A 57,671-nucleotide genomic window follows, 5' to 3' on the forward strand; every position below is an offset into this window, starting at 1 on the left:
AACTACCGTCGCATCCATTCGGCAGCAGGCGGTCAGCCGCCGGCACGATGCGAAGCTTCACTTTTTTAAATATTCCCCTTTCCGGGTGTCCAGGTTTACTTGACCACTACAGTGCCGCCCCGCACAGGGGCAACACTAATAGACCACTAACAATGCAAGGAAAGGCACCAAAGCCAGAACAAGGAAAGGCACCAAACCCAGAACAAGGAAAGGCACCAAACCCAGAACAAGAAAAGCCCAAAACCCTAAGAACACAGACAAAAACCGCCGCGCAGGCAAAAAAACCTTAACCCTGAACCCCGGCTGGAAGCCTCAAATGATTCCAACCCGCCAGCCCGGCAAAAACCATCCCCGCAACACTAACCCCGACCCACCCAAAGGTCGGCCAAACCGCAGCGCCGACCCCCGACCCGACAGCACCGCCAATAAAATAAGCCACCATATAAACCGTATTCACGCGACTCCGCGCCTCAGGCTTCAACGCATAAATCCGCGATTGATTGGAAATCTGCGCAGCCTGCACACCAATATCAAGGACGATCACGCCAATCACCAACCCGGCAATACTCTTCGCCGACAAGGCAAAAACAACAAACGACACAGCCACCAGCGCGATCGACATCGTGATAATGGCTCGCGGTCCGCGTCGATCGGAAAACTTGCCGGCGAGCGGCGCGGCCATTGCCCCCGCCGCACCGACAATACCGAACAGGCCGGCCGCCTGCGGCCCGAGGTGAAACGGTGCGCCCGCCAGCAACAAGGCCAGCACCGACCAGAAGATGCTGAAAGCGGCGAACATCGCGGCACCCGTTAGCGAGGCCTCACGCAGCGCGCGATGCTCGACCACCAGATGCCACATCGAAACCAGCAGCTTGCCGTAAGGGAGCGTTGAAGTCGGCTTGCTCTTCGGCAAGCGCAAGATGATCACGACGGCCAGCACCAGCAACGCGACCACCGAAGCGCCGAATACCGTGCGCCAGCCGAAATACTCGGCGATCAAACCCGCTGCGGTCCGTGCCAGCAGAATGCCGAGCAGCAGGCCGCTCATCACCGTGCCGACGGCTTGTCCTCGCTGCGCCGGCGGCGCGAGTTCGGCGGCGAACGGCACAGCCTGTTGCGCGATGGTGGCGAGCACGCCGATGGCGAGGCTCGCCGCGATCAACACGGGCAAGTTCTGCGCCGCAGCCGCGATCACGAGCGTGATGCACATGCCGGCAGTCTGCAGCAGGATCAGGCGACGCCGATCGAAGCGGTCGCCGAGCGGCGCCAACAACAGCATTCCGGCCGCGTAGCCGAGCTGCGTCACAGCAGGCACCACGCCGACCCACGATGCGCTATTCGGAAACGACTGGCGGAAATTGTCTAGCAGCGGCTGGTTGTAATAGATGTTTGCGACTGCCACACCGGCAATCGTCGCGAGCAGAAGCAGCAAGCCGCGCAACGACCGGTCGGCGGAAGCGGGAGTGGAGGCGTCGGATGTGGACATGAGAGGGGGCGATCGATGGACCGGCCCATGCGCGGTCCTCAAGCGTGCCGATCATACCGGAGCAGGGAGGATCGTGCTGACGGCCTCGCAGGCGTCGCAGACAAAATGAGATGATCGTTCGGTTTTCGTTCGTAGAATCGGCGCGCGCAACACGATCCATTACGTGACCGATCTCATGAACACACCTTCGATACTCGAACCTCGACGCATCAGCGGCTGGCTGCTCCTCGCCTTGATCTCCCTCGCTGCATGGGCGCTTTCAACCGCGGTCGCCTTGCGCGATCCCCTCAAGCTGATGCTCGAATGGGAACTGCTGGCGGTATTCGTGCGCCCTGACACGCACGGCTGGTATCGCACCGTGATCGCGATGGTGGGCTGTGACGTGATCATCGGGGTGTTCATCGTCGCCGGCACAGGTTGGCTCGCGCTGCTCGTGCGGCGCAAATCGGCGCGTTTTCCGTTGCAGGTGCAGGCGTGGCTGTTGGCCATCCTCGTCATGCGAACCATCGCCTACCTGCTCGGCGATCACATGACCCATGCCATTGGCATTGCCATCGCCATTCCGTTCGACGGCTTCATTCAGGCCGTCGTCGCTGCCGCGCTCGGGATACCGTATTTCAGGCTGTCCCGGCGCGTCCGGCAAACTTTTGTTGCGGTCTGAACCGGTGAGGCGAAACCCTCAATCGATCAACTCGCCTTCAGGTTCGTAAAAAGGATACGGACCATCGGCTTTATCAACATACGCATGGTGCGTGACGATGCCCGTCGCCGGATCGTAGCGATGCAGTGCATACGCAGGCGGCTCCATCACGAATGCGGAGGGCGCATCCTCGCGTAGATCGAGCCCGACCTGATGCGCGGGCGCCGGCACCGCGGACGCAATCGTGCCGCCAAAACGCACGAACATCGGCCGATGCACATGGCCGCAGATCACCCGTTCCACGTTCGGATAACGCGCGATCAACGCGGCGAGCTTGTCGGCGGCAGCGGGATCGAGCCGCAATTCATCCATATGCCCGATTCCGCAGACGAACGGCGGATGATGCAACGCGACCACCGTGGGCTTGCCTTGCGCCGCATCGAGTTGCGTCTCAAGCCAGTCGAGACGTGCGTCGCATAGATTGCCGGCGCTTTCGCCTGGCACCATCGAATCGAGCGCGATCACGCGCAGCGGTCCGACATCGACCGCGTAGTGCACGAACTCGCCACCACTACGCAACTCGGCGCGATCGGGAAACGCCGCGCGCAATGCAGCACGTTCGTCGTGATTGCCCACCATCAGGAAGTAGGGGATCTCGAGCGGCGCGAGCAGCGTTTTGAGGTGTTTGTATTGTTCCGGATCGCCCTGATCGACGAGGTCGCCGGTCATGATTACGGCGTCGGGACGCGGCTCCAGTGCATTGAGCGCGGCGACAGTGCGCGCGAGATAGGCGCCGGTATCGACGCGGCGGTAAGCCAGCGCGCCGGGCCGTTTGATATGGAGGTCGCTAATTTGAGCCAGCAGCATGGGGATGTCCTTCTTTATGGCGCGCTAGAAACGCAGCGCTGTGTCATTACGATAGCGCAATCAGCGCGTCCTGCGCGATTGAAATCCCGACCGGCGTGCCGCGCGCGAGTTCGACGCGGCCCGCGACATCGATCAGTAGCGCGTCCGGTGCGGCGCCACCGATCGTCAAACGGGTGCGCTCGCCGAGAAACGCCGTGCTTTCGATGTTGCCGCGCAATTGGGCGGTGGCCGGGTCGGCGAGATACGCGTCTTCGGGGCGGAAGAAAAATTCGTGTGCCGTGCTAGCGTGCCCGGCGCTTGACGGCAGCGGTACAGCGCCGCCGGTTGTCGCCAACAGACCATCACGCCGTTCACCAGCCAGCCGGTTGATCGTGCCGACGAACTGCGCGACCGTGCGGTTCGCCGGACGATAGTAGATGTCGCGCGGCGAGCCGATCTGCTCGATGCGCCCGGCGCTCATCACGACGATGCGGTCGCCGAGCTCCATCGCTTCGGCCTGATCGTGAGTCACGTAGACGGTCGTGATGCCCAGCTCGCGCAGCAACGTATTCATCTCGCTGCGCAAGGTGTCGCGCAAACGCGCGTCGAGCGCTGTGAGCGGTTCATCGAGCAGCAGCACGCGGGGTTGCACGGCGAGTGCGCGCGCCAATGCCACGCGCTGGCGCTGGCCGCCGGAGAGCTGATCGATGGGTTTGTCCGCGTGCGCGGTGAGACGCATCATCGCGAGCAATTCGTCGACGCGTTGCCGTGCGGTTTCAGCCGGCACGCGTTTGATCTTCAGGCCGTAGCCGATGTTGCCGCGCACGGTCAGGTTCGGAAACAGCGCGTAGCTCTGGAACACCATGCCGACCTGGCGTTTTTCGATCGGCAGGGCGGTGACGTCTTCGTCGCCGAACGCGATGCTGCCGCCGGCGTCAGGTGTCTCGAGGCCCGCGATCATGCGCAGCGTCGTGGTCTTGCCGCAACCAGACGGGCCGAGCAGCACCAGCGTCTCACCGGCGCCGATGTGCAGATCGAGCGGTTCGAGCACACGCGTGCCGCGAAACGTTTTCGCGCACTGTGTGAGCGTGATGGGAACGGAGTCGAGTTTCATGGCGTGGACGTCGGTATAGGCTTGGAACGGGAGGCAGTGTTGCGCTGTTTGCCCGCGCTGCGCTGGCCGGTCGCATCGACGCCGAGCCATTGCATCGCGACGAGCAGCGGCATCGTCATGATGAAAAACAGAATCGTGTAGGCGCTGCCGATTTCGATGCGTAACGACGCATAGGTGTCGGCGAGACCGACCGGCAGCGTTTTGGTATCGGGCGTATGCAGCATCCACGTGAGATTGAATTCGCCGATCGAGAGCGTAAGCACCGCCAACGCACCGGCGATGATCCCCGGTCGCGCATTCGGCAAGACGATCGTGACGAAGCGTTGAAAGAAGCTCGCGCCGAGGCTCGCCGCGCCTTCTTCAAGCGTGCGCAGATCGCTGCTCGCGCAGACGGCCGCGACCGCGCGCACCATGAACGGCAGCGTGAACACCACGTGTCTGACAACGATAAACGCGACGCTCATGCGAAACATCGTGAAGCCGCCATAGACCACCAGCAACGCGAGCGCGGAAGCGAGACCGGGCAGGGCGATCGGCAGCACCAGAAACTCTTCGATGATGCGCGAGAGCCGCGTCTTGCTGCGCGCCAGCACGTAGCCCGCAGGTACGCCGGTCAGCAGCGTGATCAGCAAGGTCATCGCCGCCACTTCGAGCGAGAGAAATACGGAGCTGTGATACTGCGTCCACACTTCACCGAGCCAGCGCAGCGTGAGTCCGCTCGATACGCCTTTGAAGTAGTTGACCGTGAGGCCGGCCATGATCGACATCACGACCGGCACGATCAGAAAGGCGCATAGCAACAGCGTAACGAACCACTGTCCGGCTGCGAGCCACGTGCGTGATGTGAGCAACCGGCGGCGCCGCGCGCGCGGTTTTGCGGGCTGCTTGGTTGGAGCACTGATGGAGTTCATCGAAGTTTTGTCATCGGGTTTGGACACGCCACTCATGCGCTTGCCGCGACAGCCGAACCGCTCACGCTGCGAGCGAACGCCAGCACGGCCCATGTGACGATGCCGAGCACGATCGAGAGGCCCGCCGCCGTCACCATGTTCGCGTTCAGCGTGAACTCGGTGTAGATGGTCATCGGCAATACGTCGATGTCGGTGGCCAGGGTGAAGGCGGTGCCGAAGGCGCCCATCGCGGTCGCGAAACATACCGCGCCGGCTGCGATCAAGCCCGGCGACAACGCGGGCAACACGATATCGCGCGTAATACGCCATGGCGATGCGCCGAGCGAACGCGCGGCCTCTTCGAGCGAGGCATCGAGCTTGGTCGCCGATGCCATCACGGTGACGATCACGCGGGGAATCGAGAAGTACAGATAGCCGAGAAAGAGCCCGCTCATCGAGTAAGCGAACACCCAGCGATCGCCGGTGAGTTTCAGCGATAACGCACCGATCAAACCCTGACGTCCCGCCAGCATGATCACCATGAAGCCGACCACGACGCCTGGGAATGCCAACGGAAACGTCAGCAGCGCGAGCAGCGTGCGTTTGAGTGGGAACTCACGGCGCGCCAGCAGCAGACCGGCGATCACCGACAGCACTAGCGTCGTCGCCGTGACCGCTGCTGACAACATCACCGTCGCGCCGAGGCTCGACATGTAGCGCGGATTCGTCAGCATCGCACGATAGGTCGCGAATGCGTGGCCGTCGCCGCTGATCTGCGCGAGCGCGCCCATCGGCAATAGCCAGAACGCGATGAAAACCGCCAGCGCCGGCGCGATCAAAGCGATGCGCCAGCGCAGCGGGAACGTGACGTCGTTCAATGCATCACCTGTAGATAACGCTCGCCGAAGCTCGACTGCTTCTCGGCCATTTTGCCGAAGTCGACCGGTTTGGCGCGGGCATAGTCGCTTGCGGGCAGGAATTTGGCGGCGGTTTCCGGGCTCATTGCGTTTGCGCGTACTGGACGCAGATAGGCGTCGGCCCACAGTTTCTGGCCTTCGTCAGACAGCACGAAATCGAGCACCTTCTTGCCGTTCGCTTCATGCGGCGCGCCCTTCACGAGACTCATCACGTACGGTACCGAGATCGTGCCTTCCTTCGGAATCACGAATTCGACGTTGGCGTGGTCCTTGTACTTCGCGCGGTAGGCGTCGAAGTCGTAGTCGAGCAGGATCGGAATTTCGCCGGACATCACGCGCGCATAGGCGGTCTGCTTCGGCACGATCGGCGCGTTGGCCTTCAGCTTGCGGAACCAGTCGAGGCCTGGCTCGAAGTTATCGAGCGTGCCGCCGAGCGCCTGATTTACCGCGACTGCGCCCGCATAGCCGACAAACGCGCTCGACGGATCGAGGTAACCGATCATGCCTTTGTACTCAGGCTTCAGAAGGTCGGCCCACGAACGCGGGACCGGTTTGCCTTCCAGCGCGTCCTTGTTGACAAAAAAGCCCAGTGTGCCCGAGTGGATCGTGAACCAGTAGCCTTGTGGGTCCTTCATGTTGGCTGGAATGTCGTCCCAGTGCGCCGGCTTGTACGGCTGGATGACGCCTTTGTCTTTCGCCTGGAACGCCGACGACACGCCGAGATACACCACGTCCGCAACCGGGCTCTTCTGCTCGGCCATCAGTTGCGCAATCGATTGACCGGAGTTCTTGTTGTCGAACGGCACGCGGATGCCGGTCTTTTGCTGGATCGCCTTGATCTGGCTCGCCCAGTCGGCCCATTCGGGCGGGCAGTTGTAGCAGATCGCGGTTTCATCGGCGTGGGCTGCTTGCGGTGCAAGGGCGGCGAGCGCGGCCGTGACGATCATGCCTGCTGACAGCGCGGTGGCCGTAGTGCGGGCGAGACGATGCCAGAGTGGCTTGATGGAAGAAGCAAAGCGTGTTGAAGAGCGGATCACTACGGGTCTCCTGGAGAGGAAGAGAGCGGGTGGTTCGGGGTTCGAATTGGATGTTTATGCAAGCGACTATGCGAACGGCCTCTAGGTCGCAGCGGACGTTTCTGTGCGGTTCGAAATCGCCGCGATGGTGGCACCTTCGCGCAAGCTGTGTGGCAAGGTCAGCTTGGGCGACGTTGCCTCATGCGTTTCGTCGGTGCCGGTTACGCGAGCTAGCAAACGCCGCCAGGCGGCGCAGCCGATCTCGCGATTTGGCGCGCAGACGCTTGCCAGCGGTGGCGACAGCAATTCGCCCATGGCGAGTCCGTCGAAGCCGAGAATCGACATGTCGTGCGGAATCTGCAGACGCGCGCGGCGCAGGCCGCGCATCACGACCATGGCGAGCAGATCGTTGCTGCAGAAGAGGGCGGTCGGGCGGTTCGGGCCGTTGGTCAGATGCGCGAGCACGGACGGCGCGAGTTCGTCCGCGTTGAAATCGACTTCGAGCGCGGGCGCAGGGGTGAGGCCGGCCTGCTGCATCGCCTGCGCGTAGCCGAGATGCCGCTGGCGGGCGCGGTCCGAAGCGGCGAGCGTGCCTGCGAGCATCAGGATGCGGCGATGGCCGTGCGCGATCAGCATGCGTACGCCATCGAACGCGGCGAGGCGGTTGTCGACCGAGACGGACGGACGCCGCACGGTGTCGTTATGCATCAGCACGTAGAGCAGACCGGAGCGGTCTAGGTCGTCGAGCAGCGGATGCGTGTCGGCATCGGCGACGGTCAGGATCAGGCCTTCCACGCGATGTTCGCGCAGCGTTTCGATGGCGTGGCGTTCGCGGTCGGCATCGTACTGGGTGGTCATCAGCATGAGCCGGTAGCCTTGCGCCGCGGCGAGTTCGTCGATGCCTTGCAGGCATTCGGCGAACACGGGGTTGGCGAGCGTCGGCAGGATCACGCCGATCAGGCGCGTGCGCTCGCCGCGCAGCTGCCGGCCGAGCGGGCTGGGGCGGAAGTTAAGGGCGTCGATGGATTGACGCACCTTATCGAGCGTGATCGGGTTCACGGTATGCGGCGCGTTGATCGCGCGCGAGACCGTGGCGATGGAGAAGCCCGCGTGGGCGGCGACGTCTTTGATCGTTGGGATCATGATTTCCGCGCGTGATGTAAACGTTTTCGTCAGCGGATTATCAGGAACGTTTGTGACTTGCGGATGACTCCAATTTTTATGCCTGGCGGGCGAGGGTGGGGATGGGGCGCGGCTGGATTGCGCCGGTTTGGTGTGCCCGCCGGGCAATGGTAGAATTCGCGTCCAGCGTGGTTCTGACCCCTGCCGGGGTGATGAAATTGGTAAACATAGCGGACTTAAAATCCGCCGCTTCACGGCTTGCCGGTTCGAGTCCGGTCCCCGGCACCAAGGGTTCTTCCGACAAATTCCGATGAAATCCGGAAACCCCCCGCCATACAAGGCCTTTCGGCCTTTAATGCTCCGACATATTCCCGGGCTATCGATCTGCAGCCGGTAGTAATTGGTGGTATTTTTGGTGGTATCTGTCCAGATCTCTGCTGTCTCGATCAGGAGATACCACCATGCGGCTTACCGATAAACAAGTCAGGAACGCCCGATACAGTCCGGACGGCACAGGTAACCGCTTGTCCGATGGCGGCCGTATGTATCTGCAGATCGATAAGTCGGGCTCGAAGTACTGGCGCATGAACTACCGCTTCGCTGGGAAGGACAAAACGCTCGCGTTCGGCGTGTACCCAGATGTTTCGCTGGCGGCGGCGCGCAAGAAGCGCGACGACGTGCGTGAGAAGCTCGCGGCCGGAATCGATCCTGGCGAGGCGAAGCGCCTGAAGAAGCGTGCGGTGCGACTTGCTGCCGCCAACTCGTTTGAGGTGGTTGCACACGGCTGGATGAATGAGCGCAAGACCTATGTGGAAATTGGTCAGTATGAGAAGACGCTGGCGCGGTTCAAGAGTGACGTGTTCCCGTGGCTCGGCAGGCGTCCCATTGCTCAAATTGACGCGCCCGAGATTCTAACTGTCCTGAAACGCATTGACGGTCGCGGTGCACGCTTCACGGCTCACCGCGTACGCAGCGAAATCAGTCGCATATTCCGCTATGCCATCAAGGAAGGGTACTGCAAGGCAGACCCGGCACGCGACCTTCTAGATGCGATCCCGCCAGCTCAAACCACGCACTTTGCTGCCATTACTGAGCCAGTAAAGGTTGGGGAAATGCTTCGGGCATTCGATGGCTTCTCAGGGACCTTTCCCGTCCTTTGTGCACTCAAGTTGGCCCCGATGCTTTTTGTGCGGCCCGGTGAACTGCGGCAGGCCAAGTGGTCGCAGTTTGACCTGGACAAACGGGAATGGCGCTATCTCGTCACCAAGACAAAGACAGAACACCTTGTGCCGCTTGCGACGCAGGCCGTAACCATCCTGCGAGAGTTGCAAGCTCTAACCGGCAACCACTCGTACGTGTTCCCAGGCGCGCGAGATCGGCACCGCCCCATGAGTGAAGCCGCGATCAATGCCGCGTTGCGGCGGCTCGGCTACGACACCCGCACCGAGATTACCGGCCACGGATTCCGGGCCATGGCGCGCACAATCCTGCATGAGGAACTTGAGCAGAAGCCGGAAGTGATTGAACATCAGCTTGCGCATACGGTACCCGACAACCTTGGCGCGGCTTATAACCGGACGAAATTTATCAAGGAGCGGCGCGCAATGATGCAGAAGTGGGCCGATTATCTGGACAGGCTCAAGGTGGGCGCGCAAGTCGTTTCTATTGGGACTGCAAGCGCTGAGAGATAACCAAGTGTTGGCCGATAGTGTGGATTAAGGGCGGAGCACTACTCTCTGAATCGCATCCGAAAGTAGTGCTCAACGAAAAGCTTTTGCCTTAACAGCCGCTGCTCAGCAGACCATCCGTGCTGGCGCATTCCGCCTGGCTAGGGGAGGAGAGTTTTGTGCCTAGCCATGGCTCGCACTCGCACAGGTATCTATGCGTGGTCCTTGGAGAGGGCGACACCTGAAGAAGTCGATGCAATTCGGACTGGGATCCTAAGCTATACCCAAGCCGTTTGCCTCATCGTTATGGTTCGCAGAGCTCGGCCGGCTAATAGCGGCGATGACGTGGGTTATCGCCGCACTGATGCGCCATTGAATGCATTCCTAACGGCCGACACCGGCACATAGTCCTGAGTGGCCACATTGGTAGCGTCGGTCTGCACCAGTGCGCGCACGAGCAGGTACACGGCTGGCAGATCATCGTCTTCACGTCGCCAGTCGACGGGTTCGTCGAGATCTATCCCGGACAAACGACGGCCCTCAAACCGGACAAACGTCGAGCGCACTGTCTCGTTGTGTCTCGCCTGGAAGCTCTGATTCTCAAATAACGGCACCTTCTCCCCGCAGACCGGTCGTTCGGATGCTCGATCCTCATGAGCCTGCGTAATCAGCGCGTCTCAAGTGTGTCCGTGCGCATCGATCTCTCCAGGTATCCGAGGGAACGCTAAGAGGCTGCTAGTCGCTTCGTTTTGAGACTGCCGAGGAACGCGCGCCCGATGACTTTTTTGTGCACGATACAACGGCGTCGGCGCTCCGATCTTTCGAGTCAATGCGATGTGTGGCGAGGCCATCGTACAGCCCCGAATCAGACAAATCAGACGCAATCTCTTTTAGCAGCGTGATAACGATGCGAAGTGCGGGTGTCATGGAACCCTGGCGCGAGCTTGCCAGTGTCACGAAGCGCGTGATATTGGGTCTCACGATTCTCGCCGCGCGCAAGCGGCCTGACCGGATATCGGGTGCGATGGCCCACGGACCGAGTACTGCATATCCTCGACCGCTAGCGGCGACCTCGCGTTGTACCGCTAGTGAGTCAGCTTCCAGTATGATTCCCAGGACGATGCCCGCCCGGCGCGCCTCGTCGTCAAGCATGTCGCGCAGCCGGTTCGGCCGGCCTGGCAGCACGAGTGGCAAGTCGGCAAGTCGTCGAAAATCGACTGTCTCGCGTTCCAAGATGGGTGAACCGGGTGCCCCGACGAGGTAGGTCTCAATGGTTGCCAGCGTCGCGAGCCGTTCCGTTGTCATCGCACGTTCTGCATGAAACAGAATGGCGAGATCTACGCGCCCGCTGTCGAGCCATGTTTCGACCTCGCCTAGCTGACTCTCCCGCACATTCAGGCGGATGTCGGGATAGGTCAAATTGAGCCGTTCGCACAACGCGGTAATCAACGGATGCGCGGTGGATTGCAAGATGCCGATTCGCACCTCGCCGAAGGGAGCGCCCGACGACGTGCGGATATCATTGAATAACTGATCCGTGTCGGCGATCCATTCCCGGATCCGGGGAATGATCCGTTCTCCAAAGCCCGTCAACTTGACGCCGCGCCCCGTCCGTTCGAACAAACGCCCCCCGCATTCCCGCTCGAATTCCGCAATCTGGCGGCTGATGTTCGACTGTACCGTTTGACGCAGTGCCGCAACGCGGCTGATGCTGCCGAGTTCCGCGACCTCGACAAAAAGCTTAAACGTTTCGCGATCCATCTTCGTCCCTGGGTATCTGTTCAAAAGCATATCTGAATTCACATCGTTGCGTCTATCAGCATGGGATCTGGTTGCTTACACTGATCTGAACGACAAAGAGACGACTGCTGCATTCGTCGCCGTTCCATAGACAGCCAATGAGGAGACAACCCGCATGCGAACAGTTAGCACAACGCAAAGTCCAGTGAGCAGACGCGTCCGAGAGAGGACCTGACGGCGAATACGGCCACGCGCATTCGGCGCTTCACATAGCCAGCGCAGTTCGGCCTCTGACGGTCAGACTTCTGAATGCCGCCCACGAATTGCCCCGTCCCATGAGCGCGCCCGGCGCTCGTGGAGGGCATTGCTGCGCCATACAAATAATATCTACTGGAGACGAAACAGATGAGCAACGACAGAAGCACGCCCCCACGCAACCAGTTGATGCCACGGTGCCTCGCCGTCGCAACCCTGGCTATATGGTCCGGCATGGCGCAATCCCAGCCTTCCTCGGCGGATCTTTCTGCCCCAATCCAGATGTACGGGCTCGTTGGAATGTACGTCGCGCAGTCGAAGTTGAGCACGACGCCGCAAGGATCGATCGGGATGGGTGGCGGCGGTCTGACGACGTCATTCTGGGGCCTGCGCGGGAAAGAAGACCTCGGTGGCGGCTACGCAGCGATATTCGTGCTCGAGAGCTTCTTCCGTCCGAACACGGGTCAGATGGGACGTAATGCGACCGATGGACTTTTCTCGCGCAACGCCTATCTTGGCTTTACAACTCCATACGGCATTCTCAGGTTTGGTGAACAGACGACGCAGACGTACCAGAACCAGATACTGCTGAACCCGTTTGGTTCGTCTGTCGTATTTTCGCCGCTTGTTGTCCAGTCATACACGGCTGCGTACAACAACACGGTAATAGGCGATACCGTATGGGCCAATGTCGCGACCTACGCGTCACCGTCGTACAAGGGCCTGACGGGAGTCGTGCAGTATGGGATCAGCAGCACGACGGGCCACCAAGGCCACGACAATCTGGGCTTGCACCTCAACTACGAGAACGGTCCGCTGCAGATAGCGCTGTCCGCCCAGCGCGTACGTGTCGCACTGAATATGCCCTCAGTCGAGCAATATTTGTATCTGGCAGGCGCCACATATAACGCGAGTTTCGCGAAATTTTACGCAGCCGTGCAGACTACCAATATCACGACCACCCAGATGGGCTCGCACACTTACGAATTGGGACTGTCGATCCCCACCACGCTCACGTCATCTGTTCTGGTCGAATGGGCCATGACCAGAAAGTCAGCGCCGCACAATCAGGATTCGATTCGCAACACAGGGTCGCTCGGCTACGACTACTACCTATCAAAACGAACGGATGTCTATGCAGTGTATTCGTACGACAAGCTGAGCTCGAAGCCGTCTGGCAGCACGTACGGGATCGGCATGCGACATATCTTCTGACACCTGAAAACATATAAACCGGAGCGGTAACTCGCTCCGCCGCTTTTACCTCGATTTCATTCCGTTCTTTTCCGCAATGTGGCTTTGCCGAAGGGCAATGCCACATTTTTTCGTTGCAGTCTCTTCCAGCATTTCGTGTGTTAGCCCGAAAATGACATCGCCGCGTGTCACACGATGCGACACGCGGCGACGACTGATGAACGGACTTGAAGTTGAACAGGCGTGATACTAACCGGGTCAGGGAGATATCTCTTCGAGCGAACGGTTAGTCGTCTCGATCATGCGGGTCGACGCAAAGAGGCCAATGACAGTTGTAGCGGCAAACATCATAAAGACGGCTGAAATGCCATACCCGGATAACACCACGCCAACCATGGCCGGTGCTGCTGCAGATGCCGCCCTCAGCCATGATGTCGCAAGCCCGGTCCCAATCGCACGCATACGTGTCGGGTAGATTTCCGGTGTGTACAGATAGAGCATGACCGTTGTAGTGCCCATTACCGCATAGGCCGAAGATCCAAGGACCATGACCGACCACGGACTTCCTGTCGCTACCGTGCCTAGGACAAGCAGCAGGAAGCCGCTGAGCACGAAGCACGCCATCGCCCAGCGCCGCCGCCCCGTCCGGTCGACGAGGAACGCGCAGAGCAGCACGGCACACGCGCTGAGCACGTTCGACACCGACGCCATCCGCAGCGATTCCTGAAGCGGCAAGTGATAGACGGTGCGGTACAGGCTAGGCAGCCAGTTGTTGATGCCGTTTGCAACGAAATAGGAACTGGCCCACAGCAACCACACGATCAGTGTTCGGCCCCGGTAGACCTGAGAAAACAGTTCCTTCCACGAGGCCTGCTTCCTCGTCTGGCTGGCGCCGCGGATCTTTGCAAGACGCCTCTCGACCTCGACCCAGTCGTGCTGCGTGTCGAGATTTCGCTTCGTTGTGCTGGCTTCGATCTTCTCTATCACACGTTCAGCTTCGTCGAAACGCCCCCTCGCGATGAGCCAGCGAGGAGATTCGGATAGCCGAAATATGAGGAACGTCACAATGAGTCCCGGGAGCGCGCCTACAAGGAACATGTACTCCCAGCCAAAGCGAGGCACGACGAACGCACCAACCTGCGCTGCCCCCAAAAGTCCGAGTGGAAAAATCAGTTCATAGAGCATGAAAAACCGTCCCCGCCCATGTGCCTGAGACAGTTCGCTGATGTACGCCGCCGCGACAGGCACCTCGCCGCCGACACCGATGCCCTGGACAAACCGCGCAATAAAGAGCAACTGAAAATTTCCCGCAAACGCGCACGCGATACCCATTACCGACATGACACCGACCGTCATCGTGGCGCTGGGCACGCGGCCGAACCGTTCGGCAATCCAGCCGAAGGTCAATGCGCCAATGAACTGTCCAAGATAGCCGGCCGCGATGAGCACTCCGATTTCGGTTGGCGTCAGGTGCCACAGTCCTATCAGCACCGGCATCGCGAAGGCGAGCGATAGTGCGTCGAATGCATCGAAAAAGGTTGCGCTGCCCATGATCACCCGGGCTTTCGTGTGCCACCGGCTGAAGGGCACGTTTTCGATGCGAAATAGAAGATGTGCAGCCCGTGCTACGGGTTCTGTCGTACGACTCGCCACGTGATCGCAGTCAATCATGGCTCCGGCCAGTGTCTTGCTCATTTCGTCTCCACCATGTCATTCATTCGCGGGGCTTCTGATCCGGCTCCCGGCGTGTGTCGTTCGATCTAGTGTCCAGTTTAGGGCCACCCTCAAGCTGACACAGGGTCGTTCAAGTGGCCAATCCGCAGGACGGTCGGATAAGCGAAGGCGGAGCGATTCCGCTCCGTCCAGGTTGCTTCCTAATCAGGAAACAGCCGCCGCTAGCAGCGTGCGTGCGGTTCGGCGCGCTGTACCCATACCCCGCGCGTCAGTCGACAAGGCCAGCCGAACGCAACGCCTGCGCGATTTCAACATCGGCGCCTTCGGCCAGCGGGAGCAACGGCGAGCGAACCGTGGCATGTTCCAGAATACCGCGCGCAACGAGGCCGTGTTTGAGTGCGACTGTCCCTTCCATGTGCGAGCCGCGGTGATATACGTTGCGCGTAACGGGCAGCAGGCGGTCGTGGATTGCCCGGGCAGCCTTGTAGTCTTTGGCTTTGCCTGCCTTGATGAGATCGATCAGCGGCTCAGGCGCGAGGCTGCCGTAGCCCACCAGGGCGCCATCGACGTCGAACATCGTATGCAACAGATACTCGTCATGGCAGGTCAGAATTTGCAACTCGGGGCGTTCGCGACGGATGACAGGGATTTCGGTGTCCCAGCGACGCATGTTACGGACCCCGTTCTTCATCGCGAACACGCCCGGTTGTGCCGCGATTTCAAGCTGAGTTGCGAGATTGTAGGTGGCCTTCGTTGCGTCCGGATACTGGAACAGGATCAGCGGCAAGCCACTCTCCTCGTAGATAGCGCGATAGCGATCCTGCGGCGCGCCGTTCTGATAACCGAACCGCAGCCAGCCGTGCGATGGATACACGAGGCCCGCCGACGCGCCAGCTTCCACGGCTCGCTTCGCTTCCAACGCGGCGACCTGGGTGCCCTCGAGCGTAATGCCGGCAATGACCGGGATTTTGCCGTCGACCGATTTGACGAAACTCTCGATGACCGCCGCCTGCTCGTCCGGCGTCATGAACGTGCCTTCGCCAGCATGCCCAAGGACGGTGAGGCCTTTCACGCCATCGATGTTGCCAAGCCACGAACCCAGTCGCTGGATAGCCGCATGGTCGACGGCGCCGTCGCGAGTGAAGGGGGTGACGGGCGCGGGAACGAGGCCTTTGAGATCGATGCTTTTCATGCTGTCTCCGAAATGTAGAGCAAAGAGGAACCTTGAAGCGCCCTTGAGACGCGGCGCTGTGCCAGTACAACTCGCCGGGTGCTGGCTGATTTGCCTGCATGTCGCGCAGCGGGTATGGAAGCCAGTGTAGGCAGCAGCCTGATATTCAGAAAGACAGGGATCCGGCATTTCAGATATGCCAGCAATGAGATGGTGATATAGGTGCCGGATCGTCCGATTCCATCGATAGCGAGGTACGTGAGGGTCGCCGACGCGCCGCCGGAACCGTCGCAATTCAGTATCGGTTTCCTGCTTGTAAGCGGACCTGCCGACGATTCTTTTAAGGGGCCGCTTCGGGTCGATCTCGGCCCGTTGAGGCCTGAAGGGGGCCCGCCCACGAGCTACATAATTCTCGCGCAGCAAATGTGGCGAGATGTGATCGATGCGTTGCTGTTGCGGTCACGGCTGCGGTCAAGAAGGATGGCACCGCGCAGATGTGGTTTAGTTCCAGACTGACGGATTCAATGGACGAGCGCACACCATAAAATTGAAATACCTATAATCGTGTGGCTAATCCGCTCAGGATTGCTGAACGTCAAGCTCAATGTGCGCATCCCGGACCGGAGAGCACGGGACATCACGGCGAAGGGGCTCAGATAACTTCCGCCTTCGCATCGTTCAGCGTCTGTTCCTCCCTGTCCTTGACACGGTCGTAGATGGGGCCACGCGGTGCGGGACACTCGACGATCGGCGCATACGCCAGTTGCCTCGCCTCCTTCTCGCGAATGCCGAATGCCTGCAGCAGCGCAAGCATCATCTGCTCCGCGTAATCGGTCGGCGCATAGCCGGAAAGCAGCGTCTCGATGCCGTACGTGATCGCGCCGAGCGCGATGTCCCGCGCCACGACGACCGACGCGACGTGAAAGCGTCCGCTGTCGATCGCCAGTTGCAGGTCGCGGGTCAGGTATTCGTCCAGCAAACGCCCGCGTGAACCGCGTCTCGTGCCAACACGCGTGATGAACGCGCCCCACAGCGGGTAGCGGCACGCCATTCCCATGTAAAGCCGTGAACCGGTGATGACCCGCAGCGCCGGATCGTCGATTTCCAGCACGAGCGGATCGATCACGCCGAGCACTTCGTCGCTGGCTTCGCCTGCGACTGCCGCGAGCAGTTCGCCAGTGGTGCGGAAGTAGTTGTAGAACGTTCCGCGCGAGACGCCCGCCGCCGCGATGAAGTCGTCGATCAGCGGGGCGTCCGGACCTCTTGCGGCGAATACAGCTAGCGCGCTTTCGATCAGACGGTTTCGCGTTCTCTCGCGCCGCAGTGCGCCGACGCGGCTTTGATAGTTTTCGCTGGCTGGAGTGTCGGCCATGACCGTGCAGGGTGAGTTCATGTGGAATTGTCTCGACTCATGATACGGGTTTCTCCTGGAGATTTCATAGTTGACGAATTTGTCAAATCAACTAGAATTTGAAATGACAGATTCGTCAATTCTAATTCAGGCCGCCCGGAATCGGGTCGTCACTTAAGGAGGCAGGGATGCGCTTCGTCAGTTTTCAGCATGATGGTCACGCGATGCTGGGCGTGCGCGAGGGCGAAGAGGTTCGCGTGCTTGGAGAGGAGACGCTCGAATCGCTGCTTGCGCGCGGCGTGGATCTTAAGGCTTACGCGAAGCAGGACAGCGGCCTCGGCAAAGTGCCGGCTGCGGAGCTGACGCTGCTGCCGCCGCTGCGGCATCCACCGAAAATCATCTGCGTGGGGCTGAACTTTGCCGACCACACGTCCGAGAGCAAGTACCAGCAGCCCGACTACCCGACACTGTTCTTCCGCGTCGATACCAGTCTCATCGCCCACGATGAGCCGATGATCCGTCCGCGTGTGACCGATTGCGAAGGCCTCGATTTCGAAGGCGAGATCGCGGTCGTGCTTGGCAAGGGTGGTCGCCGTATTTCGAAGGAGAGCGCGCTGTCGTGTGTTGCCGGCTATTCGGTCTTCAACGACGGGTCTGTGCGCGAGTACCAGTTCAAGACGCCTCAATGGACGATGGGCAAGAATTTCGACGGGACTGGCGCGTTCGGCCCGGACTTGGTCACGGCCGACGAACTACCGCCGGGTATCAAGGGCCTTCGACTCGAAACGTACCTGAACGGCGAAGTCGTGCAGTCGGCGAGCACGGACGAGATGGTGTTCGACGTCGCGAGCCTGATCAGCATCATCAGCGTGGGCATCACGCTCGAGCCGGGCGACGTCATCGTCTCGGGCACGCCGGCGGGCATCGGCTGGGCGCGCAACCCGAAGCTGCTGATGAAGGCGGGTGACGTCTGCGAAGTCACTGTCGAGAAGATCGGCACGCTGCGCAACGTGATCGAGGACGAGCCGGCCGCATAAACCACGGCGCACGGAAACGCACGGAGCCGGCCATAGAGCCGGTCTGCACAACCTGACGGAGACAGACATGGCAGAGACGGATGCCGCAGGTCGCGGCGCGAGTGTGCACTCAATCGATCATTTCGCACTGAACGTCCCGTCCATCGACGAAGCCGAGCGCTTCTTTAGCGCATTCGGGCTCGCAGTATCGCGAACGGAGAACGCAGGGCAGGAGCTCGAGCTGCGTGCAACGGATGGCCATCGCTGGGCGCGCGTGATCGCGTCGACAGGAAAGTCACTCGCCTACCTGAGCTTCAACTGTTTCGAAGAGGATCTGGGCGCGATCCGCGGGCAGGTCGGCGCCACCGGGACTGCGATCGAACCGATGCGCGAAGGCGCGGGCTTCTGGTTCCACGATCCCGACGGCAATCTGATCCAGGTCAAGGTTGGTCCGAAGACCACGCCGTCAGCGAAAACGCCGAACGTCATCGCCGGAAGCGCCGCCGACCAGCGTGGCTCGCACGCACGCTCCGAATCGAAGACTGTCCATCCGCGGCGGTTGTCGCACGTGCTGTTATTCACGCCCGATGTGCTCGGTGCGCTCGCGTTCTTCGAGAAGACGCTCGGTCTCAGGCTTTCGGACAAGTCGCTGGACATCATCGCGTTCACGCATGCGCCGCACGGCTGCGACCACCACCTCGTCGCCTTCGCGAAAAGTACCGCACGCGGCTGGCACCACTGCGCGTGGGACGTCGACGACGTCAACATGGTCGGCGAGGGTGCATCGCAGATGGCGGCGGCTGGCTTTGACAAAGGGTGGGGCACCGGGCGGCACGTGCTCGGCTCGAACTACTTCCACTACGTCGAAGATCCGTGGGGATCGTTCTGCGAATACTCGGCGGACATCGACTTCGTATCGGCGGGTCATGCGTGGCCGGCCGGGGATTTTCCTCCCGAAGACTCGCTATACCTGTGGGGGCCGTCCGTGCCCGACAACTTCATTCACAACACGGAAGCGCCCGACACCGGCTCCGTTCCGGCAGGCTGATTTTTTCTTCGATGCAACGAGCGGATGGGAACCCGGTGACCGGGTTTCCAGGGGGCAGCTCGCACTTTTCTCGGCAGGGGAAGCAGATGGCAGACCAGAACATGTTTGATGTTGTCGTGGTGGGGTATGGGCCCGTGGGACAGGCGATGTCGATCCTGCTTGGCGAACGCGGCTATCGCGTGGCGGTGTTCGACCGCTGGCCGTCGTTGTACGCGCTGCCACGCGCGGTTTTTCACGACCACGAGATCCGCCGGGTCTTTCACGCGATGGGCATCGGCAAGGACATCGAGGCAATTTCGCAGCCGTCGGCCAAATATCAGTGGTTCAACGCTGACTGGAAGACGCTGGTCGAGATCGACTGGTCGGCAGAGTCAATCAGCGACGGGCCGGTCGGTTATCTGTTCAACCAGCCTTCGCTCGAAGCGCTGCTCGACGGCAAGGTCAGGTCGTTGCCGACGGTCTCGGTCCAGCAGGGTTGGGAGGCCACCGGACTCACGCAGTTCGACGACCACTGCGAACTGGCGCTGCGCCGCGGCGTGATCGAAGCGGGCACATGGGTGCCGACAGGCGAGACACAGACAGTGCGGGCCCGCTACGTGGTTGGCGCCGACGGTGCGAACAGTTTCGTGCGCAGGTCGCTCGGCATCGACTTCGAGGATCTCGGGTTCCAGGAGGACTGGCTCGTGATCGACCTGAAGCCGAACGAAGGCGTGAAGCTCGACGTGCCGGACATCGGCCAGTGGTGCAATCCGGCGCGGCCGACGACGATGGTGCCCGGTGGTCCCGGCTACCGGCGCTGGGAGTTCATGCGGCTGCCGCACGAGACCGTCGAGGACCTGCAGAAGCCGGAGAAGGTCTGGGAACTGTTGGCGCCGTGGGTCGGACCCGGCAACGCAACGCTCGTCCGTTACGCCGTGTACCGCTTCCGTTCGCTGATTGCGGGCACGTGGCGCGTCGGGCGCACCGTGCTGGCCGGCGATGCGGCGCATCAGATGCCACCGTTCATGGGGCAGGGCATGTGTTCGGGCCTACGTGACGTATGGAATCTCGTATGGCGCTTCGATCTGATCCTGCGGGGTATCGCGTCGGATGCGCTGCTCGACGGCTACACGCCGGAGCGCCGGCCGCAGGTTCGCGCGGTGATCGACGCGTCGATTGCGATGGGGCAGGTGGTCTGTATCTCGGACCACGAAAAGGCTGCGGAACGCGATCGGGCGTACCTGTCGGGAGAGGTGCCTCCGTTGCCGCCGTTCCCCGGCCTGACCGACGGGCTGATCTGCACGGATGCGGATTTTTCACGCAACGGTATGGCAGGGTTGCTTAGCGTACACGGCCAGGTGGAGGACGGCGCGAACACGTTGCGCTACGACGACGCGGTTCCCAATGGCTTCCATGTGATCGCACTCGACGCAGACCCCGAGCAGTTCCTCGATACGGACGCACGAGCTGCACTTGCTCGCATCGGAGCCAGGACCATCGGTATCACGGTTGATCGGGACAAAACGGTACGTGGCCGCGTCCTGTTTGACACGAGTGGCAAGTACCGGCGGTTCTTCGATGAACATGGAGCACGGGCGGTCATCGTGCGGCCGGACTACTACGTATTCGGCGCAGTGCGGTCGCTCGAAGAACTGCCGGTGCTTATTCGCGCCCTGTCGTCGCGGCTGTCGTTGGCCGAATCGCATGCGATAAACTGAGCACGCGCTCCGATCAATGTCTTCGAGCACTACGACGTCCGCGAGTTTCCAGCACCCGGAAGATCACCGATCAGACTCAATAGCACGCATGCGTCTGCTTGGATGCGGTGCCTGAGTCGAGCGGCTTCCCTCGCGGGCCTCCACCTTGGGTCGAGTGCGGCCGACCGGATGCAGCCAATAGCCGTCGCTAGGCATCATCGGTACGCGGCCACTCGAACGGCTCTTTCACTCAAATAGCGGGCATCAGCTCCCGGGTAGTGTTTGGCGTCTCATCGGCCTGAGCCGCCGATCCAACGTCGACAATCCCACGACTTATAGCGGGTTCCTATGGATCTGGCGTGACAGTAGTGAAACATTCGTATATTCTGGGCTACTACATATATCCCTGCATAGGTAAAGTTTAGCTCCTATCATTGTGGCTGGCGGATGTGGATGTTACGACTACCACACGCAGGTGTGTGTAGCAGCTCCTTGTAGTTAGTCTGATTCGGACGAACAGATTCACTAAAACAGTATGGATAACTGAATGGTTGGGAAACTTAAATAGTCTGAAAAATGGCGATGACGCACCTAACCATTTTTTATGGGTATATCGAGACGCGTCCATAGAGGGGAACATCGATGAATGCTGAATCGAAAGAACGAAGCGCCAAGTTGTCTGAGCAAGATTCAGAGACGGCAAAGCGTCTCTATACAGAGGCAAACAAGGCGCTTGAGGAGTTGGCACAGATAGTCGCAAGAACTTTGGGTGTCACTTTGAGCAAGGACAACGAGGTCATGCTTATTCCCGAGAGTCATAGATCGCGCGGCGCGGAGCCTATGGCGAAACCGATAATATTTAGAGGGACGGAAATATCCTGTGATCACGGAATATGTTACTGCTTCGACTACGATACGCTTAAAGGAGGTCTCTGCTAAGCAATAGTAGGCTCTCGAAAATCCTGAGTGCGATGCTCGTGACCGTTCAAGCATCGTGTCGGCCTGCGCTCGCACTACGTGGCTAGCTACTATGCTGCGCCGCTTCTGATTGCCAATGGCCGTGGGTTGATTGTCAACACCGGACACTACGGTGCCGTCAGCTACCATCAGAACCCGGCCTACGGCGCCCAAAAGGCAGGTGCGGACAAAATGGCGGCCGATATGGCGAAGGAGCTACGGCCATACAATGTCGCCGTGGTTTCCGTCTGGATGGGCGGTTTAGATACCGAACGTGCTCGCGCCTATCTCGCTACGCTCCTCGAAGACAAGCGCCCAAAGCAAAAGCGCGAGTCTCCACAATTTACAGGCCGCACTATCGCGGCGCTCTATGAATTTGAGTCCATGATGGCACTTTCAGGCAGGGCGCTGATCGGCGCGGAGATCGGCGCAACACTCGGCGTGACCGACATCGACGGTAGCCGGCCACTCTCTGATCGCTACGCGATGGGTGGTCCGCCTGAGTTACATCGTTCCCTTACCATTTAAGCCGTCCTGCCATATACAAATCTGAACACTAGCGAAGCGTGTCGGATGAAACCGTGCGATGTCGGACTTTTGTCCGGGCAACGGCCATTCGTGATCGTAGCCTACAGGGTGGCTGTGGGTCGAACCCAGTCGCTCGCCATCCGGCTGAGTTCGGCCAGGAGCCGCCGCTGACCAATCTGCTCCCAACGACCCATTGAAGGCGGCAAGCGGTCGTTCGGAACGTCGTCGCAGCCAACTCGATCTGTCGCGCACTGCTCTCGCAGCAGTTCATCGAGCGAAATCCGGTAGTACGTTGCGATTCGCTCTCGACAATGGTCCAAGCCCATTGACTTGATGGATCGTGCCTGCCTATCGCACCTGAATCTCGAAATCGACAAGATATCCCGATACTTCTGTACCGTGCGCGTGAATCAGTGCGATAAGCTCTTCCGGCGTAATTTCGACACGCCATTCCCGTTGGCTGCCAGGCTTGCGAATATCTAGTGCGACCAGGAGCACGCTGCGACCATCCGGTGAAGCTTCGAGGCGCATCGTACGGTTAATCGTCTCCGTCTGCGGATCAATTTCCGTCAGTAACGACAACGTGCCATGAGCGCCAGAAAAGTGTGGGGAGTTCATGAATGAAAGTTTCCTGATTCCTTCGAACTGCTACGTTCGTCGGCCTTTACGGGGGAGGCATCCGTTCTATTTCCGGTTGCTTTCGGCCACTGTCGACGTTTCAACTTCTGGTGGTGGCGTACGCAGACAGCCTCCCGGAGAAATGAAGAACAAACCCGAGCAATGCCAATGCGCCGCCGAATACGCACGCTGTGTGCCATCCGCCTAGTCGCCAACTGAGACTTGCTCCCCAGGAACCCGCGGCGCCGCCTACGAACATGCCGCTCATGAATAGCGTGTTGAGCCGACTTCTTGCCTCCGGGCGAAGTGCGTACACCACATGTTGGTTGGAGATGAGAGCCGACTGCTCACCGAAGTCCAACAGGATGATGCCGACGATCAGGCCAGCGAGGCTGCCCCAAACGCCGAGAACCGCGTATGACAGCAGCATGATCAGACAACCAAGCCCGATAACGGCATGGGGTCCACGACGATCGGCGACGCGACCAGCAAGTGGGGCAATCAGAATACCGGCCGCACCAACGATCCCCATGAGGCCTGCCACATCAGCTCCCAAGCCGAAGGCCGCATGCAGACGCAATGCCAGAATCGTCCATAGCCCAATAAAGGAACCGAACATCGCGGCTTGAATACACGTTGCACGGCGCAGCGACGGTTCTTCTCGCCACAACTCGATGAGTGACTTCATAAGACCAAAGTAGCTGTGACTTGTCTTGGGTTCACTGTGTGGGAGTTTGACTAGCAACATGACCCAGATAATGGCGGTCATCGCGGCCCCTAGCCAGAACGTGGCACGCCAGCCCCAATGATCGGCAGTAAATCCGCCGACGGCCCTTCCCAGCAAAATGCCACAAAGCAGCCCGCTCATCACAGTACCGACGACCTGGCCACGGCGATTGGATCCGGCTAGTTCTGCCGCGAACGGTACGACTTGTTGGGCAACAGATCCTGAAATACCTACTACTGCTGAAGCGATGACCAGCAACCAGGCATTCGGGGCTGCAGCAAGGCATACCAACGCCACGACTAACACTGCCGTTTGCCAGAGAATCAATTTTCTCCGATCAATCCGGTCTCCCAGAGGTACCAGAAAAAACAGACCACAGGCGAAACCCAGTTGTGTCGCCGTCGGAACCAGATTGACGAGGCCAGGCGATCGTGGGAAAGCCTGCTGCAACAGTTCCAGGATCGGCTGGTTGTAGTAAATATTAGCGACGAAGACACCGCAGGCAACCGCCATCACCATCAGTAATGAATTGTCCAGGTGATGTGTTAACCCGGGCTCTTCAGGGGCGGCGGACTGCGCCGGAGATTCGCTACCAACTGTATTGGGTGACATGTCCAGACTCACGACGTAGTACAGGGACCCTCATCGTGATGCAGCGCACACGAGAAGTCTTTGGCCTACAATTTCAGACATCTGAAATTCCAGTTGATCCCCGAAATCTCGCCGTGTGACATTAAGAAATGCCTACAGGTACAAAGACTCGCCATGAAAGGCCGTCGAAGGGCCCTGACGCCCGCGACGACGATATGGTTGCTTTCGGCCGCTACCAGTTGTTCCCAGGTTTGCGGCTGCTGTTGAGAGATGGTGTACGACTGGACGTAGGTGAGCGTGCGCTGGACGTGCTAGTCCAGCTTGTCAGTACGGCAGGCCAGGTCGTATCCAAAGATTCGCTTCTTTCCCGGATATGGTCGAAGGAGGTCATCGAGGAAAACAGCTTGCAGGCGCAGATTTCGTCGTTGCGAAAAATACTGGGGGATGATCGGGACCTTATCGCGACGGAATTCGGTCGAGGCTATCGTTTTACAGGTTCAGTGCAGGCGCATCGGGCTGTCACGTCATCCATAGGCGCATCTCAAGCACGAGTTGGCCTGCCGAGCCCACGGTCTCCTTTGATCGGCCGCGTTGAGGAGCTATTGGAATTAAACCGGCTGCTGGCTACCCAAACGTTATGCACGCTCACAGGCCCTGCCGGTATAGGTAAGACTCGCCTCGCGATAGAGGCCGCGTCAGAATCCAGTCCCTGTTTTCCCGACGGGGTTTACTTCGCCGACTTATCGCAACTAAGCGCAGCCTCAGTATCGCCAGCTATTTCGAGCGCGTTGGCGGGGCTTGCTCGGACAAGCACACAACAGTTGGCGTCTCACCCGGGAAGGGCACTGCTGGTCGTTGATAACTGCGAACACGTTACGTCGGCGTGTGCAGCGGCCCTTGAGCGGGTTCTGGAATCTGATCCGCAACTGAGCGTGCTGCTCACCAGCCAAACCCCATTGGGGCTGGACGGTGAGCAGGTCTACCGGCTCAGTCCTCTCACGTTACCTCCGCGCACCATCAACGCAGCAAACGCGAGAAGCTATAGTGCGGTTGAACTGTTTGTCCGTCGTGTAACTTCCGCGGACTATCACTTCGAGCTTACGGAAACGAACGTAGAGCAGGTTACGGCGTTATGCAGGGCGCTCGATGGTGTCCCACTGGCATTGGAAATCGCTGCAGCTCGCGTGCCATCGCTGGGTCTCGCAGCGGTCACCGAGGATTTAGCCCTTTCGTCCGGATTGCTTGCCGCTCAGAAACGCCAGACCCCAGGTCGCCATCGGACGCTTGGTGACGCGCTGCAGTGGAGTTACCAATTACTCGACTCCGTGGAACAAGCGGTGTTCCAGGAGTTGGCCATTTTCCCTGCCGATTTCACCGTCGCTGCCGCAGAACGTATCGTATCCACCACGCTGGAAAGGCCCACCCGACTGGTTGATGTGCTTTGCAGCCTCGTTGAAAAGTCGCTCATCACGTTGCAGGCCGGAACCCAGCCGATTCGCTATCGCTATCTAACCATGCTGCGGGCATACGCCCTGGAGCAGCTTGCGAACCGCACGGCGACCATGACTGAAAAGCATGCTCGCTTCGTTGAGCAATTGACTTCTCAAGCCCAACGGGATTGGACGTCGCTACCCACGACGCAATGGAAGCGACAATACGAACACCTCATTGACGATATCAGGGCCGCTCTTGACTGGTCATTGTCAGATAGTAAGCGCCGTGCCTCGGGTCTGCTCATTCTCGCGAACTCCGCCCCATTCTGGATACAACTATCACTCTACGACGAGTGTCGCCAGCGGATTACGAACGTACTGGAAGAAACGAAAATTCCTCCCGTTGAAGCGCGCCAGGAGATGATGATCCAGACCGCACTGGCCACTTCGCTGACCTGGTCGCGCGGACCCGTTCCGGCTAATGGGCGGGCCTGGAGCAGGGCCAGCGATCTCGCGCTCCGGCTGGACGACGCGGAAACGCAACTGCAGGCTGAATACGGTCTATGGCTTTATCATCTCCGCAGCGGCTACTACGCACAGGCCCTACAGCACGGGAAAAACATGGCAGATCTAGCCGTGAGACATCGCGATCAAGCGGCACTTCTGACGGCACGTCGTTTGATTGGGACATCTCATCATTTTCTGGGGAATCACACTAAAGCTTTGTCTGAAATTGAGTGCATGCTTGACAGTTATACGCGCGACGAACGTCGTGGTTCCCATTTCAGGTTTGGAATGGACCAGCGCGTGGCAGGTTGGGCCTTTCTTTCGCGCATTCTGTGGTTAATGGGGAACACGGCCAAAGCGCGACGGGCTGCCCAGATAGCGATTGACGAGGCGATTGCGCTGGATCACGCCTGCACCCTATGCTGCGCCCTTGCGGAGGGAGGTTGCAACGTGGGAGCACTTTCAGGAGACGTAGAAGGCGTCAAGCGTGCGTCCCAGCAGCTTATCCAGGTGGCAGGAACTCACGGTCTGGACTTTTGGGGACTCTATGGTTCGGCTTTTTCACTTTGGGCGAAAGTATTCCAGGATCCGAACGCTGTCTCTTTCGTCGAGCTTCGATCGACACTGGAGACGCTGCAAGCCCGCGGATTTGATCCGGCTTATTCCGTATTCTTATCCGACTTTGCGAGCGCAATGCTGGAACAGGGCCGTATGCGAGAAGCAGTCAGCCTCATTAATGCCCGGCTGGCCGGCGACGCTACTGGACAGTTTTGGAACGCCCCTGAACTGATGAGAGTCAAGGCTCGGACGCTATCGGAGAAGACGTCATCCCGGCGAACGCCACGGGCGTTGATTTTGCAGGAAGCGTTGACGCTGGCGCGCGCTCAGGGCGCCAAGGCCTGGGAGCTCAGACTCACAAACGAACATGTCGCATAGGCGCGTGGCGTAATGCGGTATCAACCGTTTGCAGCTCCGAGCGCTTCGCCGAAGCGGGGCATGCCGGCGAGCGGGCCTGTTTCCGTCGATTCGACCAGGTAGTCGAGGAAGGCCCGCACAGAGGGCGACGTGCGTCGTGCGCGTTCGAAGAGCACATTCACAGGCGCAGGCATTGTCTCGTAATCCTGCAGGATACGCCGCAGCCGGCCGCACTCGATGTCGGCCGCTACTTGCCACGATGGTGCGCGCACGATGCCCGCACCGTCGATCGCCGCGGCCGCGAGCACGTCGAGCGCGTTGGCCCAGAGACGGCCTGTAATGCGGGCGGAATGACGGGTGCCTGCGGACTTGAAGCGCCAATCGACGGGGCCAGGCTGGTCGGAGAAAACGAGGCAGTCGTGCCGGCGCAGCTCGTCAGGCGAGCAAGGCGCGCCGCGGCGCTCGATATAAGACGGTGCGGCGCAAACGATCATGCGCACGTCACCGAGCTTGCGTGCTACGAGCGCCGAATCGGGCAGGCGGCCCACGCGAATCGCGAGGTGGATGTCCTCCTCGACGAGATTCACGGCGCGGTCGATTAACAGCAGTTCGACCGAAACCGCGCTGTGGCGCGCAAGGAAGCAGGGCAGGAGCGGCGCGATGACGGTTCGGCCGAGTAGCGTGGGCGCAGCGATGCGCAAACGGCCCGCCGGCTCGTTGCGGCCCGCGCTGAGCAACGTGCCCACTTCGTCCAGTTCCGCGAGGATCGACTTCGCGCGCTCAAAAAATACGCGCCCCTCGTCCGTCAGCGCAATGTGCCGTGTCGTGCGGCGCAGCAGCTGCATGCCGAATTGCGTCTCCAGTGCCGACAAGTGACGACTCACCGAAGTCAGCGACATCGGAATCGCACGGGCCGCGGCAGACAGACTGCCGGCTTCCACCACCCGGACAAACACATTCATCGCGTCGAATCGGTCCATTGGTCACCTTTCCTTAAATCGCAAGAATCATTACCGCCGTACGACCGTACTCCCGAAACTAGGAATAGTCTACATTCCCCTTTGAGCAAATCGCAAAAGCCCGCACGCCACGTCTCGGATCGAGCGCGTGAGCGCTTCGAACATTTCCGGCAAAGGATGGACGCAGATGAAACAGTCGATCTATTGGGTCATGGCACTCGCAGCCGGACTCGTCGTCGCCAACAACTATTACAACCAGCCGCTGCTGGTCGATTTCGCGCATACGTTCAGCGCTACCGAAGGTCAGGCCGGCGCGGTTTCCATCGCTGCGCAGGCTGGTTATGCGCTGGGCTTGCTCCTGTTCATTCCGCTGGGGGACAAGGTCGAGCTGCGCAAGCTCTTCGCGCTCACGTTGGCGGCGGCGGTCGTCGCGCTCGTCGCGATGGCGGCGGCACCCACGCTGCCTTGGGCCGTAGCGGCAAGCTTTGCCGCGGGCATGGCGAGTGTCGCGCCGCAACTGCTCACGCCTTATGCGGCGAAGATTGCGGGCCCCCAAAACCGCGGCAAGGCCGTCGGAATCGTGATGTTCGGTCTGCTTTGCGGCATCCTCGTCTCGCGCACGGTATCGGGCACGATCGCTGCGAATTTCGGATGGCGCTCTGTCTACGCGTTCGCGGCAGTCGCGATGGTCGGCGTTGCCATCATGCTTGCGCGCGTGCTCCCGCGTATCGAGCCGACCTTCTCGGGTAGCTATGGTGCGTTGATGCGTTCGCTGTTTGCGTTGCTGCGCGAGGAACCCGTCGTACGGCAGACCGCTTTGATCGCGGCGTTGCAATTCGCGGTATTCAGCGCCTTCTGGACGACGCTCGCGTTTCATCTGCACGCCCTCGACCCCCGTTACGGCAGCGAGACGGCGGGGTTGTTCGGACTCGTCGGCGTCGCCGGCGCGAGCGCGTCCTATGCTGCGGGGAAGCTGACCGATACGCGCGATCCGCGTCGAATCATCTTAGCCGCCAGCACTGTCCTCGTTGCCTCGTACGTGGTGCTTGCGTGGAAAGGCTCGAGCATCGGCGGGCTAATCGTCGGGGTGATCCTGCTCGACCTCGGCATGCAAAGCTCCCATGTCTCGAACATGGCGCGCAGCCTGGCGGTTAAGAGCACTGCGATGAGCCGTGCCAACACGCTTTACATGACATGCCGCTTCGCAGGCGGGGCGATCGGCGCGGCGCTTGGCAACTATGCGTGGAGCGTGTGGCATTGGGCTGGGGTGTGCGGCGTTGGGCTCGTCTTTGCCAGCGCTTCGATGCTGCCGCAGATCATTCCCGCGTCCGGTTGGCGACGGCTTGCGGAGGAACGCGAGAAAAGCGCCGACCATGAGGTGCGTGAAGCACGATAGGCGATCGAGCGGTCGCATCAAACGGATCGCATTTCGTTAAGGCGTATGGATGGATCGACCGCTTTTGATCGCTGTTGGGACATCCGAAGAAACGAACTGAAGGACAGCTTCGGGTCGATAACGGTCCCTCCTCGAGCGGCCAGATCGGTGCTCGTGAACACCGATCGCCGTCATCATCGAAACGAAGTGGTGCCATCCGAAATCGAGTTGGCGGCTGTCAAAGTTTGACTCGAAGTAGCAAGTGGCATGCGGTAACCGTCATCCCGTTTGTCGCCAGCTATCCGGAAACCGCCCGTTGAACCGGAAACTCCGCAGAAACCGCAAGCGGCTCGTATCAGATTCGGGAGCCGCGTGACTTGTCGTGCCGAATAGCATGACTTGAGACCCGTTGATGGCGTAGGCCGGCCAACACGGTAACCCGGGACCGTTTGGATTGCCTGTGCGTGCGAAGTTGATCCAGTAGTTCATCATCTGATTCGACAGTGCACGATCCTGAGTGCCTGGCGCCACAGCCGGAGCCGCCGGCTGTGGCGTGAGTGTGCCGAACACGAATGGAACCTCCGACGCATGAACCGGGGCTGGCAGGTACGGAGAGTTGTAGTTGAACTGGTACGCGTAGACAGGCGCGGCGCCGGTTTGCCGTTGCAGTTGGATCCATTCCCATGATTGCTCGTTGATCCGGAGATCGCCGATGAGAGTTTGCGCGGAGGCAACCGTCACCGTGTCGCTGCTCGCAGGATAATTATCGAGAAACTCCGACAGCCGGCCGGGACCAAATTGCGCCGCCGCGGCTGCCTCGAAGGAAGCCGCGCTATCGTGCGGTAGCGCACCCGACATGAAAATGACGCCTTCTGCTCCATTGCGCCCTGCGAGGAGTGGAACGTGGCTCTGCCTGCCATGGGCGAATACGTTGGCTGGGCTGTCCGGCAAGACATAGCCATCCACGCTAGGGGAGAAGGCTCCGGTTACAGGGTCGTTCTGAATGCTCCAGGGCGCTGCAGTCAGTAACGCGTCTGCGGAGATCGCCCTCAACCCGTTGATGTCTCCGCCTGCAAGTTGCGTTGCGAGCGCTTCTCCCCGTACTCTGGCCTCGGCCAGCGTTTGCAGCGAGCCGTGCTCGCTGTCCCAGAACGCGCCGCTTTCTCCGATGGCTTTCTGAAACAGACCGTGTGCAAGCGGCGAGCTCATCAGTATTCCAACAGACATCGCGCCGGCTGACTGTCCAAAAATCGTGACGTTGTCCGGATCGCCTCCGAACCGTGAGATGTTCGAGCGGACCCACTTCAAAGCTGCTATCTGGTCCTGCAACCCAAAGTTTCCGGACGGCGTGCCCTCGCTGTCCAGCGCAGGATGGGCGAGGAATCCGAATACTCCGAGACGATAGTTGAGACTGACGAGGACCACGCCGTCCGCGGCCAGGCCCGAACCGTCGGTAGTCGGCGACGCAGGTGTCGGCACGCCCGTCTGGAATCCACCCCCGTGAATCCACACCATGACCGGGCGTTTTTCACCGGCCGTCTGCGCCGCGGTCCACACATTGACGGTGAGGCAATCTTCGCTCTGGACGTTGCCAGCCGGGGCAGGGCCCAGCAGCGGAGATCCTTCGCATCGAGCACCGAAGGCTGTCGCGTCGCGGGTTCCTTGCCATACTGGCGCGGGCTGCGGCGGTCGCCATCGCAGCTGACCGACTGGCGCCGCAGCATACGGCATCCCCTTGAAAGCCATGACGCCGTTGGCATCTCTTTGCGTTCCCTGAACCGTGCCGCTTAACAGGACCACTTGCGATGAGATCGGTTGGGAATGCGCCGACTGTCCATGGCATCCGGAAGCGACCACCGTCGCGATGAGTGCGACCATAAAGCGATGGTGTTTGCGTTCGATGCCCGTCGCAGCGAGTCTTCTGAAGCGAGCGTGTGACAAGCCAGGCGTCGACTTCATCGAGTTTCTTTCGTCAGGCGATGACACGTTGATTGACATGGTCAATTTCCTTTTCGACTGGTTCGAACCCGGTGCCCCGGGGAAAAAGGCAGCGTTGCATCAGAAACGGGTTTGCATACCAAGACGTACGACGGTCTGGCTGGCGCTGCTCGATGGCGCGGTCGCTCCGCCGGGGATGCCCACCGTCGAGGGAATCGCTGAAGGATTGCTACTGTGATTGCGCGCCGCAATGGCGTACAGAGCTGTTCTCTTGCTCAGAAAGTAGCGCGCGCCAATGAACGGCTGTGTGATGGTCGCCGTTGTACCGGCGCGGTTCGTATCGTGTGCCCAACCGAATCCCGCACCGATACTGATTGCCGGGCCGATACGATAGTTGACGGCCACTTCGAGTGGCCTGGCCACGGCTTTTGAACCCTCAACAACCGTCTCCCGCCCTTGTGAGTAGTTGGCCAGAAAGGTCCAGGAACCCATGGTGTAGAGAGCACGAACGGCAAAGACCTCGTTCGCAATGGTTGTCGAGAAATTGTCTTTGGTCCATCCGGCGCCCAGTTGCAGATTGCCGATCGCATATCTGACGTAGGCCGACCCCATGCTGTCGTGATTTGGCGTCTCGCCAAAGCTGTACATGACACCGCCGGACCATGCGCCGATGGTGTTCTCATACTTGATCGAGTTGTCGTACAGGCCGGTTCCCGAGTGATTATCGACAGCCGGGGCGGTAGATCCTTTCGTGCCGGTGAATTGCTGATAACCCGCTTCCAGACCGCCCTCTATGATTGACGTTGCATCGAGCGGCAATGAAGCGAGGAAAAAGTCGAATTGTCGACCGATCGTCACCGTTCCGAGTTTGTCGTTGCTTATTCCGACAAACGATGCACGATCCCAGAACGGCGAAAGAATCGTCCCCGTGCTGACTTGAGGGCGCATCTCCAGAACAAACAGTACGCTTGTCCCGCCACCCACATTCTCGACGCCGCGAAACCCCAGTCTGGACGGTGCGCTGCCGTCGCTGTTCTCGCGTATGAGCGAGTGCCCCGAGACATTGCTGACGTAAGTCATCCCGGCATCCAGCAATCCGTACATGGTTACGCTGCTCTGGGCGTGCGCCGCGCTCAACGGCGCGACGACAATGATTGCCCCTGCAAGGGACGCTGCACTCATCGACCTCATCTGTTTGTCTCCATTCCAGTCGTTCGACGACCAATAGTTCTTGTCTTTTCTCGTTATGGGCTGGCGTGTCGAACGCCCTTCACCCGGTGCATCGGAGTCTCACTGAACGCCATCAGCGGTTCCGGAGAACTTTCGCCGCGCAACTGTCCGTACTCCTGCCGACTGCCAGTACGAAGCAGCGCGGTGCGACATGCGCGCATGCTTTTCATCGGTGGACGTATGCAAACAAGATATGAAATTTTTTACTTAAGTGTCAACACTTTAGGCGGGATATTGGCCTATGGTTTACGCCGATCATTGCTAAAAAGCCCAAAAAACACTGTTTTTGACGACGGAAGAGTAAGCGTTATCCCGTAGTTGTCTGTCAATGTGTTGACAGTTAGTCTGACGGATCGTAGTCTCAGCACCGTGGTCGAAGGCCCGATGCGGGTCGTTGATCAATACTTTCAAACACAGACAGAGTGCGAGTAATGTCAAGTTCATTTCCTGCGCGGTCGGACGATGACCGCGCCAAGCTTCCCGCGCACACCATCTGCGACGTGGCGATCGTTGGCTATGGACCCGTGGGCATAACGCTCGCGGCATTGTTGGCGCAATGCGGACTCGACGTGGTTGCGGTGGAGCGCTATAGCAAGCGTTTCTCGCTCCCTCGCGCCGGCCATTTCGATGGCGAAACGATGAGAGGCGCGTTCCAGCGCCTTGGAATCGCGAAGGCAGTCGAACTGATGGCCCGGCCGATGCTTTCGTATGAGCTCGTCACGCCCGACCATGAAGTGCTTCAGAGCGTCAAGCTCGGCACGGGCGGGTCGGGATGGAAGGAGAGTTACCTCTTTTATCAACCCGATCTCGAAGACATTATTGACGCTCGCGGCGTCGCGCTCGGTGTCCGCGTTTTCATGGGATATACGGCCACAGAAATCGCACAAGGCACGGATAGTGCAGTTCTGTCGGTGCGGGAAACGGGCAACGAGGCGGCCGGCACCTGCAGGATTGAAGCGGCGTATGTCATTGGTGCGGATGGCGCGAACAGCTTCGTGCGGCAGGCGCTCGGAATCGGGCGTCGCGATCTCGGGTTTCCTGCAATCGATAACCTCGTGCTCGACTTCGAACATAACGATCCCGATCGGGACGTGCCGCAACTCGGCGAGGTGCGTCAGATTCTCGACGTGCGACGCCCGACACTTGTCGGCCGCTGGAGCGGCAACCGGTGGTCGAGACTGGAATTCCGCAGACTTGAAGGCGAAAGCCGCGAATACCTCGAAAGCGAATGCACGGCGTGGCGCTTGCTGTCGACCTACGGTTTGAATCCCGCTGCGGGCAGAATCGTCCGAAGGGCGATCCATACTTTCGAAAGCACGCTCGCTGAGCGTTGGCGTGCAGGCAGGGTGGTGCTTGCCGGCGATTCAGCGCATACGACACCTCCCTTCATGGGGCAGGGCATGTGCTCGGGAATCCGCGACGCGTTGAATCTTGCGTGGAAGATTGATGCGGTGCTTCGTGGCCGCGCGCACGACGCCCTTCTCGATACCTATGAGAGCGAGCGCGCACCGCACGTCCGCGAGGTGATAAAAATGGCGAATGCGATCGGCGAAAGCGTGCAGGTGACAGATCCGATTCTGGGCAAATTGCGTGACGACGCTTTGCGGGCGAAGCGAGCCGATCCACCTCCGCTGTTTCCGCGTCTGGGAGACGGTGTGGTTCGGGCGCAGGGTGACGAGAGGGCAATCGATGCCGACGGCAGGCCGGGCCTCCAGGCGCGGGTCGCGCTGGGCGATTGTGTCGACCTGCTGGACCAGTTCGTGAGCCCAGGCTGGCGCATCATTTCCCGTCACGCCGTGCCCGAAGACATATTCGACGGCCGGCAGAAGAGTTTGCTCTCTCAGCTAAACGTATCGATTGCCCACGTTTCGAGAGGGCCGGGCCCGGACTATTTCGTCGACATCGACGCGGAGTACGATTTGTGGTTCCGAACTACAGGGCGCAAGGCCTTTCTGGTGAGACCGGACAACTACGTGTTCGGTAGTGTGGCGACGGTGGCCGATCTGCCGTCGCTTCTGGACGAACTGGCGGAGTCATTGGAAAAAGCGGGATGGCGCGATCTGGCCAGAACGCACGCTGTCCAATAGCTTGCACGCCGCTCCACGCAACGCAAGAGAGTGACTTCGCATGGAATCCCGACCTGCCAGCCAACGCCGGCGTGAAATGCTAAAACGGACGTCGGCAGCGTTGGCTGTCGGCGCCGTCGCGCCGTTTTTTTTCGGATGTAGCAGCTTGACTGCTTCGCCCTCAACCAGTCGCGGCGAACCGGCCGTATCGGCCTCGCGACGGGAAGGCTCCGCAAACCCGAGGCGCATCGACACGCACTGCCATGTGATTCCTCCGGAATACAGTGACTGGCTTCATTCCCAATCGTCGTATCCCGGTCCGTTCCTGGCGTGGAGCAAGGACGCGGCGCTGGAGTCGTTCGAGCGTAACGGTATTGAAACGGGCATTCTGTCCGTCTCGACCCCCGGGGTCTGGTTGGGCCCATCTACGGACATGAATAAAAGCCGGGCACTGGCTCGCGACGTCAACGAGTTCTGCGCGAAGGTCGTGTCCGACGATCCCAGGCGGTTCGGTTTCTTTGCAACGCTCACACTTCCAGACCTGAGTGCCGCCATTAACGAAGCCTCGTATGCACTCGATCATTTGCATGCCGACGGAGTGGTGCTGATGAGCAATGTAGGCGGGGTGTATGTCGGTGCGCCGGAATGGGATCCATTGCTCGAATTCCTCAACGAACGAAAGACGGTGCTCTTTGTGCATCCGACCGCTTTACCAACTTCGCTGGTCCCGGGGATATCGGCCGCGCTCACCGATTTTCTGGCGGATACCACGCGCGCGGCCGTCAACCTCGTGAAGCATGATTGCCTGACCCGGTACCCCGACCTTCGAATCATTCTCTCGCACGGTGGTGGGTACGTCCCCTACGCCGCATTGCGGATCGCGAGCATGCTTTCCCCGCAGCGCAGCGAGGAGGCGGTACTCGGGCAGCTAAGACGGTTCTACTTCGATACGGCATTGACGCCGGGCCCCTACGCGCTGCCGTCACTCCTCGCGTTCGCTGACCCGACCCGGCTTACCTATGGATCCGACTGGCCGTATGCACCGCTGAAACTCGCCCACGAATTCACGCTCCGGCTGGATGCTTATCCGCTCACAGACACACAACGAATGTCCATTTCCCGATGCAACGCCGAGAGCCTTTTCCCCCGTTTAGCGGATGCCGCGATCTGAAGCAGTTCCGGTACTTGAACGAAGAAGTGTTGACTCTTTCAATGCCGCAAGAACGTGGTGCTGGGGTTCCAATTGCTGGTCCACGCTCACCTGCCCGTCACATGTACACGCTTTCCATAGATCGCAGTTTCTGACTGTCGGTTGACTGTCGCGAGTAGAATCTGGATATTGCGGTTTACAACTCTCAAACTGTTGACAGTTCACACGCACCGGCTTTTTCAATACATCGTCGAGGGACGACTTCAATGCCAAAATCGAATCAGCGAACTACGGGAGCTCAAGCGGTAGCCCGGACATCGGCAGGACGGAACGCTGAAGCGAGCGAAGTGCCATCAAAAAAACGGGCGGGCGATACATCCGTCATCATCTTCAAATCGCTCCGCGAAGACATTCTGAGCGGGAAGATCCCGCCTGGTGGGCAGCTGCTGCAGGCCTCGGTTGCGCGCGATTTCGGCACGAGTCGTGGCCCCGTGCGAGAGGCGCTTCAACGCCTTCAGCAAGAGCAGCTCGTGATCGCCAAGGCTAACCAGAAGTACAGCGTCGCGCCATTCGACATAGCGGATTACGAAAGCCTGTTGAGCCTGAAGCTGCTCAACATGACGATTGCCATCAGGGTGTGTGTTCCGCTCCTCGACGATGCTCAGATCCAGATACTCCGCCAGTGCGTCGAGCAAATGAACGCTTCGCTGGAACATGCGCCGGAAGAATGGGAGGCTGCATATCGCACATTCTCGCGAACCATCGTTGCACCGGCCGGAGAGCGCATCGGGTCCCTGATAGGCAGTTTCATAGACAATCTGCAACGTTATCGCGCCCATGCGATCGCTCGATTCCCTAGCGTGATACGCATTGACGGTTCGGAGTTGTCGCACGTTCTCGCGGCAGTAAAGGCCAGAGACGCGGAATTGGCATCGCGCCATTATGCGAACTACTTCTGCCGGCTTGCCATGCTGATCCTGGCAGGCGTGGCTCCCCGTTATGAGCCTTCCATCCTCAGGGCAACCGCTAGCGCGTTGCTGGGCGACGACGACCAGTCACAATCGATCTGAGCGACACCTACGTGCGCATCCAGTCAAATGCGCTGGCGTAAAGCGCATCGACTGGCTCCGGAACGTCGTCTCCGAACAGGTTGTCAGGAACCGAATGTCCTTCCAGTGACAAGTGATAGGCCAGACACCGGTAGGACTTTCGAAATCTCGCCAACTGCTCGATATCGAGGACGAGCGATGTTCCAGGCATCGCGGGCGTCAGCATGTCACGCTCGTAGATGCATGTGAGGAACATGATCTTCCAGTTCGGGCCATGGCGCTCCACCTGGTAAAGATTCCGTACGGATGAATCCAGATCAGCATCCACACCATGAATCAACGTCCGCAAGCTAATGGACGTTGGTACTTCGACGACTGCCCGATCGCGATCGATATGCACGACGGGCGGTGAAAGCCGATGGACAGGGCGAATACCTTTGCCGCTTATTTCTTTTGAGCGTGCGACAAAGTCGGCGCCGCTGCTCCGAAGCCAACTGATCGAAACGATCGAATCGCTGTGATAGCACTCTTCCATCTGCGTCCACCAGCCGCGATCTCGCCCCTGTCGTTCCCTAAGAATGAGCTGAATGATTTCGGTAGTGTCGGACATGATATGTTTCCGCTGGGTTTGAAAAGTCAATCTCATCTGACCGCGTCAGGTGACGTGCCGTGCTAACGGAAGGAGGGCGCTGCGCAATTTAATCCACCAAATCTATTCGGCTCGTCTCTTTGGTGAAGAGCATCACGACAGCCCCAAGCAACGCCATCGCTGCCGTGTACATGACGAACACATTGCCGAGTCCCTGCTGGCCAAGCCACTGCTGGAGGAACGGCGCTGTTCCGGCAAACACCATGGCCGACAACGAGTAGGGAAGTGCAACTCCCGAAGCCCGGATGCCGGCTGGAAACAGCTCCGCGAGAAGTGCCGGAAACATCGAGCCATTGAACGCGAAGATGAGCAAGGCGATACTCATTGCCAGTGCGAATTGCCACGTTTCGCCACCTTGGGCAAGGTGATGGAGCGGGAACGACAAAGCGGCTACGGCAATGCCGTAGATCCAATAGCTTGCGCGTCGTCCGATCCTGTCGGAAAGCGCTCCGAGAAATGGCAATGCGATGACGCACACCAGTTGCGCAATGATTGCCGACCAAAGTGCATGCGCGGGACTCAGCTTCAGTATGCTAATGCCCCAGCTCGGGCCGCTTATCGCCCATGCGTAGAAAAAGACAGCGTTCGAACCGGCCAGCAAAAATACTCTCACGCCTGCAGCCTTGTTGTTCCATAACTCGCGCCACATCGAGGTCTTTTTTGCGGGCATTGCCTCACGTGCTGCCTGTCGCATGAATGCGTCTGTCTCGACCATGTTTCGCCGGAGCACAAGAGAGAGGAGGCCGAGGCAGGCACCGATAAAGAACGGAATGCGCCATCCCCACGTGGTCAACTGCGATTGACTCATGACGGACGACAGAATCAATCCGACGATATTCGCGATCACGACGGCTATTAGCGACGATGCATACAGCGAACTAGCCCAAAGCCCCCTTTTGCGGGGCGGCGCTGCCTCGGCAATGTAGGTGTAGGCGGCCGCGACCTCGCCCGTATGGGCGATTCCCTGCAAAAGACGCGCGAACAACAATACGCAAGCGCCGGTCAGCCCTGCGGTTTGATAGCTTGGCGCCAACCCCACGAGTAATAGACCGCAGGACGCACAGATGACTGCGGAGATCAGCGCGAATTTGCGGCCCTTGCGATCGGCCAGCCATCCGAAAGCTACGGCTCCAAATGGCCGAACCAGAAATGCTGCTCCAAACACGGCCAGTGTCGCGAGCAGGGCTGCGGTAGGGTCCGCGGGATTGAAGATGCTGCGTGCAAAAAACGGGGCGAAGATGGCATAGGCGGTGAAATCGAAAGTTTCGAGCGCCATGCCGACGTTGATGCCGATCAGCGTTCTGCACCTCGTCGCACGATTCGCGCTGTCAACCATGTCGCCGTCCGCGCGAACATGGTCTGCCGAGGCTAGTGGTGACGAACCGGGGCTGGACGCCTCCAGCGCCGCTGATCCATTGGCGTCGTAGCCGCGATCTGCGGTGTAATGGTTGGTGCGTGGCAATCTTTGTCTCCTTACGTCTGCCCATGGAGCGCGACGCGAGGATTCCTGCGACGCAAACTTCGCCGGTGATGGGAGCAGGCAGCGGGTTCACCCGTTTTTGGGTAGTTGTATGTGCGAGGTCTGTCTATCCGGGGAATGCGGGCGGCCAGACAGAATCCACATTAGCTGGGGTTGCTCAAACTGTCAACACTTTGGCGTGACGATAGCTAATTTTCTCGAATGCCATGATCTGTACTCTTGTCGTAAATTGTGGGTAAATTAGGGTTTATTCGTACCTGATGAGTGTAGCCACAGTTCCGAGGAGCGCCGCAATAGGTGGTCGATGTGTAGACAGTTTGAAGCCGATCGATTGGCAGAACTGGGTGCGGGAACTAGTACGGAAACCGCACGATTGCGGAAGAGGCCTTCGGATTTCGCTCGGGTCGGGCCGCAAGTTTTGCCGGGTGTCGCAACGGAGGCAGACTCATTGCGATTCATGCCGCAAAGCTGTGGAGTCACGGCTACAGCGATAATGATCTGCGCTAGCCGGCTATGCCGGTGCGCGATGCCACTCATGGGCCAGCTTGCAGATTAGGCTGGGCGGCGGTAAGTCACAGTCACCAACGGCAGCTTCGGGAAAGCTAAAAGATGGCTGTGGGTCGACCTGAACCGATCGCCGTCACCGGGAGCGGCATGTCGCGCGACGGAGGCTTTGCGTACTTGGCGCGCGTACCGGCCATCAATCGCATCGCTCCGAAGGCGACCTCGACGCAGGGATTGTGGTGGTCCGCAAACGGTCCGCTATTCGTCCACTAAAAGTCTGGAGGGCTGACGTTTCTCCACCGCCCAGCGCAGCAACGCGGTACTGCGATAAATGCCGTGCGCAAACTTCCCGTATGGGAGTGTCAGGAAGAGCGACATGACCACGCCCAAGTGGACCGCGAGCAAAGTTGGCATGGCGATTGTGTCGCGAAAGGCAAGGAGCGCAAGACCGCTTATGCTGACGAGTAACAAAAGGACGATAAACGCGCGATCCATCGGGCGTTGCGAAGCGGACCCCTGTAACGGGTGGCGGCGGAAGTTGAGCCATAAGAGGCCGAATGCGCCGGCAGTAAGCGCAACACCGCCTGATGCACCCAGGATGACCGGCAAGCTGATCAGGTCGTAAGGGGCTTCGAGATTCAGGAAATAGTGGTAGAGCGTGGCCACGCAGGTGGAAGCGAAGCAAAGCATGAAGCCATAAAAAGTCAGATGATGAAATCTCCTTCTGGCGAGCGAGAACCTATCGTCCTCGTTGTTGCAGCCATCGCCGTGTCCACCACCAAGATACTTCAATGTCAGGACATCGCGCGATGTTTCTCTCGCTGCAGCCGGTGAGATCGGGCCGGGAGGCTCGTTCTTCCAGAACCGGCGTACTCCGACCGACAGTGCAAATGTAGCGAACACAAACACGCTGCCGAACATCAACGCGAGCAGGTTATGGGGGAAAACCTGATAAAAGGAATTCAACGGGACGCTGGGTAACAGTCCGCCTCTGAGTGCTATCGTTAGAAGCAGGAAGAGAATTAGGCCAGTGGCAAGGGCGATGGCCACAGTCAGGCCATTCTTCTTGTAGAGCAAACCGAAACTTGGCGGCCACGCGTAGTCAATGTAGGTTTTCATGCGAACCTCTGCCATCGCTTGCGGCACATTCACTGCGAACTCGTGCGGTGGTGCATACTGGCAGGAATATAGGCACGCTCCGCAGTTATGACAAAGATTAGCCAAAAAGTGAGCGTCTGAGCGATCAAATTCCAGACGGCGGGTCATTGCTGGGAAAACGGCGCAAAATCCTTCGCAGTAACGGCAGGCATTGCAGATCTGCATGACCCTGCTGACTTCCGCTTCCGGAGCATCCGTAAGGGCTGCGATCGGCTGATTCAGCGCGAGGGCGTTTGCCTCTCTTGTCAACGCGTTAAGCGACTGCATTATCTTCCTCCCTTTCTGGAGTTTGGTAACCGGCAGCCTTGGCTGCGTGTTTGCCAGCTATCCGTCCAAAGGCGGTTCCGATGGCCATCCCTACACCTGCCGTGTAGCCTTTGCCCAGCACGTTGCCAGCCATCATCTCGCCAGCGACAAAGAGGTTTTCGCTCCGGTTTTCCTTGAAAAAAACCGCTGCGGTTTCATCCGTTTTGAGCCCAAGGTATGTGAAGGTGATACCCGGCCGCAGTGCGTAAGCATAGAAAGGCGGCCGGTCGATTGGTTGCGCCCAATGGGACTTGGCGGGGGAAACGCCTTCCGTATGGCAGTCGTCAAGAACGGCGTGATTGAATGTGCCAACCCGGCAGGCCGCGTTGTATTCCAGAATTGTTTTGACGAAGCTCGCCTCATCGAGGCCCGCAGCGCGAGCCAACTCGGGGAGAGTATTGGCCTTGGTGCCTTGGAATACTGGCGGCATGAAGCGACCGATTGCCTTTGAATCGATTATCGAGTATCCGATCTGTCCAGGTTGCTGCGCAACGAGGCGACCCCAGATCGCATATCGTTTAGGCCAAAAATCCTCTCCTTCGTCATAGAAACGTTCTGCGTTCCGGTTTAAGACGACACCCAGCGACACACAATCAACTCGTGTGCAGATTCCGCCGTCATAGAGAGGAGCGCGTGCATCGATTGCGACACAATGGGACTGTGAGGGATCGCCGATCGAATCGGCCCCGGCGTTGATCATGAATTTCAGGAGGACGCCCATGTTGAAGCGTGTTCCACGGATAAGAAAATTGTCCGCTACCCATTCGTTATTAACTTGTCCCCATGCTTCCCGAAGCCACTCGCGGTTTGACTCAAAGCCTCCCGCCGCAAGGACACAGGTTTTCGCCTCGATGCGTTCGTTGCCCAACCTCGCTGCAACGAACCGGCTGCCGTCAAGTTCGATTGAATCCACTGTCGCGTTGTATCGAACTTGCACACCAAGCGCTTCAGCGCTGCGGTAATACGCATTGACAAGGGCCTTGCCACCGCCCATGAAGAAAGCGTTCGTCCGCGCTACGTGCAGCGCTCCTGAAAGTGGAGGCTGAAATCGGACCCCGTGCTTGCGCATCCAGTCCCGGCATGTCGATGAAGCACGAATAGCCAACCTGGCGAGCTTCTCGTTCGTAATGCCGCCTGTGACTTTCAGCAGATCTTGCCAGTACTCTTCTTCTGGATACGCGTCGATAAGAACATCCTGCGGTGCATCATGCATGCATCGAAGATTTCTAGTATGTTGCGAATTCCCACCTCGCCATTCACGAGGAGCTGACTCAAGCAGCTGTACGGATGCACCGGCTTCGCGCGCCATTAACGCCGCGCAAAGTGCTGCGTTGCCCCCGCCAATGACTAGAACGTCCACCATACCCAGACCCGACGGTTAATTTAGCCAAGTCAGAGTCTATGCGTCTTGCTAAGCCGCATCTACGTGCTGCAAGAGAAGACGTCTTTAGAGATCGTGAAGAACACGAACTACTCGATGAGCGTTGCACCGGTCCATTTGCCGTGCTCTGTCAGATGTCGGGCTGTTTCCACCAAAATGATCCTTGCGGCCAGTCCGGCCGGCGAAAGCTCATCATCGGAAAGGCTGGCAAGGTGACTTGAGCGCACTAGGTCTCGTTCCAGGATCTCGCGTGCGACGAAGCTGCCACCAGTATGTCTTGCCAACGCAGCACCAGGTTGAATGGTGAGACCGAGCCCATCGCCGACGGCTTCCATTAACATCGCAAGTCCGTCAATTTCGGCGACAACGTTAGGTTTTCGACCCAAGCGACTAAAGGCTTCATCGATAAGCGCGCGCAGCCGGTGTGATTCACTTGGAAGGATGAGTGCGGTTGACGTCAAGTCTGAAAGCGATAGGGGTGCTTCCGACCGCAGGATTGCCGACTGCTCAGTGCCTATGACATACAGACGCTCGGTTACCAGGCGAGTAACCGAAAATTGTTGAGTGCGGGTTACGTCATACAGCACGGCAAGATCGATCTGTCGCGACGTAAGCATCGAATTGAGTGTCCCGGACAGGCTTTCAACTACACGTAAATGCACGTCCGGATAGCGCTTGTACATCGCCCGTATGAACGGAAGTCCCAGCACTCCTGCCACACTGGGCGGCATGCCTATGCTGACATACCCTGAAAGGCGCGCATGCTGCGCGGCCTCGATCGCTTCGTCTGCGTGCCTGATCGCGAGTTGTGCCTGGCGAAAGAAGGCGAGGCCAGCGCTCGTTGGTCGTACTCCGGCCTTTGTCCTCTGCAGCAGCCTTGTGGATAGTTCCGTCTCAAGACGGCTTATCTGCTGACTCAAAGCGGACGTCCCAACACCTAGCTCTGCTGCAGCGCGGCCCATGCTTCCAAAGTTCACCACACGTACAAAGTAACGCAACTGCCGGAGTTCCACCTTATTCTCCTTGCCGGTGTCCTATGTTGTTTTGAACCAGGCCAATCTTTTGTAGACCGGGCAGCGAGGGCCGGCGTCGGCGGGAGGATGTCGTCCGTTCTAACGTATCCGCGACCTGGAAAATTGTTGCTTCATCGAAAGGACGTCCACCGATCTGCAGCGCAAGTGGCAATCCAGTACTGCCAAAGCCTGTGCAGACAGTCATGGCTGGGTAACCTGTTAGATTCCAAGGGGCGGCGAAGCTCGCTTTTTCGAATCCGTCCCACATGGGAATCTCGTGGATTGGAGACGCTTCCCCAGCCACGACGGCAGTAATTACCACATCGACGTTCTCCATGACTTCTTTCATTGCGGCGCAAAGCTCGCGCCGGCGACGTTGCGCCTGAATGTAGTCGATGCCTGATATCAAGGAAGCAAGCATCAGTCTGTAGCGCAGTCGCTCGCCATATTCAGCACTTCGCGTACGCATCCAATGCTCATGAATGGCCGCGGCTTCGCAATTCATGATCACTCGATTTGCGGTCGAGAATGCCGCTAAAGGAGGGGCTTTGACGTCCTGCAGCACCGCGCCTTCAGCACGGAGAGCGTCTAGGCTTCTCTCAATGGCTTGATGAGCAGCGTCGCTAATGGGATTGTCTTTTTCGAAAAAATGGCGGATGACACCGATGTGTAGTCCCTTTACGCCCTTGCCGATTCCAACACTGAAGTCGGGTACAGATTCGTTCGCGCAGGTGGTATCGGCTGGGTCATATCCGGCCATGTGTTGCAGGAGGATGGCACAGTCTTCCACCGTCCACGCCATGGGCCCAGCCGTGTCCAGACTGAACGCCAGCGGGTACACCCCGGCTCGGCTACACCGTCCATAAGTTGGTTTGATTCCGGATACGCCGCAAAATGCTGACGGTACACGGATCGACCCTGCGGTATCCGTACCTGTTCCACCAAGGATCATGCCGGTCGCGATCGCTGCAGCGGTGCCGCTACTCGAGCCGCCAGTGAAGTAGTCTATGTTCCATGGATTACGAGCGGGTGGCCAGGGAAGATCAAACGAAGGCCCCCCTAATGCAAATTCGAGCGTTGCCAGCTTGCCCAACATGATGGATCCCGCCGCGTCGAGTTTGGCAACGACGGTTGCATCGGAAACAGGGATGTTGTTCTCGAGGAGTCGTGAGTGAGCGGTTGTGCGCACGCCTGCCGTGTCGAACAAATCCTTATGGGCTATCGGGATGCCATCAAGCGACGATCTCGGCCCATCCCGCATGATTCGCTTTTCTGCGGCGCGCGCGCTGGCAAGCGCCGTTTCAGATGTGACCGTGATGAACGCGTTGACCTGCGGGTTCAATCTTTCGATGAGTTGGAGCGATTCCTTTACCAGCTCCACCGGGGAGAGCCGCCTTGAGGCAATTTGGCGGCTCGCTTCTGCTAGGGTGAATGGCATCATGGGCTTATCGAGCGGTGAACTGGCCGACGGGTTCGACGGATGGGGGCATGTCATGCTCAACCGAATGAAGCATCGTCGATAGCAGCTGATAGCCTTCGTAGAGAGTCTCGACCTGATCGACGGAAAGTGTCAGTCCAAGGCGATTGCGTACCAAGGAGGCTAGCGCTGCTTTCTCATGTTCATGTGTCGTCATCTTTCAGAGTTCTCTTCGCTAGTCGGATAAACGCTGCTCGTAGTCGTTTGACACTGAAATTCGGCGGGCGGACGGCTGTGCGAGCCGCCTGCGCTCCCCTCGAAAGCGTAGGGCTATGAAGACGAAAAAGAGAGTTCAATCTGAACGTAGCGTTTCTCGCTTGAGCCGCCGCTCATCTGATCGCTGCACGGCGCAGAGGTTGGGAATGCACCCGCCTGCGAAAATCCAGAGCTTGCCTGCGCCTAGTTACCGGCTTGCACGAAACTAGGCTCTCCATTTCGGGGTGGCGGTGGCTCTCGGCAACGATGATTTTTGGATCAACAGGGATATTATTATCCTTATTCTCCTATTGATCAACTTGAGTTTTGTGACCCCTTGTTTCCGGCTTGTATTCCCGGATGAGAGGCTCTCAGCCTCGCGAACACATTACAGTCGCGCCGGCGTCCACATGCCGAAGAGAACGGCGAACTGCGACTTCTACGTCCTTGGCTTCAATCGCGTCAAGAATTCGCCGGTGAATGTGAGCAATAGACTGTGCTTCCTGAGCGTCGCCTTCATATTTGAAGTCGACGATGATCTGTCGCAAGATTCCGGCGACGATAGCGATAACGTTGTTTCCCGTGGCTTCGCCAAGTAGGGTGTGAAAGCGATTGCTCTGCTCTCTGACCAGTTCGACATTGTCAGGATCGGCCTCGATGAGATCGATCGTTTCGCGGATTCTCTTGAAGTCTTCCGGCGTGCCGTTGTCGATCGCCATTTTGACAATGATGGGCTCGATTAGACGCTGTGCCTCGAACACGTCCGCGATGCTGGTCTGCTGCATTCGAAGCAGCATGTCGATGCTCGACATGATCTGACCAGTGCCCGGCGTGGTCACTACTGCACCGCCATTTCGTCCGGCCGACAGCACGATTAGGCCGTCACTTTCCAGCAGCCTGAGCGCCTCGCGGACAATCGCCCGGCTATAGCCGAACTGCTCAATCATGACTCTTTCGGACGGCAGCCTGTCTCCAACAGCGAGCGTGCCGTTAAGAATGGTTTGCTTGACTTGCTTTGCCACGACCTGAGCAGCTTTCTCAGGTTTTGACCGCTGAAATACCACGACTTCTGAAGTTGTTTTCATATCCCAAACCTTTGAGGATACGCTGTTTCACGAACATCAATGTGCCGATACCGGCTGGATGACGAAATTTAAGCGAAAGTTATCAGTAACGGAAGCACCTGACATCACATTTTCTGCGCGGCTTACCAGAAGGCGTTCGGGGCACCCATCATCCCGAGGCTTTTGCATGTGGAAACAATGACTTCCACGTGGATCAGCGCTGCCATCGCTACGCTGATTTTTGGGTCGCGTAACTATAGTCGGCCCGTGGCTTGTGGACAACTCCTCGCCACACCGATCCTCATGATGAGCGCCCATGCGTCCGACCTTGCCGCGGCGAACACGGCAACTCGCACGCGACCTCTTAGCCTGACTTTTGCAACTTCCTCAACTGGGGATGACAGGTACTTTCCAATAATTTTGAATAGGTATAATCGTACACCAATTGGCGAATCGGCGCTTAATTAACGAGCAAGCGCCGCTGTACTCTGCGCAGCGGCGTAAGGGCCAGATCGCCCCGGTTCGAGCCGTCAAGCAAGCTCACGGCTTGATTCTTTTCAATTCAAGGTATATAGTATCCTCATTAAGGGAAGCTACGATGACACTGGTTCTCAAGCTCGGCAGACTGATCTCCGCCTTTGTTTTCACGGCACTGATGGCGGCAACGACCGCCCATGCGCAGAGCTGCGAGCCGCAGAAGGTAGCAGCAAAGTACCCTGCGTATGCGGGAAAAACTGTCACCATCGCGGCAACGCCCACTTACCCTCCTTATACCTTCTCCGATCCAACCGATCTGGACCATTTGACAGGACTCGAGGCAGAGGTCATTGAATCGGTGCTGAATTGTGCTGGCTTGAAGTCCCGGTATGAACTCGGCGCCTGGTCGGCCATTCTGCCCACCATCCTGTCAGGTTCGGCGGACGTCGCCGTAGGCAACATCAGTTACTCGGCCGAACGGGCCGAGAAGGTGAACTTCATTGTGTTCATGCGCAACGGCCAATCAGTCGTTGTTGCGAAAGGGAACCCTAAGTCTATCAAGACGGGCATGGATCTCTGCGGCAAATCCGCGACCACGACCATGGGGGGCTCGTCCGCTCTGGCCATCGATCGTCAGAGCAAGGCGTGTGTGGCCGCAGGGAAGCCGCCGATCAATTTTCAAAACGCCATTGATCTCGAATCGGCTTATCGACAGCTTTCCAATGAGCGCGTTGACTTCGTGATGGACGGCACCGTGTCCGCTTTATCTCGTGTCGCCAAGTCGCCGATGATTGGAATCGCGTACTCGGTGACGACAGACGTTGTTGCCGGCGTTGTCGTGGGCAAGGGCAATGACCAGATGACAAAGATCGTCTACGACGGCCTCAAGCAGATGGAAGCCAAAGGGACTCTGAAAGCGCTGATGCTGAAATATGGTCTTCCCGAAAATCTGATGGTCCCCGTGGAGATTCGGAAGTAATACGGGTCGTCCGATTTTGGGTCGTGTTTAAACAACTCAAAAAGGTTAAGAGATGGCGAGTACGGCGGATTTTGTATGGATGGACGGTGAGATTGTGCCTTGGGCGAACGCGCAGATACATGTTTCGGCAGAAGCGGTGCTGCGTGGCGCGAACGTATTCGAGGGCATGAGGGCCTATTGGAACTCGGACGAACGACAGCTTTATATTTTCCGCAATGAAGAGCATTTGCGTCGCTTGCGCCAATCCGCAAAGATCATGCGGATGTCGATCCCTTATACGGATGAGCAGTTCACACAGGCTTTCATTGATCTGATCCGGAAAAATCGATTCACCGATAACGTTCACTTCAGGCCCGTTGTCTATTTCGACGCGGGCGACTACAAGTGGAAGCCTGACGAGATCCGCACCGGTGCATTCGTCCTTGCGTTTAGCCGTCCGCCATCGGCTGCTGGAAAAGCCGGTATCCAAAGTTGCGTGAGTAGCTGGAGACGCAATTCGGACAACTCGAGCCCGTCGCGTATCAAAGCCGCCGGCAATTACCATAACTCCCGCCTGGCCTATGTTGATGCAAAGACCAAAGGTTTCGATACGCCTATCATGCTCAATGATCGGGGGGACGTTGCTGAAGGTCCGGCTTCGTGCTTCATGATGGTTCGCGACGGCGTTGTGATTACGCCGCCAGTCAACGCCGACATTCTCGAGAGCATTACTCGCGACACGCTCATTCAGCTCTATCGTGACGAGCTTGGCGTGCAAGTTGTCGAGCGAGACATTGACCGCAGCGAGCTTTATATTGCAGACGAAGCGTTTTTCTGTGGAAGCGGAGCCGAAGTCGTGCCAATCGTCGGCATCGATCATTATCCTATGGGTGACGGAAAGGTCGGGCCACTGACCAAGCAGATCCAGGAAATCTATTTCAGGATTGCGACCGACAAAGACGGCAAGTACTCGAAGTGGCTTCTACCGGTCTATCGGGATAACGATGTCCGGTAACCGCGCTGCCTGCTTTTATTGATTACGTTGAGGATAATGCAATGAGTAAGAAGGGAAAGGTTGCAATCGTCACTGGAGCTGCACGGGGTATTGGAAGGGCGTGCGCACAGTACCTTGCCGAAGAGGGGGCGAACGTTGCCCTTCTGGATGTTGAGGATGATGCCGGGCAAAAAAGCGCTGAAGACATAGCTGCTCTTGAAGGAGCGGGACAAACGGCCTACTTCCATTGCGATGTTGGCTACAAGGATCAGGTCGATCGGGTTTTCGCATCCGTGCTGGAAAAGTTCGGCAAGGTCGATATTCTAGTCAACAACGCGGGCATCATGCGTCGGGCGGAATTTCTCGATCTTTCAGAGCAGGACTTTGACGACGTCATCAGAACCAACCTCAAGTCGGTCTTTCTCCTCGGGCAGATTGCTGCGAAGCACATGGTCGAGCGCGGCGAGGGCGGTGCGATCGTCAATATGTCGTCGACTAGCGTGGTGATGACCATGCCGACTCTTTCTCCCTACGCCGCCTCCAAGGGTGGCATTTCGTCACTCACACGCGCCATGTCTCTCAGCTTGGCGCCCCTTGGGATCCGGGTGAACGCAGTGGGTCCCGGCACCATCGTGACAGAGCTTAACCGCAACAGTCTACTGGCCGACGCGGCAACCCGCGATCGTATTCTGTCGCGTACTCCCATCGGGCGACTCGGAACGGGTGAAGACGTTGCCTCGGTTGTCGCTTTCCTCGCGAGTGACGCCGCAGGGTACGTGACGGGGCAAACTGTCTATATCGATGGCGGACGAGCAGGTCTGAACTATACGATGCCAGTCAAGTCCTGACAGACGTATTCGCTTGATCCGGTCATTCAGAATGGGCGACTGTCGCTGCCGGCAGTCGCCCATTTTTATTTCGGCTATGATCCTTTGCGAGAACTTTGCGATGGGCTTGTTGCTTCAATCGCATCGACCACAGTTTGTCGCAGGTCATAAGCGTTAGTCGGGCAGGAGCGCCTCGTCCACGTTTGTCTGCGTAATACGTCAACGAAGGGGGGCGAATGGAATCTCCGTCGAAGCCGCTGCGTGGAATACGCGTGCTTGAATTGGCTCGAACGCTTGCTGGACCCTGGATGGGGCAGTTGCTTGCTGACATGGGCGCGGACGTCGTGAAGATCGAGCGCTCGGAAGTAGGTGACGAGACACGGGTGTGGGGGCCACCCTTCGTACAGAGCGATGGTGGCGAATCCATTTTTTCCGCTTATTTCCAGGCATGTAACCGCGGCAAGCGATCCGTTGAAGCAGACTTCTCCAATCCAGATGACCGGGCGTTAGTAAGACGTTTGATCGCAAACGCAGACATCGTTGTCGAAAACTTCAGAGTAGGGACGCTCGCACGGTACCAGCTTGACGCCAAGTCCATGATGCGTGACAACCCGCGCCTCGTCTGGTGTTCGATCTCGGGTTTCGGGCAGACGGGTCCTTACGCGCAACGTGCTGCCTATGATTTCGTCATCCAGGCGATGAGCGGTCTGATGGCGCTGAACGGGACCGAAGAAGCGGGGCCTCGCAGCATACCTCTCCCGGTCAGCGATCTCTTCACGGGCCTGTACGGTGCCATTGCGGTATTGGCAGCGCTGAACCGTCGTCACGAAACCGGTCTGGGGACCGTTGTCGACCTGTCCCTTCTCGACACCCAGGTCTCCGCGATGAGCCAGGACATCATTGGACACTTGCTAGGTCGACATCAAACGGCGGCGCGCCGTGAATCTGATCTTGTTCCCAAAGTCCTGCTCCAGACGGCCGATGCTCAGATTGCCTTGGTCATTGCCAGTGATTTGCAATTCGCACGTCTCATCGAGGCAATGGGTTGTTCTGCGCTTGCCGACGACGAGAGATTCAAGACTAACGAGTTGCGTCTCGCTCACCTGGCAGATTTGCTCGAAGAGCTTACGGCTATCTTCCGGAACTGCGCTTCGAACGAGGTCATCACACGCCTTGCTGATTTCGGCGTACCGGTTGGACGAGTCAATTCGCTCAGTGAGCTGACGTCCGATCCTCATATTGCGCAAAGGGAATTGATTACCGAGGCGCCGCCACTCAAAGGCTGCAAGAACGTGCCGCCGTCCGTGCGCATGCCCGCGCTATTTAATGGCCAGGCTGCGCTGCCTGAGACGCCGGCGCCCCGACTGGGCGAGCACACGAACGAGGTTCGTTCGGATCCGCGCTGGGGTGCCTGATCGTCGACCTGTTGTGGTGTGCAAGAAAAATGCACGCGAGTGATGGCACGAGTTCAGGCATCTAGAGCGAATGACACGCTTTCCGGGCATCCTGCGCCGGCGCGGCCGGCGCACGCCATCGACTGTTTTCAAAACAATTTGCCCGTCCCGATCCGACGTAATTATGATACTGGTATCCTTGCAGTATCTGATTAACACGTCCAGGAGTTACGATGGTGCTGATTTTGAGCGGTCAGGAAGTTGAGCAGGTGATTGACATCAAGGCGTTGATCGATGGAGTGCAGGGCACCCTTGTTGCGCTTTCCAAAGGCTTGTCCATCAACCCCAACCGACTGCGGATCTTTGTGCAGGAAGAGAAGTCGATGCTTGCCTGCATGCCTGCCTATCTGGGGGATATCGGTGTGCTTGGAGCGAAGATAGTCGGCAGCTCCGGCAAACCACAGCCGCCGGGAAGCCCTCGTCAGGTTGCGGCCATCGTCGTACTATTGGACTCACAGGGTAAATTTCTGTCGGTCATGAGCGGTGCGTTGTTGGGGCCGCTTCGCACAGCTGCGACTTCCGCCGTCGCAACCAATTGTCTCTCCCGCCCCGACGCGTCGACGATGGCCATGATCGGATGTGGCGTGCAGGCACGTGTTGAGATCCAGGGCACTCTGGCAGTGAGGCCGATCACGCAGGTGTTTGCTTACGATATCAACGAGCTTGCGGCCGCGCGTTTCGCGCAGGAGATCACTGAGCGTCATGGCATCAAGGTAAGCGTTGCGAAAAGTTCGGACCAGGCTGTGGCGGAAGCGGACATCGTGACCTTGGCGACGACATCGGCCGAGCCCGTGTTTTCTGCCTCAGCTCTCCGCGCCGGTACGCACATCAATGCCGTGGGCGCCCATACACCGCAATCGCGAGAGATGGACAGCGACACGATCGTTCGGTCGAAGTTTTTCGTCGAGTCGAGGCAGGCGATCTTGAGCGAAGCGGGCGACATACTCATTCCGATTAAGGAAGGCCGCGTCGATGAATCGCATGTTCTGGGTGAAATCGGCGAGGTCATTGCGGGCACGGCCGCAGGCCGTATGAACGCAGAGGACGTCACGATATTTAAATCGACAGGGATTGCAGTGGAAGACGTGGTTGCAGCAAAGATCGTCTACGACGCCGCGTTGGCCAAGGGGATCGGCTACCAGCTCGAACTTTGATGTGCGGGGAGGCGGAGGGCGGACGCGCCCGCCGCCTCCCCGTCTTGCGGTTGCTGCTGCAACTGCAAAGGCAACGGGCATTCCGACACACCGTTTTATCTATCGACCTTTTCCGGGATGCTCTCCGATAGCGCCTCCAGGCTGACCGGTTTGATCTGCGGACGAGGTGTATCGCGGCCAGTTTTTTCGAGCGTATCGCCCGAAATCCTCGCTGCGATTCTCGCCACCGTATGTTCGCAAATGCGTCCCTGACATTGTCCCATTCCGGCGCGAGTGCATTGCTTGATCGCCCGCAGACTGCCTTTCCACTCTGTCGAGACCTGTATGATCTGATCGGCCGTGACCTCTTCGCACCGGCATACGATTGTCTCGCCTGCGATATCGTCATACAGCGATGCAGCAGGTTTAAAGTTGACTTTGAGGTAGTCCGCGAATGCCTGGTAACGAGCACGCCTGCCGCGGGCCTCGGCCGAGAGCTCGGCATGTTTCGCCTCTGATATCAAACCGAGGTCTACCGCTGCCGTCAGGCCGGCGATCGTGCCTTCAGCCATCGCAACCTTGTGACCCGCCACACCCGTTACTTCTCCCGCAAGCAGGACATTGGGCAGGTTAGAGCGCTGGTCAGCATCGCTTGCTGCGACCCAGCACGCGCCGGCGTCGTCCCACTTGGTTTCGCAGCCCAACAGCCTGACGAGCTGAAGACTGGGAATGAACCCGAAGTTGGTTAGCAAGGAATCGACCGCCACGGTCCTCGTGTTTTGACGCAGGGGACGACCGTGCTCGTCGACAGGAGCAATGACGACCTCTTCCAGCCGACCCTCGCCTCTGGCCTCGATAACCCTCTGGCCGTAGCGCAGGGGAACCCGATGACGCAACAGCGTCGTAAAATAAGTTCGCGCCTCAAGTAGCTTGTCGATGTGAAGCCACGGTTTTGGGAAAGGTCTGAAGAAATCCCGTGCGCTTAATGTCTCGAGTATTTCGACGACTTCCCCGCCAGCCTGGACGAGTTGGGTCGCAACCGGAAGTTGAAAGGGGCCCGTTCCTGACATCAGGATGCGCTTTCCTGGCAGCACAAATTGCGCCTTGAGCATGGTTTGCGCTGCCCCAGCGGTGGTCACGCCCGGGAGCGTCCAGCCAGAGAAGGGGATCGGTCTTTCGTACGCACCCGTTGCAACGATGATCTTTTTGCTGACCAGTCGTTCGCACTGGTTGTCGCACTCCAGTTCAAGCAAACCTTCGTCGAATGCGCCCCACACCAGGGTGTTGGGTCTCACCGTGATACGGTCGTTGGTGGTAACGGCTTGCAGGACGGGTTTGCTGGCCTGATAGCTCTTGCCCAGGAATGATTCGTTAATTCGATTGAATCGGGCTTGCGGTTGGCGAAAGTATTGTCCCCCTGGTTTCGAATACTCGTCGACGACGACGACTCGCGCGCCGCTTTGCGCCGCAGCGATGGCCGCCGACAGTCCAGCCGGACCTGCACCGATGATCGCAATATCAGTCTCTGTAACTTTCATGTTCGTGACAGGCGCCAGTTGTGCTCGTCTTGTGTCGTGACCTGCATGCCAGGTTCCACCTTGGTGAGGCACGCCCGCAGATGCGGACGGCCGTTGACCGTCACGAGGCAATCAAAACAGACACCCATTCCACAAAATATTCCGCGTGGCGCATTGCCCTTGTCGGTGCGTCTGAGGGTGCGTATTCCGGCTGCCAGCAAGGCGGCCGAGATCGTCTCACCCGGGAACGCTTGCACAGTCCTGCCGTCGACCGTGAAGCAGAAGGGGGGCTCGCGCTCGATGCCGTCATGTACGCGCATTGATGAAGGTCCCAAAGCTCACCTCTGGAGTAATCGTTGTCACAAAGTGCCACCCTTCGACATCAAACCGGGAGACAGTCGAAGGGCTCTGTTCCACTTATTCCGTGCTGAAACGCAATCAGTCCGTTACGACGAGAACATCAAGTGCTTCGACCCGATCATCAAGGGCCCAGATCGGATTGACTTCGAAGGCCTGAAGATTCGGGCCGATCGACAGACTGGCATGGGCGATTTTACAAATGACCTGCGCCACTTTCGCAATGTCGACCTTGGGGCCACCGCGAGCACCGTCGAGCAGAGGGCGCGCTCGCAGCGAAGACAGCATTTCAACCACGTCGGCTTCGCTCACGGGAAGAACGCGCAAGCTGACGTCGCGCAGCACCTCGATCCATACGCCTCCCAGTCCGACCGCCAATGTTGGACCAAAAGAGGGGTCGACCGTCACGCCGGCGAATAATTCGACACCTCGCGGTCGCATGGGGCTGACTAGCACACCGTCGATTTTGTCACCCGCTTCACGGCGCCCGGCCTGTTCGACGGACGCGAACGCGGTACGCACTTCGTCAGCGCTGCGCAGATTGAGTGCAACCCCGCCGATGTCCGACTTGTGAGCGATTGCCGCCGAACAGATCTTCAGGACAACCGGGTAACCCAAGCTCTCACTCGCCTTCACCGCTTCGTCGACAGTCTGGACCAAGGTCGCTGGCACGAGCGGCACGTCGTTTGCATCGAGGAGTTGCCGGCCTTCAAACTCCGACCACGCGCCTTTTCGTGAAGCAAGCACGGTGAGCGGCACGGTTTTTCGGGGCGTCTCAGCAGTATGGACCTTTGTGCGCGCCTGGTTCCAGCGCACCGCATGACCGATTGCTTTCAGGCCGAATTCGATGCCGCCAAGCATGAACAGGTCATTCGCATCATAGAGAGAGCTGGCGAACGGGCCCACTTCCATGCAACTCAAGCTGACGGGAATAATGGGTTTTTCCGATTGCCTGAGCATATGACCCACGTGGGCAATTCGCGCTGTGTGCTTCTCCTGATCTTCGGCACTCCCAGCCACTTGAGGCACCACGTTGAAACCGTTGTAAAGCACGAAGTCGAAATTCGGATCCCGACTCACGATCTCTGCGACGACGTCCATCGCCGTTGCGGCCGTTCCTGTGTCCCGGACGGTATCAACGGCTGCCGTATCGAGAGGATTCTGGACGGTGGCGAACTTGGGCAGATACGCTTTCAACTCGGCGAGCGTACCAGGGGAAAAGGACGGCAATTGCAGACCTTCATCCGATGCCCGATCGGCGATGATGTCGCAGGCGCCTCCCGAGCCCGTGATCACTGCCATGCGGGCTCCCTTGAGCGGCGGAACCCGCGAGAGCAACCCCGCAGTGATCAACAGTTCTTCGAGGCTGTGTACGCGCACGACGCCCGATTGGCGGAGCGCCGCCTCGACGACGGCGTCATCACCGGCCACCGCGCCGGTGTGTGCGAGCGCAGCTCTTTGACCTTCCGGCGTTCTTCCCACCTTGAACACAACGATCGCTTTTCCAGCCTCGAGAGCGCGTCGCGCCAGTTGCAGGAAGTGGTCGCCATCCCTGATCTGCTCCAGGAACATCGCGATGACCTGAGTCGCCTCATCCGCAATCATGTACTCAAGGACATCGACCGCGCGAACGATAGCTTCGTTGCCCATGCAGACGACTTTTGACAAGCCGACCGCATGAGTGCGAGCAAGCTTGAGGATCACGCTCGTCAGGGCGCCGCTCTGAAGGATGATCCCAACGCTTCCTTTTGGCATGCTGCTGGGAATTTCTTGCCCGTATGCGCTTACACCATCAGTGAAGTTGATGAAGCCGGGGCAATTCGGTCCGAGAATAGTGATGCCTTTCTCTTGCGCGTCATCTTTTAGCGACGCTTGCAATCGTTGGCCTTCGACGCCCGCTTCTCCGAAACCAGCCGAGATGATGACGGCGTTACGAATGCCAACGTGGCCCGCGTCGGACAGCACTGAAGAAACGGCATCGATCGGCGCGGCGACATAGACCAGATCCACCGGCTTGCTCAGATCCCGCAAGCTTGTCACGCATTCAATACCAAGGACCGTCTTGCGCTTGGGATTGACAGGCACTACCTGGCCGTCAAAGTCGATGATCTTCAAATTGGTAATGGCATTGCGTCCCCAGTATGCATTGTCCGAGGCTCCGACGACTGCCAGGCTGCGTGGCGCGAAGAAAGCTTTGAGACGATCTGCCATGGGTGGTTGAGCAGGCGAGTCATGCACGTGATGGGTTGCCGGCGAGGGCGAAGCACTGGGGACCATTTCCTCAACTTCTCCAAATTTGAACTAGGTTCTGAATGGCTAACCCTGCACCGATGGTGTCCGGTGGAGTGCCCTTAAACAAGGATATTAGTATAATCATTTAACGAAGTCGACCGATTCTGTCCATTCCCCCTTTGAATCAGTTGCAGGTCGCATGAAGCAAGCGCAACGGAGGAATGGACGCCGGACGTGACTAGTCGCTCTTAATAGGCCGGAATTTTGGAAGCGTGCATTCTTCCGTCACCCGGTCGTAAACAATTTCGACCGGCATTCCGATTTTGACGACCTTGGGGTCTGCTGGCACATCGATCACGTTGGTCATCATGCGGCAGCCCTCTTCCAACTCGACGAGGGCAACCACATACGGACCCGATCCCTTGAAGGCTGCGTTCGTAGGGCGGTGAACAACTGTCAGCGAGTAGATCGTGCCGCGACCTGCGACAGGTTTCCACGTTAGGGAGCGCGAGGAACACACAGGACACAGTGCTCGGGGATAGAAGACGAACGTATCGCATTCATTGCAGCATTGGATTTCGAGCTTGCCCCGGTTGACACTGTCCCAGAAGGGGGCAGTGAGCGGGTCCGACTTGGGGAGAGGTTTGAGATAGTCAGTCATGGATTAATCCACCGCGAGGATTGCTGTGCCGGTTGCAGAGAGCTTGCCGCCGGTGCCGTGCACGAGGCCGATCTTGGCGTTGGCCACCTGGCGTTGTCCTTGTCCGGCGAACTCAGCGCGCAATTGGCGCACGCATTCGATGATCGTGAAAATGCCAAACATGCCCGGATGCGTGTAGGACAGACCGCCGCCACTCGTATTGAGCGGGAAGGCGCCGCCAGGCGCGATGCGGCCACCCGACACGAAATCGCCGCCTTCCCCCTTCTTGCAGAAGCCGAGGTCCTCCAGCGAGGTCAGGACCGTGTAGGTGAAAGAGTCGTAGACCTGTGCGACGTCGATGTCGTTGTGCGTAACACCGGCCATGGCGAACGCTCGCGGTCCGGAGATGCGTCCGGGACCCGACGTCAGGTCCGGCATCTGACTGATGATCTGGTGGTCGTGCCCTTCGCCCCAGCCAAGCACTCGCACCGGTTTTTTCTTCAGACTCTTCGCGCGCTCCAGGCTCGTGACAACGACTGCCCCAGCGGCATCGGTCACGAGGCAACAATCCAGCCGTTTGAACGGCCAACTGACAAGGGGCGAGGCGAGAACATCGTCGATAGTCAACGGATCGCGAGAGAAGGCGCGATCGTTGAGTCTTGCCCAGGAGCGAGCCGCCACAGCGATCTCGGCCAGTTGGATTTCCGTCGTGCCATAGACATGCATGTGCCGGGCACACGCCAGCGCATAGGAGCCTGGCGCGCCGGGCGATCCGTACGGCGCTTCGAATTGACCTTCAACGGTCTGTCGATCGCTGCCGCTTGCTGGCAACGCATTGCGAGACCGGCCGCTTTCGCCGTGAACGATCAACGCGACGTCGACCAATCCCATCGAAATTGCGGTTGCTGCATGACCGAGATGCACGATGAACGACGAGCCGCCAACCTGGGTGCCATCAAAATAACTCGGCTGAATGCCGAGGTATTCAG

The 57,671-nt window shown here is 58.9% G+C and carries 48 protein-coding genes and 1 tRNA gene (1 of these 49 running past the window's edge); 19 read left to right on the top strand and 30 right to left on the bottom strand.

Annotated elements, in window-relative coordinates:
* Positions 1 to 290 (top strand): hypothetical protein (locus KHO30_RS11025; protein ID WP_211701029.1); only part of this gene is annotated, 290 nt, incomplete at its 5' end.
* On the opposite strand, the gene KHO30_RS11030 is transcribed toward KHO30_RS11025, so the two are convergent.
* A complete protein-coding gene (locus tag KHO30_RS11030; protein ID WP_211701030.1) occupies positions 287 to 1,486 on the bottom strand; it encodes an MFS transporter in 1,200 nt (399 codons plus the stop codon). The genes KHO30_RS11025 and KHO30_RS11030 overlap by 4 nt on opposite strands.
* 175 nt (positions 1,487 to 1,661) lie before the next feature.
* Between KHO30_RS11030 and KHO30_RS11035 the strand changes: the two genes are divergently transcribed.
* Complete coding sequence (locus KHO30_RS11035; RefSeq protein WP_211701031.1) at positions 1,662 to 2,147, top strand: DUF2569 domain-containing protein; 486 nt, start codon at positions 1,662 to 1,664, stop codon at positions 2,145 to 2,147.
* Positions 2,148 to 2,165: 18 nt separating this feature from the next.
* Here KHO30_RS11035 and KHO30_RS11040 read toward each other — a convergent pair whose 3' ends face one another.
* The 6 genes from KHO30_RS11040 to KHO30_RS11065 all read right to left on the bottom strand — a co-directional run bounded on the left by KHO30_RS11040 (position 2,166) and on the right by KHO30_RS11065 (position 8,052).
* Positions 2,166 to 2,993, bottom strand: a complete 828-nt coding sequence (locus KHO30_RS11040) for a phosphodiesterase (RefSeq protein WP_200651132.1) — start codon at positions 2,991 to 2,993, stop codon at positions 2,166 to 2,168.
* Between the two features lie 46 nt (positions 2,994 to 3,039).
* Positions 3,040 to 4,086 (bottom strand): ABC transporter ATP-binding protein, encoded by a 1,047-nt coding sequence (locus KHO30_RS11045; RefSeq protein ID WP_211701032.1) that lies wholly within the window; start codon positions 4,084 to 4,086, stop codon positions 3,040 to 3,042.
* Positions 4,083 to 4,997, bottom strand: coding sequence for an ABC transporter permease (locus KHO30_RS11050; RefSeq protein WP_211701033.1), 915 nt, complete (start codon positions 4,995 to 4,997; stop codon positions 4,083 to 4,085). The genes KHO30_RS11045 and KHO30_RS11050 overlap by 4 nt, the downstream gene beginning before the upstream one ends.
* Positions 4,998 to 5,029: 32 nt before the next feature.
* Positions 5,030 to 5,854, bottom strand: coding sequence for an ABC transporter permease (locus KHO30_RS11055; RefSeq protein ID WP_093647257.1), 825 nt, complete (start codon positions 5,852 to 5,854; stop codon positions 5,030 to 5,032).
* The gene (locus KHO30_RS11060; protein ID WP_093647255.1) at positions 5,851 to 6,930 is read right to left on the bottom strand and encodes an ABC transporter substrate-binding protein; all 1,080 of its coding nucleotides are present in this window, start codon (positions 6,928 to 6,930) and stop codon (positions 5,851 to 5,853) included. The genes KHO30_RS11055 and KHO30_RS11060 overlap by 4 nt, the downstream gene beginning before the upstream one ends.
* Positions 6,931 to 7,011: 81 nt before the next feature.
* Positions 7,012 to 8,052 carry a LacI family DNA-binding transcriptional regulator gene (locus KHO30_RS11065; RefSeq protein WP_093647253.1) on the bottom strand — a complete coding sequence of 347 codons (1,041 nt, stop codon included), beginning with the start codon at positions 8,050 to 8,052 and terminating at the stop codon, positions 7,012 to 7,014.
* 182 nt (positions 8,053 to 8,234) lie between these two features.
* Between KHO30_RS11065 and KHO30_RS11070 the strand changes: the two genes are divergently transcribed.
* Positions 8,235 to 8,319: transfer RNA gene (locus KHO30_RS11070), tRNA-Leu, on the top strand.
* 173 nt (positions 8,320 to 8,492) lie between these two features.
* A complete protein-coding gene (locus tag KHO30_RS11075) occupies positions 8,493 to 9,722 on the top strand; it encodes a tyrosine-type recombinase/integrase (RefSeq protein WP_211701034.1) in 1,230 nt (409 codons plus the stop codon).
* Between the two features lie 326 nt (positions 9,723 to 10,048).
* Here the strand turns inward: KHO30_RS11075 and KHO30_RS11080 are convergent, their stop codons facing one another.
* Together KHO30_RS11080 and KHO30_RS11085 are read right to left on the bottom strand one after the other, a co-directional pair.
* Positions 10,049 to 10,228 (bottom strand): DUF2471 family protein, encoded by a 180-nt coding sequence (locus tag KHO30_RS11080; RefSeq protein WP_425312894.1) that lies wholly within the window; start codon positions 10,226 to 10,228, stop codon positions 10,049 to 10,051.
* A 205-nt stretch (positions 10,229 to 10,433) separates the two neighbouring features.
* On the bottom strand, positions 10,434 to 11,459 hold the full coding sequence (locus tag KHO30_RS11085; protein ID WP_211701035.1) for a LysR family transcriptional regulator: 1,026 nt from the start codon (positions 11,457 to 11,459) through the stop codon (positions 10,434 to 10,436).
* Positions 11,460 to 11,843: 384 nt separating this feature from the next.
* On the opposite strand from KHO30_RS11085, the gene KHO30_RS11090 reads away from it, so the two are divergent.
* Entirely contained in the window at positions 11,844 to 12,908 is a 1,065-nt protein-coding gene (locus KHO30_RS11090; RefSeq protein WP_280531437.1) for a porin, read from the top strand.
* Positions 12,909 to 13,145: 237 nt separating this feature from the next.
* On the opposite strand, the gene KHO30_RS11095 is transcribed toward KHO30_RS11090, so the two are convergent.
* The 3 genes from KHO30_RS11095 to KHO30_RS11105 all read right to left on the bottom strand — a co-directional run bounded on the left by KHO30_RS11095 (position 13,146) and on the right by KHO30_RS11105 (position 17,125).
* Positions 13,146 to 14,558: an MFS transporter gene (locus tag KHO30_RS11095; protein ID WP_425312906.1), complete on the bottom strand. Its 1,413-nt coding sequence runs from the start codon at positions 14,556 to 14,558 to the stop codon at positions 13,146 to 13,148.
* Positions 14,559 to 14,829: 271 nt separating this feature from the next.
* Positions 14,830 to 15,753: a dihydrodipicolinate synthase family protein gene (locus KHO30_RS11100; protein WP_211701037.1), complete on the bottom strand. Its 924-nt coding sequence runs from the start codon at positions 15,751 to 15,753 to the stop codon at positions 14,830 to 14,832.
* Positions 15,754 to 16,384: 631 nt separating this feature from the next.
* A complete protein-coding gene (locus KHO30_RS11105; protein WP_244864010.1) occupies positions 16,385 to 17,125 on the bottom strand; it encodes a TetR/AcrR family transcriptional regulator in 741 nt (246 codons plus the stop codon).
* A 146-nt stretch (positions 17,126 to 17,271) separates the two neighbouring features.
* Here KHO30_RS11105 and KHO30_RS11110 point away from each other — a divergent pair, with 146 nt between their 5' ends.
* From KHO30_RS11110 to KHO30_RS11125, 4 genes are all read left to right on the top strand, one after another.
* Entirely contained in the window at positions 17,272 to 18,120 is an 849-nt protein-coding gene (locus KHO30_RS11110) for a fumarylacetoacetate hydrolase family protein (RefSeq protein ID WP_211701038.1), read from the top strand.
* Between the two features lie 67 nt (positions 18,121 to 18,187).
* Positions 18,188 to 19,147 carry a VOC family protein gene (locus tag KHO30_RS11115; protein ID WP_211701039.1) on the top strand — a complete coding sequence of 320 codons (960 nt, stop codon included), beginning with the start codon at positions 18,188 to 18,190 and terminating at the stop codon, positions 19,145 to 19,147.
* An 86-nt stretch (positions 19,148 to 19,233) separates the two neighbouring features.
* Positions 19,234 to 20,844, top strand: a complete 1,611-nt coding sequence (gene mhpA, locus KHO30_RS11120; RefSeq protein WP_211701040.1) for a bifunctional 3-(3-hydroxy-phenyl)propionate/3-hydroxycinnamic acid hydroxylase MhpA — start codon at positions 19,234 to 19,236, stop codon at positions 20,842 to 20,844.
* Between the two features lie 981 nt (positions 20,845 to 21,825).
* Positions 21,826 to 22,308, top strand: a complete 483-nt coding sequence (locus tag KHO30_RS11125; protein ID WP_280531446.1) for an SDR family NAD(P)-dependent oxidoreductase — start codon at positions 21,826 to 21,828, stop codon at positions 22,306 to 22,308.
* Positions 22,309 to 22,656: 348 nt separating this feature from the next.
* Here the strand turns inward: KHO30_RS11125 and KHO30_RS11130 are convergent, their stop codons facing one another.
* Both KHO30_RS11130 and KHO30_RS11135 read right to left on the bottom strand, forming a co-directional pair.
* Entirely contained in the window at positions 22,657 to 22,926 is a 270-nt protein-coding gene (locus tag KHO30_RS11130) for a hypothetical protein (RefSeq protein WP_211701042.1), read from the bottom strand.
* Between the two features lie 100 nt (positions 22,927 to 23,026).
* Positions 23,027 to 24,265 (bottom strand): MFS transporter, encoded by a 1,239-nt coding sequence (locus KHO30_RS11135; RefSeq protein WP_211701043.1) that lies wholly within the window; start codon positions 24,263 to 24,265, stop codon positions 23,027 to 23,029.
* A 194-nt stretch (positions 24,266 to 24,459) separates the two neighbouring features.
* Here KHO30_RS11135 and KHO30_RS11140 point away from each other — a divergent pair, with 194 nt between their 5' ends.
* A complete protein-coding gene (locus KHO30_RS11140) occupies positions 24,460 to 27,120 on the top strand; it encodes an ATP-binding protein (protein WP_211701044.1) in 2,661 nt (886 codons plus the stop codon).
* Between the two features lie 20 nt (positions 27,121 to 27,140).
* Here KHO30_RS11140 and KHO30_RS11145 read toward each other — a convergent pair whose 3' ends face one another.
* Entirely contained in the window at positions 27,141 to 28,079 is a 939-nt protein-coding gene (locus KHO30_RS11145) for a LysR family transcriptional regulator (RefSeq protein WP_211701045.1), read from the bottom strand.
* Positions 28,080 to 28,206: 127 nt separating this feature from the next.
* On the opposite strand from KHO30_RS11145, the gene KHO30_RS11150 reads away from it, so the two are divergent.
* The gene (locus KHO30_RS11150; RefSeq protein ID WP_244864011.1) at positions 28,207 to 29,454 is read left to right on the top strand and encodes an MFS transporter; all 1,248 of its coding nucleotides are present in this window, start codon (positions 28,207 to 28,209) and stop codon (positions 29,452 to 29,454) included.
* A 258-nt stretch (positions 29,455 to 29,712) separates the two neighbouring features.
* Here the strand turns inward: KHO30_RS11150 and KHO30_RS11155 are convergent, their stop codons facing one another.
* Both KHO30_RS11155 and KHO30_RS11160 read right to left on the bottom strand, forming a co-directional pair.
* Positions 29,713 to 31,431: a carboxylesterase/lipase family protein gene (locus KHO30_RS11155; RefSeq protein ID WP_211701046.1), complete on the bottom strand. Its 1,719-nt coding sequence runs from the start codon at positions 31,429 to 31,431 to the stop codon at positions 29,713 to 29,715.
* 60 nt (positions 31,432 to 31,491) lie between these two features.
* Entirely contained in the window at positions 31,492 to 32,553 is a 1,062-nt protein-coding gene (locus tag KHO30_RS11160) for a porin (RefSeq protein WP_211701047.1), read from the bottom strand.
* Between the two features lie 479 nt (positions 32,554 to 33,032).
* Between KHO30_RS11160 and KHO30_RS11165 the strand changes: the two genes are divergently transcribed.
* From KHO30_RS11165 to KHO30_RS11175, 3 genes are all read left to right on the top strand, one after another.
* Positions 33,033 to 34,688, top strand: a complete 1,656-nt coding sequence (locus KHO30_RS11165) for a bifunctional 3-(3-hydroxy-phenyl)propionate/3-hydroxycinnamic acid hydroxylase (protein WP_211701048.1) — start codon at positions 33,033 to 33,035, stop codon at positions 34,686 to 34,688.
* Between the two features lie 40 nt (positions 34,689 to 34,728).
* Positions 34,729 to 35,838 (top strand): amidohydrolase family protein, encoded by a 1,110-nt coding sequence (locus KHO30_RS11170; RefSeq protein WP_244864012.1) that lies wholly within the window; start codon positions 34,729 to 34,731, stop codon positions 35,836 to 35,838.
* 245 nt (positions 35,839 to 36,083) lie between these two features.
* Positions 36,084 to 36,887 carry a GntR family transcriptional regulator gene (locus KHO30_RS11175; RefSeq protein ID WP_211701049.1) on the top strand — a complete coding sequence of 268 codons (804 nt, stop codon included), beginning with the start codon at positions 36,084 to 36,086 and terminating at the stop codon, positions 36,885 to 36,887.
* 7 nt (positions 36,888 to 36,894) lie between these two features.
* Here KHO30_RS11175 and KHO30_RS11180 read toward each other — a convergent pair whose 3' ends face one another.
* From KHO30_RS11180 to KHO30_RS11215, 8 genes are all read right to left on the bottom strand, one after another.
* Positions 36,895 to 37,476: a nuclear transport factor 2 family protein gene (locus KHO30_RS11180; protein WP_211701050.1), complete on the bottom strand. Its 582-nt coding sequence runs from the start codon at positions 37,474 to 37,476 to the stop codon at positions 36,895 to 36,897.
* Positions 37,477 to 37,564: 88 nt separating this feature from the next.
* Positions 37,565 to 38,977 (bottom strand): MFS transporter, encoded by a 1,413-nt coding sequence (locus tag KHO30_RS11185; RefSeq protein ID WP_211701051.1) that lies wholly within the window; start codon positions 38,975 to 38,977, stop codon positions 37,565 to 37,567.
* A gap of 780 nt (positions 38,978 to 39,757) precedes the next feature.
* Entirely contained in the window at positions 39,758 to 40,924 is a 1,167-nt protein-coding gene (gene tcuB, locus KHO30_RS11190; RefSeq protein ID WP_211701052.1) for a tricarballylate utilization 4Fe-4S protein TcuB, read from the bottom strand.
* Complete coding sequence (gene tcuA, locus KHO30_RS11195) at positions 40,911 to 42,326, bottom strand: FAD-dependent tricarballylate dehydrogenase TcuA (protein WP_211701053.1); 1,416 nt, start codon at positions 42,324 to 42,326, stop codon at positions 40,911 to 40,913. The genes tcuB and tcuA overlap by 14 nt, the downstream gene beginning before the upstream one ends.
* Positions 42,327 to 42,433: 107 nt before the next feature.
* Complete coding sequence (locus KHO30_RS11200) at positions 42,434 to 43,357, bottom strand: LysR family transcriptional regulator (protein WP_211701054.1); 924 nt, start codon at positions 43,355 to 43,357, stop codon at positions 42,434 to 42,436.
* A gap of 1 nt (position 43,358) precedes the next feature.
* Entirely contained in the window at positions 43,359 to 44,798 is a 1,440-nt protein-coding gene (locus tag KHO30_RS11205; RefSeq protein WP_211701055.1) for an amidase, read from the bottom strand.
* A gap of 4 nt (positions 44,799 to 44,802) precedes the next feature.
* Positions 44,803 to 44,991: a hypothetical protein gene (locus tag KHO30_RS11210; protein ID WP_211701056.1), complete on the bottom strand. Its 189-nt coding sequence runs from the start codon at positions 44,989 to 44,991 to the stop codon at positions 44,803 to 44,805.
* Positions 44,992 to 45,400: 409 nt separating this feature from the next.
* Positions 45,401 to 46,114 (bottom strand): FadR/GntR family transcriptional regulator, encoded by a 714-nt coding sequence (locus KHO30_RS11215; RefSeq protein WP_211701057.1) that lies wholly within the window; start codon positions 46,112 to 46,114, stop codon positions 45,401 to 45,403.
* 577 nt (positions 46,115 to 46,691) lie between these two features.
* Between KHO30_RS11215 and KHO30_RS11220 the strand changes: the two genes are divergently transcribed.
* From KHO30_RS11220 to KHO30_RS11240, 5 genes are all read left to right on the top strand, one after another.
* On the top strand, positions 46,692 to 47,549 hold the full coding sequence (locus tag KHO30_RS11220; protein ID WP_211701058.1) for a transporter substrate-binding domain-containing protein: 858 nt from the start codon (positions 46,692 to 46,694) through the stop codon (positions 47,547 to 47,549).
* Between the two features lie 52 nt (positions 47,550 to 47,601).
* Positions 47,602 to 48,543: a branched-chain amino acid transaminase gene (locus KHO30_RS11225; RefSeq protein WP_280531438.1), complete on the top strand. Its 942-nt coding sequence runs from the start codon at positions 47,602 to 47,604 to the stop codon at positions 48,541 to 48,543.
* Positions 48,544 to 48,584: 41 nt separating this feature from the next.
* Complete coding sequence (locus KHO30_RS11230; RefSeq protein ID WP_211701060.1) at positions 48,585 to 49,370, top strand: SDR family NAD(P)-dependent oxidoreductase; 786 nt, start codon at positions 48,585 to 48,587, stop codon at positions 49,368 to 49,370.
* Positions 49,371 to 49,585: 215 nt separating this feature from the next.
* Entirely contained in the window at positions 49,586 to 50,764 is a 1,179-nt protein-coding gene (locus KHO30_RS11235; RefSeq protein ID WP_211701061.1) for a CaiB/BaiF CoA transferase family protein, read from the top strand.
* Between the two features lie 212 nt (positions 50,765 to 50,976).
* Positions 50,977 to 51,957: an ornithine cyclodeaminase family protein gene (locus KHO30_RS11240; protein WP_211701062.1), complete on the top strand. Its 981-nt coding sequence runs from the start codon at positions 50,977 to 50,979 to the stop codon at positions 51,955 to 51,957.
* A gap of 95 nt (positions 51,958 to 52,052) precedes the next feature.
* On the opposite strand, the gene KHO30_RS11245 is transcribed toward KHO30_RS11240, so the two are convergent.
* The 5 genes from KHO30_RS11245 to KHO30_RS11265 all read right to left on the bottom strand — a co-directional run.
* Positions 52,053 to 53,474, bottom strand: coding sequence for an NAD(P)/FAD-dependent oxidoreductase (locus tag KHO30_RS11245; protein WP_211701063.1), 1,422 nt, complete (start codon positions 53,472 to 53,474; stop codon positions 52,053 to 52,055).
* Positions 53,471 to 53,773 carry a (2Fe-2S)-binding protein gene (locus tag KHO30_RS11250; RefSeq protein WP_211701064.1) on the bottom strand — a complete coding sequence of 101 codons (303 nt, stop codon included), beginning with the start codon at positions 53,771 to 53,773 and terminating at the stop codon, positions 53,471 to 53,473. The genes KHO30_RS11245 and KHO30_RS11250 overlap by 4 nt, the downstream gene beginning before the upstream one ends.
* Positions 53,774 to 53,891: 118 nt before the next feature.
* Positions 53,892 to 56,021: an acetate--CoA ligase family protein gene (locus KHO30_RS11255; RefSeq protein ID WP_211701065.1), complete on the bottom strand. Its 2,130-nt coding sequence runs from the start codon at positions 56,019 to 56,021 to the stop codon at positions 53,892 to 53,894.
* Between the two features lie 259 nt (positions 56,022 to 56,280).
* Positions 56,281 to 56,703, bottom strand: coding sequence for a Zn-ribbon domain-containing OB-fold protein (locus KHO30_RS11260; protein ID WP_211701066.1), 423 nt, complete (start codon positions 56,701 to 56,703; stop codon positions 56,281 to 56,283).
* A gap of 3 nt (positions 56,704 to 56,706) precedes the next feature.
* Positions 56,707 to 57,671, bottom strand: the 3' portion of a protein-coding gene (locus KHO30_RS11265; protein ID WP_211701067.1) for an acetyl-CoA acetyltransferase. The gene runs 184 nt beyond the window's last position; 965 of the gene's 1,149 nt are visible here — the last part of the coding sequence; the start codon falls outside the window, past its right edge; its stop codon occupies positions 56,707 to 56,709.

Source organism: Paraburkholderia aspalathi, assembly GCF_905220735.1.
Taxonomy (GTDB): Bacteria; Pseudomonadota; Gammaproteobacteria; order Burkholderiales; family Burkholderiaceae; genus Paraburkholderia; species Paraburkholderia aspalathi.

What these genes read in the sequence shown, in the direction of transcription:
- KHO30_RS11220 (WP_211701058.1), top strand. Translation starts at nt 46,692, where the DNA reads ATGACACTGGTTCTCAAGCTCGGCAGACTGATCTCCGCCTTTGTTTTC.
- KHO30_RS11100 (WP_211701037.1), bottom strand. Translation starts at nt 15,753, where the DNA reads ATGAAAAGCATCGATCTCAAAGGCCTCGTTCCCGCGCCCGTCACCCCC.
- KHO30_RS11145 (WP_211701045.1), bottom strand. Translation starts at nt 28,079, where the DNA reads ATGGACCGATTCGACGCGATGAATGTGTTTGTCCGGGTGGTGGAAGCC.
- KHO30_RS11210 (WP_211701056.1), bottom strand. Translation starts at nt 44,991, where the DNA reads ATGACGACACATGAACATGAGAAAGCAGCGCTAGCCTCCTTGGTACGC.
- KHO30_RS11075 (WP_211701034.1), top strand. Translation starts at nt 8,493, where the DNA reads ATGCGGCTTACCGATAAACAAGTCAGGAACGCCCGATACAGTCCGGAC.
- KHO30_RS11215 (WP_211701057.1), bottom strand. Translation starts at nt 46,114, where the DNA reads ATGAAAACAACTTCAGAAGTCGTGGTATTTCAGCGGTCAAAACCTGAG.
- KHO30_RS11165 (WP_211701048.1), top strand. Translation starts at nt 33,033, where the DNA reads ATGTCAAGTTCATTTCCTGCGCGGTCGGACGATGACCGCGCCAAGCTT.
- KHO30_RS11115 (WP_211701039.1), top strand. Translation starts at nt 18,188, where the DNA reads ATGGCAGAGACGGATGCCGCAGGTCGCGGCGCGAGTGTGCACTCAATC.
- KHO30_RS11065 (WP_093647253.1), bottom strand. Translation starts at nt 8,052, where the DNA reads ATGATCCCAACGATCAAAGACGTCGCCGCCCACGCGGGCTTCTCCATC.
- KHO30_RS11230 (WP_211701060.1), top strand. Translation starts at nt 48,585, where the DNA reads ATGAGTAAGAAGGGAAAGGTTGCAATCGTCACTGGAGCTGCACGGGGT.
- KHO30_RS11050 (WP_211701033.1), bottom strand. Translation starts at nt 4,997, where the DNA reads ATGAACTCCATCAGTGCTCCAACCAAGCAGCCCGCAAAACCGCGCGCG.
- mhpA (WP_211701040.1), top strand. Translation starts at nt 19,234, where the DNA reads ATGGCAGACCAGAACATGTTTGATGTTGTCGTGGTGGGGTATGGGCCC.
- KHO30_RS11090 (WP_280531437.1), top strand. Translation starts at nt 11,844, where the DNA reads ATGAGCAACGACAGAAGCACGCCCCCACGCAACCAGTTGATGCCACGG.
- KHO30_RS11160 (WP_211701047.1), bottom strand. Translation starts at nt 32,553, where the DNA reads ATGAGTGCAGCGTCCCTTGCAGGGGCAATCATTGTCGTCGCGCCGTTG.
- KHO30_RS11225 (WP_280531438.1), top strand. Translation starts at nt 47,602, where the DNA reads ATGGCGAGTACGGCGGATTTTGTATGGATGGACGGTGAGATTGTGCCT.
- KHO30_RS11260 (WP_211701066.1), bottom strand. Translation starts at nt 56,703, where the DNA reads ATGACTGACTATCTCAAACCTCTCCCCAAGTCGGACCCGCTCACTGCC.
- KHO30_RS11235 (WP_211701061.1), top strand. Translation starts at nt 49,586, where the DNA reads ATGGAATCTCCGTCGAAGCCGCTGCGTGGAATACGCGTGCTTGAATTG.
- KHO30_RS11130 (WP_211701042.1), bottom strand. Translation starts at nt 22,926, where the DNA reads ATGAACTCCCCACACTTTTCTGGCGCTCATGGCACGTTGTCGTTACTG.
- KHO30_RS11040 (WP_200651132.1), bottom strand. Translation starts at nt 2,993, where the DNA reads ATGCTGCTGGCTCAAATTAGCGACCTCCATATCAAACGGCCCGGCGCG.
- KHO30_RS11045 (WP_211701032.1), bottom strand. Translation starts at nt 4,086, where the DNA reads ATGAAACTCGACTCCGTTCCCATCACGCTCACACAGTGCGCGAAAACG.
- KHO30_RS11135 (WP_211701043.1), bottom strand. Translation starts at nt 24,265, where the DNA reads ATGTCACCCAATACAGTTGGTAGCGAATCTCCGGCGCAGTCCGCCGCC.
- KHO30_RS11095 (WP_425312906.1), bottom strand. Translation starts at nt 14,558, where the DNA reads ATGATTGACTGCGATCACGTGGCGAGTCGTACGACAGAACCCGTAGCA.
- KHO30_RS11110 (WP_211701038.1), top strand. Translation starts at nt 17,272, where the DNA reads ATGCGCTTCGTCAGTTTTCAGCATGATGGTCACGCGATGCTGGGCGTG.
- KHO30_RS11180 (WP_211701050.1), bottom strand. Translation starts at nt 37,476, where the DNA reads ATGTCCGACACTACCGAAATCATTCAGCTCATTCTTAGGGAACGACAG.
- KHO30_RS11035 (WP_211701031.1), top strand. Translation starts at nt 1,662, where the DNA reads ATGAACACACCTTCGATACTCGAACCTCGACGCATCAGCGGCTGGCTG.
- KHO30_RS11140 (WP_211701044.1), top strand. Translation starts at nt 24,460, where the DNA reads ATGGTTGCTTTCGGCCGCTACCAGTTGTTCCCAGGTTTGCGGCTGCTG.
- KHO30_RS11255 (WP_211701065.1), bottom strand. Translation starts at nt 56,021, where the DNA reads ATGGCAGATCGTCTCAAAGCTTTCTTCGCGCCACGCAGCCTGGCAGTC.
- tcuB (WP_211701052.1), bottom strand. Translation starts at nt 40,924, where the DNA reads ATGCAGTCGCTTAACGCGTTGACAAGAGAGGCAAACGCCCTCGCGCTG.
- KHO30_RS11175 (WP_211701049.1), top strand. Translation starts at nt 36,084, where the DNA reads ATGCCAAAATCGAATCAGCGAACTACGGGAGCTCAAGCGGTAGCCCGG.
- tcuA (WP_211701053.1), bottom strand. Translation starts at nt 42,326, where the DNA reads ATGGTGGACGTTCTAGTCATTGGCGGGGGCAACGCAGCACTTTGCGCG.
- KHO30_RS11250 (WP_211701064.1), bottom strand. Translation starts at nt 53,773, where the DNA reads ATGCGCGTACATGACGGCATCGAGCGCGAGCCCCCCTTCTGCTTCACG.
- KHO30_RS11030 (WP_211701030.1), bottom strand. Translation starts at nt 1,486, where the DNA reads ATGTCCACATCCGACGCCTCCACTCCCGCTTCCGCCGACCGGTCGTTG.
- KHO30_RS11245 (WP_211701063.1), bottom strand. Translation starts at nt 53,474, where the DNA reads ATGAAAGTTACAGAGACTGATATTGCGATCATCGGTGCAGGTCCGGCT.
- KHO30_RS11205 (WP_211701055.1), bottom strand. Translation starts at nt 44,798, where the DNA reads ATGATGCCATTCACCCTAGCAGAAGCGAGCCGCCAAATTGCCTCAAGG.
- KHO30_RS11170 (WP_244864012.1), top strand. Translation starts at nt 34,729, where the DNA reads ATGGAATCCCGACCTGCCAGCCAACGCCGGCGTGAAATGCTAAAACGG.
- KHO30_RS11155 (WP_211701046.1), bottom strand. Translation starts at nt 31,431, where the DNA reads ATGTCAATCAACGTGTCATCGCCTGACGAAAGAAACTCGATGAAGTCG.
- KHO30_RS11085 (WP_211701035.1), bottom strand. Translation starts at nt 11,459, where the DNA reads ATGGATCGCGAAACGTTTAAGCTTTTTGTCGAGGTCGCGGAACTCGGC.
- KHO30_RS11240 (WP_211701062.1), top strand. Translation starts at nt 50,977, where the DNA reads ATGGTGCTGATTTTGAGCGGTCAGGAAGTTGAGCAGGTGATTGACATC.
- KHO30_RS11105 (WP_244864010.1), bottom strand. Translation starts at nt 17,125, where the DNA reads ATGAACTCACCCTGCACGGTCATGGCCGACACTCCAGCCAGCGAAAAC.